Source organism: Spirosoma pollinicola (assembly GCF_002831565.1).
GTDB lineage: Bacteria > Bacteroidota > Bacteroidia > Cytophagales > Spirosomataceae > Spirosoma > Spirosoma pollinicola.
Map to the genome: position 1 here is coordinate 2249187 of NZ_CP025096.1, position 57671 is coordinate 2306857.

Sequence of the window (57671 nt, forward strand, 5' to 3'; positions counted from 1 at the left end):
TCAACTAAAACTATGCCAAACCGTACTATTAAGTATCTGCTGCTTACTAATAACCAATAATAGTCTCTTTTTTAAGGCGTTACGGAGAAGACTCCCTGCGTTATTGTGATCATCATCCCAATTGATATAGCCAAGAAGTACAATGAAGAGTCAATAAGTATAGCACTAACCGGTTAGCGAAAACTATGCCAACTGTATAATACTTGCCTTTATTTTGGTTACTTACTTGAATTATGGCCTTTTAGAAGCGATTGAAGTAGCCTTAAATCAGACCTCATTTTCAGAATAAGAGAACAAGAATATTGCTGAAAGGATCATGAACAACTTACTCCTCAGGTTAAAGGAAAAGCAAATTTATACTAAATAAATCACTTGGATTACTAAAGATTATACTCTACCAAAATCTGGATATACTTAGCTCAAAAAAAATAGCCACTCCAATGGAGTGGCTATTTTTTTTGAGCTGTTAAAATTTAAAAATCGTACCCTATGGTCAAATATGGAATAGGCTTACCAACCGTACGATCTTCAAGGCCCCAGGCGTAATCAAATTTGATAAAATAACCAAAAATCATTGTCCTTACACCTGCACCATACCCAATCAAGAATGGGTTTTTAAAGTTGGTAACGGTGGCTCTAAACGGAATACTTCCTCCACCAACAATTTCTGTATTCAAGCTGTTCTGCTGACTAAAGGGTCCACTACCGGTCCAGGCAGTACCAATATCGGTGAAGGCAACCAGCTGCAGATTACGCAAAAAGTTAGACGTTATATTGCCTCTATATAAATAGCGAACTAAAGGCAAACGGAGCTCAGCATTAAACAGCATATAGCTATTGCCCGTTAGCTTCCCCTGATTGAAGCCCCGCAACGGGGCGGCAAAATCAAGAAAGAAAACGTCACGATAATCATAGGGAATCTCATTCTGCGTCATATTTGGAATGAGCAGTGGATTAGAAGCAATGGGTTCCTTTTGACCACCAATCCAGTTTTCCATACCACCTAACGTACTTTTCTTGGGTGCTGCTCCCCCTGACTGGCTAAACGCAAAACGGGTCGCCAGAATCAGGTCGCGATGAATACGTTGATAATGGCGTAAATCGAGTGACAATCGGCGGAATCCTTCTTTCGATGACCGCAACCCGGCATACTCCTCATACCTGAGTTTCGCTTTTGTGCCAACGGTCATATTCATTCCGTTCACCTTAGTATTGTCAAAAACAAACTCTCCACGCAAACCGGCGTAATCAGAAACGCGGTCTGGCTCAGCGAAAGAGGATAAATCAATCAGTCTTGTAATGGCATAAAAAGGCGAGACTGTAAAACGGCTATTGACCGATATTGGATACGAAGCCGACACAGCAACCCGATTGTAGCGGTATTTTTGAAGGATACCCGCCCCGTCAACAAACAAAGTCTGGCGATCCACGCGGGCGCCGTAATCAATCCGATGTGTTAGATTCGTATACTCGGCAAACAGATCGCTGTTACGTAATGTATTGGTCAGGCTAAGAAATCCACCTGCCCGGAGTACATGGTTTTCGAGTAGATCGGTTAGCGTAACCTCCTGTGCATAGCCAAACCCTTTGATTGGATCAACCCGCCAGTTAGAGGGTGCTTCATTAATACCAAACGTAGCCTTATAATCAAATGGGCCGCGAATTGTGATATTCTCCCGACGTCGATTACGAGGCAATGTCGTTGTCAAACCGGGCGAAACACCCGCCACTGAACGACGCTGACGACTTTCAGCGGCCTTTACCACATCAGGGTCAAACTGATAATTATCCGTATCCACTTCTCCCGGCTCCAGAACAAGTCCTTTTGCCGGAGCAGGCTGCGCAGTAGCCGTACGTATAGCAGCAGAGTCGACAGGGGTACGATTTACCTGTGCGGCTGTATCGGCTTTTGGCGCATTTGCCCGTGTAGCACTCGGCGCATTTAAGCGGCTTGCCGCAATACTTCGTTGCGTAGGTGGCGCATTAACCGTTTGTGTAAGAGTCAATTGCGACCGGAAACCGATATATTCATCACCATTTTTCAGGCTGCTGTAAACGAATCCGCCATTGGCTGGTTTAAGGTCATACAGGCGGATACTTTCCGGGAAAGCCGTTAGCTGGCTAACTGACTTCGATTCGGTTTCGAGCCGATAAAGATTTCGAATACCATTGACATCACTGAGGAAATAAACCGTTGATTCGCTGGCTGGAATAGGCTGTGTTGCCTGTGAAAGTGAATCTGTCAGGCGAACGAGCGACAAATCGCGGGCACTGCCTTCATGCGAGAACAGACTCAGGCGGTCGCGGACGGTACGGTAAGTTCCTTTGTCGACGCCGAGAGTATCTTCTTTTCGATTGGAGCTAAACACGACCTGCCGGGCAGTACGACCAACAAAGGCTGGATATAAATCGTCATACAAATCGTTTGTCAGTTGCTGATAGGAACCCCGGTTGATACTGTATAAGAACAAATCATTTTGCCCTTTACGATCGGCACTCATAATCAGGCTCCCACCATCGTCGGAGGCATTCATCCAGACCACCTGCGATAGTCCGTTTACCTGACGCTTGAATTCCTGCTTGGGCCGTTTCTCAAAATTAGTAAACTGATACAGGTTCGTTTTTCCCAATTCGTCGGTAATAACGAGCAGGTTATTATCGCGCTGCCAGGCCAGTAAAGGCGTACTCGTTTGTGTTATTTGTCCATCGAGCCGGTAACCGCCAGATAGAACCGTAGTCTTTTTCCGAGTCGACGTATTAACGACCTCAACACTAAACTTGCCATCGCGCAGAACCGAATAGGCAATAAACTGTTTGTCGGGGCTTAATTTAAGGCTGATCAGTAAGGTCTTATCATCAGCCGAACCAACTTTCAGTTGAAAATCGTCGGTGCTGGCGCGGTACGACTGGGTTACGGTGTTAGCCATGCCAGCATAATATTCACGCCATTCGCGCAGAAACCGGCTATAGGGTACCCCTAACGTGCTCGAAATACTGCTTTGCTCATTCCGGATAATGCGGGTGAGGTTCAGAATATTCGAGACATTGTCGCGGCCGTATCGCTGAACGATGTAGTTCCAGATAGAGTGACCAACCCGCTCGGCATCGGTGCCGGATAGTAATGATGGTTTTTTGACGGGGCGATTCAGCGAAACATCACGCATATAATCGTCCAGTTCCAGACTGTTGCCCTGAGCTATGTAAGACGCAATACCGGGCATGAACCAATCTGGCAATGTCAGCAACAGCGAACTTTGAAGGGCATCTTTAAGACTACCGCCATAAAGCATATCGTACACGAACAGCATGGCGATGTCGTGGATAATTTGTTGCCGAAAACTGACCTGATCGCCGGTAAACGCCAGCTCGACGCGAGACTTCGCCAGGTTTTGTTCCCGGCTGCTCAGGCCCTGAGCTGTTAGGCCAATGTTATTCTGGGCCAGTTCTTCCGGTGAATTGAACAGAAAAATTTTGACACGGCTATAGGGTGTATACCCTAATAATTCGGTTATCCGGTCAAACTCCGACTCGGCATACTGCGCCGTCAGGTTAGCAATCTGGCTGCCATCCTGATAATAGTAAATCTCAAAGTTCGACGTTCGGATGATTTTCCATTCGAAACTGCGGTACTGAATACGATTTTTTCCAAACCGTTCCAGCGACGGATAGTTTTGTGCCGTAGCCACGCTCAATCCGCCCAGCCACAGGCCCAACATCAGTATGTATTGATTTCGCATACGGGTATAAAAAACACTAAATGAGGCATTTACAGCGCAGCATTTATGGCAAGATCATTCACCTGATTTTACCTTACTGGCCTAACTAAACACCTTAATCTGAAAACTAATCAACTGCCATGATATAACGAAATGCAACGGCTAATATTCGCTTCCGGCTCCAAATCTTCACCATCTAAAAGGTAACGGGCATATTGTTCGGCCAGATAGGGAGCCAGCGATACACCTTTTGTGCCCAGCCCGCCAAATATACCTACTGCCGGTTGTGTAGGGTGCAGCCCAATAATGGGCCGTCGGTCTTTGGTCGACGGCCGAATACCCGCCTGCTGATTCACGATCGTGTAAGGCACCTTTAAAATTCCCGCTACTTTTGCCTGTAAAAACGCACGACCATCCTCAGTTGTTTGCCAGTCCAGGTCATGCCAGCTATAGGTGGCACCAATACGAATTAAGCCATTTCGTACAGGCAGGATGAAAACGCCTTGATTAACTATGTTCTTAATAGAGTAATTGTCAACCAAAGCTGTTAGAATCTGTCCTTTCACGGGATTGTAAGGAAGCCAGTCAAATAACGGATTCTCACGCGATTGGACGCCATCACAAAATATAACTTTATTGATCTTCACGCCTTTCCACTCTACATGGGTATCACTGATGATCAGATCCTTAACCCCAACCCGCTCTTCGAAGTATTGATTTTTTCTAACAAAGTACCCTTTTATAATTCTAACGAACTCGGTAAGATCCACCCAACCCGCCTGCTTTACTTCCAGGCCACCCAACGGATTATCAATATACGGACTATAGGCCTGATCTTCAACCGATTCGGCTACATATTGATGGGTATCGGGGTCAGTCGTCAGGGCCAGATAGTCTGTTTTTTCACTCTCGGTTCTGAATGGACGGTATATATTTTTGGGATGAAAGAACGAAACGCCGAGTTGCTTCTCAATGTCGCTATAGAATTGATGCAGAAATGGGAACAGTTCATCGGCCTTCCAGGTACGAACCAATTTTCGTCCCGTTAATGGATTGACCAGGCCAGCCGCCACTACCGAAGCTGAAGGCAGCGCAGGATCATCGACCAGTAATACCGTACATCCACGCTGGTCGAGTGTCCAGGCCAGCACAGAGCCCGCTACCCCCTGCCCTACAATCAGAAAATCTACAGTCATAAAGAAATGGTGAGTGGTGAAGTAGTTAATAGTGAAGTGGATGAGTGGAGGGTACAGACTACTTACCCACTTTACTAATTAACCACTCCACTACTAACCTAGCGACTATTTTTTTTGCGGATTCGTTCGGCTAAACGGAGGTCAGCCAGTTCGATTACCCAGTCGACCTGCTCTTCAATTGTCATGAAGGATGTATCCAGCAATTCAGCGTCGGGAGCCTGTCTGAGCGGACTTTCGGTACGGGTCGTATCGATGAGATCGCGCTTTTCGATGTTCTTAATGATGTCTTCCAGATTCACCATCTCGCCTTTTGCCAGCAACTCCTGCTGCCTGCGCTGAGCGCGTGTTACAGTGTCTGCAGTCATAAATACTTTCACTTCAGCATCGGGAAACACCTTCGTGCCAATATCGCGGCCATCCATCACAACGCCCCGCTTATGACCCATTTTTTGTTGTTGCGCAACCATCGCCCAGCGAACTTCGGGAATAGCACTGACTTCGCTGACAATGTTGGAAATGTACATTTTTCGGATTTCGTCTTCAACTGTCAGGCCGTTAAGACAGGTTTCATTTTTACCCGAACGCTCATTGTGTTTGAAGGTAATGTGGATTCGATCCAGCGCAGCGACCACCTCTTTCGTATTGGAAAGAGAGACAAGTTCCTGACTAAAAAAAAGACTAACAGCCCGGTACATAGCACCCGTGTCAATATACCCATAGCCCATTTGGGCGGCTACAGCCTTGGCGGTTGTACTCTTTCCGCAACTTGAATACCCGTCAATTGCAATTACTATCTTCGGCATGTAAAATTGGCCCGCCGAAGCGGTACTCTTTTAGACAAAATAATCGCAAAGATGACGTTTTGAGACGTAAGTTTCTACCTGATTCATCCCAGCCCTTCCGCTTTGCTACTAAATCCCATATTAATAGCCATTGGCTGACGGCTTTATCTCCCGATGTTCAGCCCGAAGCATCGAAAAAATATGTTCGTCCAGGTATTGATTGTTTTTGACAGCAGCCTTTCGATGGATTGCTTCGTGTTGGTAACCGGCTGCTTCAAGAACACGCATCGACCCAACGTTGCCTTCCAATACGCAGGCAAAGATACGATTGACCTGAAAATATTGAAAAATATAGCTTGTCATTAGCGGCAACGCTTCGGTCATAACACCCCGCCCCCAGTAGCTTTCACTGAGCCAGTAGCCAATTTCGGCGTTGTAGCGATAAATATCATCTTTAACGGTAAAGCCAATGTTGCCAACCGCCTGCCCGTCGATCTCAACGGCGAAGTTGTTGGGTTGCTGATACGATTTATTCGACCGAACCCACGAATGGGCATCCCGTGGCGTGTACGGATACGGAAAAAAATCGCGGACATTGTTCCAGATGTGGCGGTTGCTGGCGTGATAAACCAACGACTCCTCATCGCCCTCACGCCAGGGGCGCAATTGGCCAATAGAAAGCGGAAACGTGATCAACGTGGTAGTCAAGGTCAATGGAAGCGATGGGTAATTACGTCAGTAACAATGTATGAATCCAAATGTTACGTCAAATTTATCCTTGTGCTTCCCCATTTCATACCAATCTAACCTGCATTCATCGGAAAATACGGGGAATGGCTTAGTAAGCATGGTAGTTTTGAGTCAACTGATTGAAGTAGTAACTTACTGACTTATTAATTACCACTCATGACCCGCGAACAACTCATCGGTACGATTGGCAGGAATGGCAAACGCATTCAGTTGCGGGGGAGCGATTTGTCAAAATTTGACTTTAGTGGGCTCGACCTGACAGGAGCTGACTTAAGTTTTTCAGACCTCGGGAGGGCTAACTTTCGAGGGGCTATTCTGCGTAATGCCAATTTGAGTTTTGCGAACCTGAACGGAGCCGATTTTACGGATGCTGATCTTTTTGAGGCAAACTTTAATTTCAGCGGCATGGAAGATGCTCAACTGACAGGCGCCAATGTAGAAGGGGCTTCGTTCAATTTTTCGGGACGCAGCAAGTATCGGCCCGATTCGCTGCTAAAACCAGAGCCGATTACGCTAACAAATATCCTGCAAAAACCCGGCTGGGGAGCCCTGATCGGAGCATTTCTCGGCGCCTTGTTAGTGTATGGTTGTAACGCCATTATTTTCTTCTCCAATCTGATTCTGACCGTAAAAGACCCCTTGATGGCGGGTTTGTACCAGTTTCTTATTATTCAGAATATGGTCGATGGCTCTGTCTCGTTTCTGATAACCTGGTCTCTGCTAGGCTGGCTCAGCCGACAGTTTAAATCCATGTGGCAACGGCATTTAGTTATCAGCTTTATCATAATGATCAGCTATTTCATCATTAATCAAAGCCTGTACCTGACCTTGGGAAAGCCTTTTATTGATGAATTATTAAAGCGACCAAATACCATTGAGCCAACAGCCGCCTGGTATATTTATGTACTGGGCGATCTGCTTATTGCCAACATATTTCTGTATGTGCTTCAACAGGGGCAGCAATTAACCCGGAAACTCTCCGACCAGGAATTTCAATTGCTAAACCTGGAGAAACTGAAAACACGGGCTGAGCTAGATGCTTTACAGGCTAAAATTAATCCTCATTTTCTTTATAACGCCCTCAATAGCATTGCCAGTTTAGTGCATGACGATCCCGACAAAGCCGAAGAAATGACCCTGCTCCTTTCCAAGCTCTTTCGTTATTCGACCGGCCGGGATGGTGAATTATTTGCTAGCCTGGCCGACGAGCTGGAGATGGTTCGGACGTATTTGCAGGTTGAACAGGTTCGATTTGGTAACCGACTCACGTTCAGTGTTGAAATAAGTGACCCATCGCTTAGTGAGTTGCATTTACCCCAATTCTTGTTACAACCCATTGTCGAAAATGCCATTAAACACGGCATTGCCAAACGTGCCGACTCAGGCCGGATCGACGTTCGTATTTATGAAAAAAGTGGGGAGCTGCACCTCTGTGTACACGATAACGGCCCCGCTTTTCCCGACGATATGGGCGGGGGCTATGGGCTGCGGAGTATTCAGGACAAACTCAAATTACTCTACGGCGACGATGCCCGGGTAGAGCTTCAGAACTGGCCGCTCAAACAGGTGTTGATCTCTATTTTGATGACTAAAATTCGGGCGGTTAAAGACCCCGCAACACCCGATGCTTAACCCAAATACAGCCATGACATTTCCACTAAAAACTATACTGATCGACGATGAATCGCTGGCCATCAGCCGATTGCGTCGTTTACTGGATAAACACCGCGACAGCATCGAGATCATTGGTGATGCCGCTAACGGAGCCGAGGGGCTAACACTCATCGAAAGCCAACAACCCGACCTTATCTTTTTAGATATCGAAATGCCCTTACTAAACGGCTTCGAGATGTTGTCTCGCCTGACGACCATGCCGATGGTTGTCTTTGCCACCGCTTTTGACCAATACGCCATTCGTGCGTTCGAAGAGAATTCCATCGATTATTTGCTAAAGCCCATTGAAGCCGACCGCCTGACGCGTACTATACTAAAAATCAGGACGTTGGTTGAACGAACGGATGGCGGTCAACCCATTAGTAATCCAATGTCGGAGAGCGTTATGCGGTTACTGGCACAAATGCAGCCAAAGAAAGAAATCTATTCGATCTCGGTGAAAACGGGCGAAAAAATCAAGCTGGTACCCCTCAGCGACATTGCGTATTTCGAGGCAGAAGACAAATATGTCTTTCTGGCAACGATGGACGGACAGAAATTCCTGACCACCTACACACTGACAACACTCAACGAGAAACTACCCGACACCTTTGTGCGTATTAGTCGATCGGTGATGGTGAACCGGCAAAAAATAACCGAAGTTCATCGCCATTTCGATGGTAAGTTTCTGCTGGCCATGAGCGATAAAAAAGGAACCCGGTTAACCTCTGGCAGTACTTATGGAGACACCGTTCGGCAACTGCTGGAGCTATAAATACGGGTTACTGATTTATTGGTTATTGGCCTTTTTAAGGCTTCTTTCTTTGATAAAAATTAGGCCGTCCTTTTCCCCACTCCCAAGATGAGCAGATAATACATCAGGCAAAGACAAGTATATACGTATAAACCTCCTTCGTTTGTTAGTCTCTAACTATTTCAACTATTTAAAAAATTCCTGGTAACTTTAAAAATGAACTACTGTGCATACCTATGAATCTCCCTCCTTCTTTGCCTGAGGAGAATAGTCGGCTTAAGGCGCTTAAAAGTTACGATATACTTGACACGTTGCCGGAGGAGGACTATGATGAACTTACCCAACTTGCCGCTCAAATCTGTCAAACACCCATTGCGTTAATCAGTCTGGTTGACGAAAAACGGCAATGGTTTAAATCGAATCATGGGCTTCCGGTGCGGGAAACACCTCGCGAATATTCGTTTTGCGCTCATGCTATAATCAATCCGAACGAACAACTAATTGTCACTGATTCACGTGAGGATGAACGCTTTGCTAAAAATCCATTGGTAACGGGTGACCCGCATGTTATTTTTTATGCAGGGACACCTTTAGTAGATGATGATGGGTTCGCTTTAGGGTCTTTATGTGTTATCGACAACGTACCAAAACAATTAAGCCAGGATCAGCTATCAGCACTCAAAATTTTAGGAAAACAAATCGTCAATCTGTTGAGGCTGCGAAAGCAGAACGACAAACTAAAAGAAAACGCTGAACATCTACGCATCGAAATCGACCAGCGCATTAAAGCACAGCAGCAAATAGACGAAGCCCAACAGCAAATACTCACCTCATTCGAACAGTCACCTGTCGCTATTGCCCTGCTTGATGAGCAAGATCTCACATTTCGCACGGCGAATCCTTTTTACGGTCAGTTAGTTGGTCGTCTTCCCGACCAGCTTGTAGGAAAGCCTCTGTTAACCGCCTTACCCGAATTGAAAGGACAGGGCTTTGATGATCAGCTTAAACAGGTGATAGCAACCACTACGCCCTATATTGCGACCGAACTGGCCGTGAACATAATGCGGCAGGGGCAACTTGAAACCATATACGTCGATCTAACTTACCAACCACACAAGCAACTGGATGGCCGTGTTACGGGCGTATTGGTAGTGGCTACAGACGTGACCAATCAGGTATTATCGCGACAAAAAATAGAGGCTAGTGAAACCCTCTTTCGCTCTCTGGCTAACTCCATTGATCAGCTAGCCTGGATTGCTGATAAACATGGCTGGATATACTGGTATAATGATCGGTGGTATGATTATACCGGCACCACGCTGGAGCAAATGGAAGGGTGGGGTTGGCAATCGGTTCATGATCCCGATCGTATTGCCCAAATCGTCGCCTTATTTCAGCAAGCCTGGAAAGGAGATCAACCCTTCGAACTTACCTTTCGGCTACGCGCTAAAAATGGTTCATTCCGCTGGTTTCTGACCAGGGTATATCCAGTTAAAGACCACAATGGCCGCGTTGTGCAGTGGGTTGGTACGAACACCGATATCGAACAGCAAAAGCAAATCGAAGCTGACTTGGAACAGCAAGTACAGCAGCGTACCGAAGAGTTAGCTGTTTCTGTTAAAGAGCTGGCAGCCAGTAATACAGAACTCACCACAGCCAGTGCGGCTATACTCGCGGCCAACCAAAAGCTTGAAGCGGCTAACGCCTATTTAATCCGCTCGAACCAGAACCTGGAGCAGTTTGCTTACATTGCCAGTCATGATTTGCAGGAACCTCTGCGTAAAATTCAGTCGTTTAGCTCCTTGCTTGCTCAAAAATATGACGCTCAACTAGATGGGCTGGCACACAATTATTTAGATCGGATTACGTCTGCTGGAGCCCGGATGTCTGCGCTGATCAAGGATTTACTAACCTATTCACGGATTAATACCCGCCAACAGCCGTTTGATCTGGTATCGCTGGATATTATTATAGCCAATGTAGTAGACACCTTGTCGCTGGAAATTGAGGAACGCAAAGCCCACATTGAGGTCGACCAACTAGCCCCTATACAGGGGGATAAATCCCAATTGGAACAGTTATTTCAGAATTTACTTTCCAATGCCATTAAGTTCACCCCTACCAATGAGGAGCCCCGGATTAAAATCGACTATTTCCTAAGGAAAAGGAGCGAATTGCCCGACGGACTTCGTCCTACCAGCAACGCGCAGCAATTTCATCAAATCGATATAACTGACCAGGGTGTAGGCTTTGATCAGAAGTATCTTGACCGCATATTTCAGGTTTTTCAGCGATTACATGCTAAAAGTGAGTTTACCGGTACCGGCGTTGGTTTAGCCATTTGTGAGCGCGTGGTGGGTAATCATGGCGGGAGTATTACGGCAATTAGCAGGCCCGGCAAAGGCGCTACATTCTGCGTTTATTTACCAAGAATAATCAGTTGATGTTATAAGAAACCACGCAGAATTAAAATACTTTTTTAACCACAGAGGCACAGAGAAAACAGAGGTGAAGTACTCTGATAATAAGTCAATTGAACCTCTGCATTCCGTGTACCATAACAGGTTTGTGGCTAAAAAATTTAATTAGACAATTAGATTAAGATCGAAAACTAAATCCCTGGTTTTCTGTTCTGGCCAGCATTCCCATTCCTGACTGTATCTACGGCCCGATGGCGTCTTTGCCCGAACCAGCGTTCGCCGTGAGTGAAAGGGTTTATTTTTACCAGCAAATAGCACGTTTATGAGTAAGAAAAATCGTACCGGCATCATGTACTCTACTGATCCAGATTTCCAATATCAGTCCAGCGACGAGCCGGAAGCCGAAACCCTGCCTCCTGCCCAACAGAACCTTAAAATCTGGCTCATTAAAATGGGCGGCAACAAAGTTGTAACAACCGTGCGTGAGTTCATCGGTACCGAAGCCGATTTAGCCGATCTGGGTAAGCAATTAAAATCGGCCTGTGGCACGGGCGGCTCCAGCAAGGACAAGGAAATACTGATTCAGGGCGACCACCGCGACAAAGTACTGGCGTGGCTGATTGGCAAGGGGTATAAGGCCAAAAAAGCAGGCGGATAAATTGATTTACGAATGACAAAACACACACAGTGCAAGCTTGATTATAAAAGTCTAAACAGCTTCCAATAACCTCACCTATCCAAACCCACAAATAACATGAATCCTAAAGTTGACTTTTATTTTAATAAAGCCGAAAAATGGCAGCAGGAATTCGAGAAAATGAGAATGATCGTTCTAGACTGTGGCCTGACCGAAGAGTTGAAGTGGGGTGTTCCCTGTTACACATTTCAGGGAAATAACATCGTGTTAATACACGGCTTCAAAGACTATTGTGCGCTTCTATTTCACAAAGGTGTGTTATTGAATGACGCCAGTAATCTTTTAATCCAGCAAACGGAAAATGTGCAGGCAGGACGCCAAATTCGGTTCACTAATCTTCGGGAAATAGTTGAGCTGGAGCCCACGTTGAAAGCCTATATTTATGAAGCTATTGAAGTAGAAAGAGCCGGTTTGAGAGTAGAATTAAAGAAGACCACAGAATTTCAAACTTCAGCAGAATTTCAACATAAACTAGACAAACTCCCTGCCCTGAAAGCCGCTTTTGAGGCATTGACACCGGGGCGGCAGAGAGCCTATCTTCTTCATTTTTCTGCCCCTAAACAAGCCAAAACCCGCGAATCAAGGGTTGAAAAATGTATACCGCAAATACTCAATGGAAAAGGATTGACTGATTAGAAAATCACTCGATACCACCCATCCACTTCCGTAGCGGCTTCACAAAGAGAAGCATAAATAAACCTGCGCCAAGTGAAAAAATAGCTACGCTTTGGAACAGCGAAGGCATTTGCGCTACGTTGCTTTCGTCAAAGCCCCCCGCAAACAGGCCCGCAATCAGGTTACCCAACGACGACCCCAGAAACCAGATGCCCATTAATTGACTGGCAAAACGCTTTGGTGCCAGCTTTGTAAACGAACTCAGCCCTACCGGACTTAAAAACAATTCGGCAAGGGTAAAAATCAGATAGGTGACGGTCAGGTATAGCGATGATGTACGTACGCCGGTTACAGCCAGCTTCGACGCAAATACCATAACTACATAGGCTAACCCAAGCAGCAGCAAGCTAGTAGCTAACTTGGCCGGTACGGAATAAGTAATTTTTCGGTTCGCCAGAAAAATCCAGAGTGAGGCCAGAACGGGCGAAAAAAGAAGGATAAACGCCGGATTTAAATTCTGAAACCAGCTCGACGGAATCTCCCAACCAAAGAAAGTTAGATCGGTGTGGCGGTCGGCAAAAATCTGCAATGACGAGCCTTGCTGCTCATTACCAGCCCAATAGACAGCCGCAGCCATAAAAAATATAAACAAAACGGCGACCCTTTTTTTCTCAACCAGGGTCAAACCACCCGCCAGCAGGATATAAATGAAGTAACAGATGGCAACCAGCGAGATAATTGTACCCATCGCTTTGGCAAGCCCTATAGCCGTAGTCATATCCAGGATGCCCGTTAGTTGCAGCCCTAGCAATATGGCGCCTATACCCACCAGAAAACCAATCATCGACTTGTTGCCCGTCGATTGACCTTCTGTTGTTTGAGCGACCGTCGCCTTAACAGGCTGGTTTCCATATTGGGTCAGATACTTTTGACCCATCAGCCGAAACGTAATAATACCGAGGGCCATACCAACGGCCGCTGCCCCAAAACCATAGTGCCAGCCAACTTTCTGGCCTAGATACCCAACAATGGTTATGCCAAGAAACGAACCGAGATTGATACCCATGTAAAAGATCGAGAAAGCCGAATCCCGACGCGCGCCACCCTCTGGATATAGTTCGCCAACGATGGTGCTGATATTAGGTTTGAGTAAGCCCGTGCCGAGTACTACCACACACAAACCCGCATAGAATACGCCCGGACCGGCCTGAAAAGCCAGAATAATATGGCCAATCATAATAATAATGCCGCCATAAAAGATGGACTTTCGTTGCCCTAAAATATTATCAGCAATCCATCCGCCGGGCAATGAGAGCAGGTAAACAGAGGCCGTATAAATTCCGTAGATGGCCGCACCTTCAGCCTCACTCAGCCCCATTCCACCCCTGACGTTGTCGATCAGGAACAGGAGAAGGATAGCCCGCATGCCGTAATAGCTGAACCGTTCCCACATCTCGGTGAGGAACAGAGCGAAAAGGCCCATTGGGTGACCAAAGAGCGTAGCTTTATTGGCGGGTTTATCAATAGTAACTTCCATAAAATTAGGTTAAGCAGTCAGTTTGCCGAAGAATATGATTGTCAACAGTCGTGATTGAGCGACTATTTAGTAAAAAAATAGTTGTAAATATATCTTCGATAAATGAGACTGCCAACAGCTACCAGCTACAGGCCGGGATCAAAGGCCCACAGATCGGAGAAGGAAGTTGAGCCATTCACACCCGTCGTAATATAGCCTTTCGACCCAATAGCAAACCCAACGGCTTGTGACCGGCTCGTTCCATCAAACGCGGCTTTATCTACCCAAAAATCCCCTACCGGATCATAGGCCCAGACATCCGTGGCACCAGCCCCCGTTGCCAGATAGCCAATACCATCAATAGCAAAACCAACACCGTACACCCTCGATGAATTTGTGAGCGCGGCACTGGAAAAGTCCTGACGTTTGGTCCATGAGTCGTTTGCGGGGTCATACGCCCACAAATCGGTTTGGTTCACGGAGTTAGTTGCTCCGGTGCCAACATACCCCCTATTATTTATAACGAATGTGGCAGCGCCTACCCGCGCACTACCCCCAAAATCAGCTTTTCGCGTCCAGGTATCCGTGTCCGTGTTGTACTGCCACATATCACGCTGCTCACGTCCGTCATTACCCGTACAGACGAAGCCTGATGAGCCAACCGAAAACGCTACTGCCGACCGCCGGGCGGAACCGCCAAAATCGGCAACCCGTTTCCATGCATTTGTGACTGGGTCATATTGATAAAAATCCTTGAGCAGGGTCCCGGTAGTTTGATCAACACCTGCGCCCAGATACCCTTTCGTACCTACCGAAAACGTTACGGCTTCACTACGGGCTTTAGCGGGGAAATTTGCCCATTGCGACCACGTATTCGTTGAAGGATCATACCGCCAGAAATCACTAAGGGGCTGCCGAGAATTATCGGACCCCGTGCCTACGTAGGCGAGATCGCCAATTACGAATGCAGCCGCAGCATTGCGCCCCACCCCTTCAAATGCGGATTTAAGCGTCCAATCGCCTTTCTGAACAATGGATATATTCCTCTCGACACAGGCGTGCAACAGCAAGAGCAGGCTACTAACGACAAAGAAAAGAGTACCGTTGAGTTTCATATAATTGGCAGACTAAGTTTATGTCAAAACGATGTTTCCAAACCTATTTTCATAAGCTTGATTTTAACGCTTTTAAAACAAACTTTCTTATGTTTAACGCTGCTCACGGCTTATCTTCCTATCTACTATATTTACTCATGCTTCTCCCCTTCGATTTTCAAAAAGACCCGTACCTTGTTCTTGACTTTTCAGCATCTAACCCCGATCTCAATAGTGAACTCGATCTGACGGATACGGCCAGCTTTTCGGACTATGTGTTTGGTAAAATGCGGTCAGCGGGGGCACCAGTTGGCGTGGGCGGCTATAACGAACACCGGGTTATTTATCGTCGGAGTGAGCATTTTTCCAGTTCAGAAGAACCCCGGGAAATCCACCTCGGTATTGACTTCTGGGCCGAAGCCGGAACGCCTGTTTTCGCGCCGATGGATGGCGTTGTGCACAGCTTTCGGGATAATAATAATTTCGGCGATTACGGGCCAACCATTATTCTGGAACATGCAGGCAGTGTATTAGAACGTAGCGCGGCTGGAAAGCCGCGAGCTACAGAGGTGAGTGAAAATGCGGCTTTCCAGCCGCGCTACTCGCTTTACGGCCACCTTACCCGTGCATCGCTGATCGGATTATATGAAGGAAAAGAAATCAAAGCGGGCGACAAACTTGGCGAGATTGGCCCCTATCCCGAAAATGGCGACTGGCCTCCCCACCTTCACTTTCAATTAATGAACGATATGCTGGGCCTGAAAGGCGACTTCCCCGGCGTTTGCTCGCCCACAGATCGTGATAAATTCCTGGCTCTCTGCCCGAATCCAAATACCTTGATGGGCATATCGGGATTACCTTGATTACTTCGTCAAAAACTCCACCACCGCTTTGGCAAATTCCGGCGTGCGCATGGCCCCGCCATGATCGCCGGGAACGATTACTAAGCGCGATCCCGGAATGGCATCGACCAAGGTTTGCGGGTCGCCGTTATCTTTGTCCTTGTCACCGTTGACAACGAGCACCGGAATTTTGATTTTACCCAATTCGGCGCGGCTCGTTACGGGCTGAAACTCCTGCAAACGGGCTAATACGACTGTATCGGCACCCGATTTTTTAGCATAATCAACGGCAGACTGCAACTCCGGATGGCTACCGGGTTTGGTTAGTGCTTCAAAGAAATTCTTCCGTCTAAACCAGTTTGGATCAGAGAAGTCGACGCTAATGCCGCCCATCACCGCCCGACGAACCTGCTTGTCCATTGTCAGCAATTTAGCGGTCAGAATGGCTCCGCGCGAATAGCCCACCACATCGTAGTTTTTCAGGCCGAGGTGCTTCATCAAAGCGATAACATCTTTTAATTCGGTATTGTCGCGATAGGCTTCGGCAGTATGAGGCTTGTCTGAGAGGCCGTTGCCCCGCAAATCGAGCATGACGACTTTAAATCCGGCATTGGCCAATGCCTGCCGAACATCAGCCCGTTTCCAGCTTTCGCTGTTCGAGATGAATCCGTGAAGCAGAACAACCGGCTTTCCTTCGCCCAAAACATCGTAGTGAATTTTGGTCCCGTCGAAAGACGTGAACAAGGGGTCACGGGTCGTTTGCGCGTGGGCAAATCCAGCAACCAACAGACTTACAAGTAAATAAAACGCTTTCATGCAGAACGTAGCTCAACGTTGACATTTTCGTCAACCAAATAAGTCTAACCTTTCGCTATTCTACCGGGTTATAACTTTCACCGCAGTGGCGAACCACCGCGATGGCGGACCATGCAATAGCGGATTAAACGAACCACAGGATGAAAATGACAACCAACAAAGAATTGCCCGAGAATGCAGAAGTGGTCGACACGGATGAAACCTATGATCCTGCCAACGACGAAAATCAGGGTGTTATGACGAAAATGATTCAAGGCGAAACGGCCGATGGTGGCGTGTCTCAAGCCCCATACCACAACCCCATCGTTAATCAGGGCCCTGAACCTGAGAAAGATGAAGTGAATGACTCGGATGAGGACGCCAGCGGTATCGACGAGAATAAAACGATACAACAGCAAGTGGCGGATGGCGATATAGACGAGAGCGATGACGAATAACCAACTGGCTCAACTCGTCATACGTATCGGTTTGGGTGTTAATATGCTGATGCATGGTCTTGTTCGCCTGCCTAAGCTGACCGCCTTCGTAACAAAGACTGAAGTGGGCTTTGCAACAACCATCCTGCCTACCCTCCTGACAAGGGCCTTTCTATATACACTGCCCTTTGTTGAGCTAACCATCGGCATCCTGATTTTACTGGGCGGGCAGCTAACAAAGTGGGGCTACTTTGCTGGTGGCCTGGTCATAAGCTTGCTTTTATTTGGTACGACGTTAAAAGAAGATTGGTCGGGAGCAGGCTTGCAAATGACCTATATCATAGCGTTTTACCTCGCTTTGCGCGGAGTAGACTCGTCGGGACGCAGTCGGTCCCGATGAGTTTTTCAATAAAGCATTACAACGGTTGATTAGTCGGGGGAGTCGATAGAGCAAACAAACCGAGTAAATAATGAAATCAACGTTGTTCATGATGGCTGCCTTTACAGCCAGTCTACTTAGCTTTTCCGCTTGCAAAGACGATAGTTCGCCATCGCCGGTCGGCCTCCCCTACCAGTCGTCTTTTCAACGCGATACCGATGGTTGGGTAGCCGGCATTACCGATTACAGTAGCGCGCAGGACAGTATTATGGCGTTTAAATCAGCTCTGAAAGGGCTACCAACTCCACTGGATACAACGCGCAAGTCGATTATGGTATCGAGTATGAATCGCAGTGACGACGCCTTCATGTTCCTGAAAAAGAAAGTGACAGGCTTGACTCCAAACACAAACTATTCGTTAGTGTTTGAGGTAGAATTAGCGTCGCAGTACGCAAGTAACTCGATTGGTATTGGCGGATCGCCCGGTGGCAGCGTTTTCCTGAAAGCAGGCGCTTCAGCTATTGAGCCGGTCAAGGTGTTAAAAGATGGCTTTTACACCATCAGTATCGACAAAGGGGCGCAGAATAACGATGGTAAAGATGCTGTCATAATTGGCGATATTGGAACGGGCACTGATACGGTTGGATACAAACTTATTACCCGCTCCAACGCCAGCAAGCCGTTCGTAGCCAAAAGCAACGCCCAGGGCGAACTCTGGTTGGTTGTTGGTACCGACTCAGGATTCGAGGGCTTAACTACACTGTACTACAGCAAGATTAGGGTAACCCCCAGTGCCACGATGTAATCAAACTATTTTCTTTTCTATAAAGAGAAGGCCGTTACTCACCAAGTAACGGCTTTTTTTGTAGACGTCGGCCAATGTCATTTCCTAGTCGATGTCGTGCGTTTATTCTGGAGCATCTATTCGCAGAAGATAGAACTGTTCTCCACGCGCGAAGAGTAGGCAGAGCCAATAGCATAAAGACTATAGGTATTGAGATAACGGAAAGTTTCCGATATTTGTCTAACCTGCCCGGAACGTACCCCCTCGGCAGATTGTTAAAAATATGTTGCCGTGGTGCAAAAACCACGCAATTAACCGAGACTATGAGCAAGGACGCGGATATTTTAGAAAGCATAACCAACGCCGAATATAAATACGGGTTTGAGACGTTGATCGAAGCCGACGAAGCCCCGGTGGGTCTTGACGAAAGCACGATTCGTTTCATTTCTGCCAAAAAAAATGAACCTGACTGGTTACTGGAAAATCGTCTGAAAGCCTTTCGGATGTGGCAGGAAATGACCGAACCAAAATGGCCAAATGTTTTCTATCCCAAGATAGATTATCAGGCCATTAAGTATTACTCGGCCCCGAAACAAAAGAAAACGGTTAACTCCCTCGACGAAATCGATCCTGAACTGATCGATACATTTAATCGCCTGGGCATTTCACTGAGTGAACAAAAACGCCTTACGGGAGTCGTTGATCCCCTTGATGTAGATGGGTCAAAGAGCAACCGTCCACGGGTAGCTGTCGATGCCGTTATGGATTCTGTTTCGGTAGCCACGACATTTAAGAAAGACCTTGCCGAACGCGGCATTATTTTCTGTTCCATTTCGGAAGCCGTTCATGAACATCCAGAACTGGTAAAGAAATACATGGGCTCCGTAGTGCCCGCCAAGGACAACTATTTTGCAGCCCTTAATGCAGCCGTATTTACCGATGGCTCGTTCTGTTATATTCCGAAAGGCGTTCGTTGCCCAATGGAGTTGTCGACCTATTTCCGCATCAACGCGGCCGGAACAGGCCAGTTTGAACGTACGCTCATTATTGCCGACGAAGGTTCGTATGTAAGTTATCTCGAAGGCTGTACAGCCCCCATGCGCGATGAAAACCAGCTCCATGCGGCCGTAGTTGAACTTATTGCCAAGGGCAACGCCGAAATCAAGTACTCGACGGTGCAGAACTGGTATCCCGGCGATAAAGATGGTAAAGGCGGCATTTATAATTTCGTAACCAAACGCGGTATCTGCGATGGTCCGAACGCCAAAATCTCCTGGACCCAGGTTGAAACTGGTTCAGCTATTACCTGGAAGTACCCGTCGGTTATTCTGAAAGGCGATAATTCAATTGGTGAGTTCTATTCGGTGGCTGTCACGAACAACATGCAGCAAGCCGACACGGGCACCAAAATGATTCACATTGGCAAGAACACCAAGAGCCGGATTGTATCGAAAGGTATCTCGGCCGGCAAGAGTCAGAACTCTTACCGGGGTTTGGTGCAAGTCATGAAACGTGCCGAAAATGCCCGGAACCACTCGCAGTGCGACTCATTGCTGTTAGGCGATAAATGCGGAGCGCACACGTTCCCTTATCTGGAAGTGAGTAACCCATCGGCCACGGTCGAGCACGAAGCGACAACCTCGAAAATTGGTGAAGACCAGCTATTCTATTGCAACCAGCGCGGCATTCCAACCGAACAGGCCGTAGCCCTTATCATTAACGGGTACGCCAAAGAAGTACTGAACCAATTGCCAATGGAATTTGCCGTTGAAGCGCAAAAGCTGCTGGCAATCAGTCTGGAAGGAAGCGTTGGTTAATATAAATTTATGTTTACAAAAAGGCCGCCCCAGAAATGGAGCGGCCTTTTTTGTAGATTACCGTAATACCGACCGTCCCGGTCGGGCGTAATAGTACTATTTAAACTTCACTCCCGACCGGGACGGTCGGTACTACGACTAGCTATTTCTTTTCGTGATACACCAGCACCGGCACATCCGATTTCTCGATCAGTGCTGTGGTGTGATTCGGGTGAAAGAGATTATCCAGAAATCCCGCTTTCGGGGCCAGTTGCATTACAATCAGGTCGGCATGTGCGTTTTCGATTTTATCGTCGGTCAGGACAACAAGCTTAGCGTCGAATGCTTCCAGGAGCGATTCGGTCTGAAAAGTTACCTGTGCCTGTGTCGTTTGTGTCTGCATCGCGTAGGCAATTGTATGTACCTCCGCCGGGCGCATAGTGGTTCCGTCTGGCGCAATCGGGACAATTAACACAGGACACAACGCATCACCGGCAACATCGCTGACGGCACTGCCCGCCAGACGATCGAAGAACGTGTTCATCTCACTCCGACCCATTACGATCAAATCGGCCGAACTTTCCTTGGCAACATCGAGGATAGTATCGTCTACCGAGCCAATACGTGACTCCGCATTCACCGATAAACCTTCAGCCTGAAGTCGGATGGCCAATTCAGTCAATTGCTGACGGCTAATCTCCTCGACTTCCTGCGACGCGATCATACCCATTCCCGGATCACCAACCGTAGGCAGCGTAGAATCGGGAATCATGGGTTGATACACATGGAGTAACGTAATAGTTGCGCCGGTTTTGCGGGCGAAAAGGCGTACCCAGTCTAAAGCAACGTTATTATTGGACGAGAAATCCGTGGGAAAAAGCAGGTTTGTCATTTGTGCGTGAATCAGGGTTTGTTAGAAGAAACAAACGAAACGCCCAACCTTCCCAACATTTTTTCGAATTTCGCAACCCTACCGCCTTCCCGGTGCTGGCGGTGGCGTGATAATACCGCTTGAATCAGCGTTCGTATTCATTTTTTCGACGGCCAGTAACTGCTTCATCGTTTTGTCCATGCCTTCGGTCGAGCCATCCAGAAAAATAACGTTCCCCTGCCCTTTCTCAGCGAAATGTTTAATGGCTTCTGTCCAGATGGAGAACAGAATCAGCGATGCGTCGAGCTTGGCTTCCGTCATCACTTTGGCTGATTCGGCCATACCTCTGGCGACTTCTTCCCGGAACAGAGCAACGCCCTGCCCGCGTAACTGCGACGCTTTTTTCTCGGCTTCGGCCGAAATCTGAATGGCATTTCCTTCCGCTTCAGCGGCTTTGGTTTTGGTGATCAACAGCGCCTGTCCTTCGTTTTCGGCAGCCGCTTTCAGGTTTGACGAGGCCACTACCTGCGCCATCGACCGCATAATGACTTCATCGAACGCAATGTCATTCAACTGTAAATCGGTGAGGTGATATCCCCAGCTTTCGAGCAGCGTATCGAGTTGTGCTTTTACGTGTTCAATGATTTCGGAGCGCAGAGCCAGAATTTCCGACTGCCGCTTAGTCGCCACAAAACTCCTGATCGAGCCTTCGATAGTCCGAATCAGAGCCTGCATAAAAGAGGCCTCGTCAATAAATTTGAAGGCTACGTTTTTGATGGTTTCTTCTTCCTGATTAAGTACGGAATACACCAGCATGGCTTTGAAATTCACATTCGCTTGATCGGCAGTAATGGCCTGGAATGCCAGTTCAACAGAACGGTTCTGAATAGAAATACGGCGATAAATGACTTCGATAAACGGGATCTTGAAGTTGAGGCCTGGTCGAAGTACGCGGGCATATTTGCCAAAAACCGTAATAACGGCAACCGTACCCTGTTGCACAATTATTACCGACAGATAGACGATGACTGCCCCTATCCCAACGAGTAACAATAGAAAATTCATGTGGTGAACTGGTTTAGAAATAAAAAAACGGATTCCACGTAAAGTACGGAATCCGTTGATAGGGAAGGCAAAATATTGTTAAAGTGGTCGTTGGTGAAGTAGTAACTAGTGAAGTCAGTGAAGTAGTTCTTACTAGTTAACGTCTACACTTACTCCACCTACTCCACAAATCAACCACTACCCCAATTCACTAATGACCAGCTACCAGTTCGTAGTTTACGGCTTCGTCGGTTTCTTCTACACCTTTTTCTTTCTGACGGAAGTAGACGACTACAGCCAGACCAAAACCGGCAAATGCCAGCGCAGCACCCACCCATTCAGGAGAGGCATAACCCAGACCGGCGGCAATGGGTAATCCACCGAGGTAAGCCCCCAACGCGTTCCCCATATTAAACCCTGCCTGACTGACCGAAGAAGCCAGCATTTCGGAACCGTTTGCGGCCCGAATCATCAGAATCTGGATGGGAGCCCCCAATGAGAAAGCAATAGCCCCCGTGATGAAGGTCATAATCAAAAGCGGTATTTGATACTGGGCTACGAAATAGACGCCTATCAGGGATACCGTCATGAGAAGCAGAAATAACGCAGTAGCCTTACTGGGTGAGATCAGATCGGCTATACGGCCGGAAATCAGATTGCCGGTAGCCATGCCTAAACCTGCCAGCACCAGTATCCAGGTAAGTTGACCATTACTAAAGTGGGCCACTTCTGTCAACAAAGGAGCGATATAACTGAACCAGGCGAACAATCCGCCGGTACCAATAGCCGTAATACCTAAAATCAGCCAGGGTTCTACCTTCGTGAAAAGCTTCATGTCCTTCCGCAAATTAGTCTCCCCAACAACCGGCATTACAGGCAGTAATTTTTGAATACAAAACATAGTCGCCAGCCCGACACCCGCAATAATGATGAAGGTATACCGCCAGCTCATCGTATGCCCAATGTAGGTGCCTATTGGTACACCAATAATATTGGCAACGGTGAGTCCGGCAAACATCATGGATATGGCCTGAGCCTCTTTCCCCTTACCCGCTAATCGACTGGCAACTACAGCCCCAACACCGAAAAATGCACCATGCGGCAACCCGGATAACAGCCGGGTGAGCATCATGATCTCATAATTGGGCGCAAACGACGAAAGCGCGTTACAGAAGGTAAAGAGAGCCATAAGGCCCAGCAATATTTTCTTGGGCGGATAATTCCCGGCAATGCCCACCAGCAGCGGGGCGCCCAGCACTACACCCAGCGCGTAGGCAGAAATAAGGTGGCCAGCTACGGGAATGGATATTTGAAGGGAACTGGAAATATCGGGCAGGATGCCCATCATGACGAACTCGGTCATGCCAATACCGAAGCCCCCAATGGCGAGAGGTAACAGACTTTTTTTCATTTGCAGCGTACTATTTTACTGACAGCTTATGCGTTCTTCCAACAGAGAAAGCGCACAGTAAGCCACTCGCTAGAGTAGCTTACTCTATCACGAAAATAGAAAAAGTGCAAATTCGTTCCACGTTCTACAAATGTTCTAATTTATTAGTCAGCCGGTCCAATTTCTATAATGTGCGTTAGTTTCTTTTCTATATCTACGGGTTATAAAGCCTGTTTAAACGTTTAAATTTTCAACATTTCTAGTAAAAAAAAGCCTGCGTAAAATCGGTATAAATCCCATTATACAGACTGAGGCAAGCAAATACACCGATTTGCTTGCCTCAGAATTTTCACTTTGTCGTAGAAATAGTCAATTTATCAACGCATCCGTTTCCCGGGTATATCCTGACCATTCTGGTGCAGAACGAGTTGCTCCACTTCACCTTTATCGTTGCTGATAAACGTAACCTGTGCGTCAACTACTTTCAGGAAAAACTTGGTTTTCGACTCGGGAAATAATTCAACCATGGGTTGCCCGGTAGCCTGTCCAAACAGCCTATCAGCTTTCAGGATAATCGCGATGGAGAAGGCCGGGGCTAATTGATAGGTACCGACATACGACGCTAACGTAGCCGAGTCGACGGCAACAACAACCTCTTTAGGCGCTTCTACAGATTCCCCTAATTCCTTCAACATAGCATATCCATTGGTATTTCGGGGGTTGAGCGCCACTGACTTTTTATAATCCTGTATGGCAGCCGCTTTATTACCCATTGCCTTATACGCTTCACCCCGGCTGTCATATACATTAAAGGAGTTTGGGTAAGCCTCTGCATTAAGGGTAAAAACAGTAATGGCTTCTTTAGTTTTCCCGTCGCGCAGTAGCTCATACCCTACAACATTGACGTCCTCTTCACTCGCGTTATACGCTTTGTCGGCCTTCCAGGCAGTGAGTTTCTGTTTCGTTTTTTCCAGCGGGTCTGACTGTACCGATTGCCGGAGCAAATCGGCAATCGGCTTTTTGGGCGCTTCAATAGGCTGATCGTACAGGATGCGCAGGATGTTTTTACGTATGTCGCTGAGTGGCGCTCCGCCCGTGTTGTTCAGCAGTACAACCAATTGTTTGTCCTTCGGAAGGCGGCTGATTATGGTATTGAAGCCGTTGATTCCCCCTGTGTGTTCAATGACCAGGAGGCTGTCTTTAAGTTGGCCAATCTTCGCATTTCTAACGCCCCATCCGTAGGCATAGCTATCTAAAAACGGAGTATACATCGTTACTTTCCCGCTCGCCGATAGTAGCTTATCGGTATACAACGCCTGATCCCACCGGTACAGATCCTCAACGGTCGAGTACATCGACCCGGCGGCATACGGAATCGTCATATCCAGGTAAGGCGAATTTACATAGCCACCATTTTTCTTTTCATAACCGGTTGCCCGTTTGGGTAAAATAGGGCTGAATAGATCGTAGCCGGTATTGGCCAGTTGGGCGGGCTTAAGAATATTCTCGGTAAGTACGTCGGCATAGGACTTTCCTGTTACTTTTTCGATAATGACGCCCAACAGGAAATAGCCGGAGTTGCTGTACGAAAATTTGGTGTCGGGTTCAAAATCCAGCGGCATACTATCAAATTTCTTCGTGAAGGATTCGGGCGTAACAGGATCGCGGCTAAGCGTCTCGAAAAACTTCGGGAAGTTGGTGTAGTTCGGAATACCCGACGTGTGGGTCAGCAAGTGGTGAATGGTAATTTTGTCACCCGTGGCTTTCGGGTAGTCAGGCAAATAATCTGTGACTTTGCCGGCTAGTTTCAGCTTGCCTTTTTCGACCAGTTGCATGATGAGCATGGCCGTAAATTGTTTGGTAATGGAACCCAGCCGGAATTTGGTATCGGGTGCATTCGGGATATTCCATTCCATATTAGCCATCCCGTATCCTTTTTTGAAAATAACCTGCCCTTTTTCGGCAACCAGCACCGAGCCATTGAACTGGCGATTGGTCACGTATTGCTGCACCAGTGCATCAATTTTAGCCGCTTTACTTTGGGCAAACGTCGTTGACGCAGCAAGCAGAATAACCAGAACGGACAGACTTGCCAACCGCTGTATAGGTGTGCTTTTCATAGAAAATGAGAGAAAGGTGATCGTTCATCAAGATTAGCACTTTCTGTTCCTCGATCTTGTGAAAAGTGATTTGTCGGTTTACAACCCGGATAAATGGCAAAGAATAACCTTATCCAAACTTTATTGGCCCAGGATAGGGTGAAATCGTTTTGGCGAGCGAATGCTCGCATATATGAGAGGGCATGGGCGAATGCCCGCGCCAGCCTGAGTATTTAGACATGTGTTTTCAGGCTACAGCAACCCCCGAATATGTGCGCATGAATTCCGGCAAAAAACCGATCACAGTGTCTGAAGCCGGGATACATTGTTCATTAAATCACCGGTCACTAAAACCACCGATTTGAATATGAATTTGCTGTGCAAAATTTTAACATCTGTAAACCACAATCAGTCGCATATGCTATTACCACCGTTGTGTGCTCCGGCACAAAGAAAAGTTTTGTCGGTGGTATCGGCAAGGTGGCTAGATTCAGTTACTTTACACAGATGGTTATGGCTAAAAGACAACTTTTTTCATCGATCAACGGCAGGCACTTAAACAGACGAATGAATTAGAGACTATTACCATTCAGGACGAAAAAGGCATCTGGCATCGCGGCAGGTTCATTTTTTCAGGTATTCATGTCAGTGTGATTACGGCTGGCCGGTTCGTATGACACTTGGATGTTGTCTCTTGGGTAAACAGAGGTCGGTTAACTAGTGTAGTCCTTTTCGCCGTTCCTCAACTATGTTTCCGTCACTGACATACAGCTTGATAGTGGGGTATCTCCCTTTGCTGTCTTTCACAAATTCTACGTGCGCAGTATCATCCAGCACAAACCGCCTGTTAGAAATATGTTTTAACTCTGTTAGCAGCCCTCCAGCCTCAGTATTCTTACAGAAGAGTTTATTTTTATTAAGGTAAATGGTAAGCGGGCCGTATGTACCCGCATATACCCGAAGTACATTTACTGGCAGTGGCTGTGCCTGCCGTTGTGCAGCCAGCTCGTCAAGCAGATACGCTAACTGATGTTTTTCTTGTTCAGTAGTTGCCGCATACAGTTGCTCAAGCAGGGCCAATTCCTGCGCTTTCGCAAACGCCTGACTGGCCTCAATTGACACGGTCGGAATGACTCCAACCCCTTCCCAATCCGTGTGTGTAACCGGGTTGAGCGAACGGGCAAATGGGATGGATATAACAATGCCCTGCCCCACCGAAATTGGTTTGGTTGGGTGAGCCCCCCCACCTGTCTTTTCACCTACGATGATAGCACGTTTGGCCATTTGCATCCCGTAAGCAAAATCCTCCGCACCGGAAAACGTACGATGACTGGTCAAAATATAAATGGGCATTAATAGCGATAGATTCCGTGCCTTTACAGGATCGGCATAGAAAACCGTTGTGTCGTTGGTTGACCGGTTGATCAGGTCATTCATATGGGTTTTTGTCTTGAAAAAATAACTTTCCAGCAGACTAACCATCTCCGGACTGCCCCCCATATTTTCTCTCAAATCAATGATCAGCGCATTTGTATTGGCTACAAATTGCAGCCCGGCAGTAATAGTTGGTTGGGCGCCAGCCAGATCCGGCACAAATCCTGTGAACGGGAAGTAGCCAATATTTCCGGGCAGCACCTCGACTTTCCTGAATAGATAGTTGTTGGCTTGCCAATACTTTTTAGCCTGCGTCATCTCTTCCTCAGCCGATGAAGGACTCCCCGGAGCAGCGGCAGTAAAAGCTGGATTGTAATCCATAAACAGATGCGGATCATGGTGAACTGTGGATAGGTCAGCTTGCAATTGCTTTACCAGCTCGTTAGGTGTATTCGCCAGCGAAGCATATGCTTTCTTCTGTAGCTGGGCGTTCAGGTAGACGCTCATGCGTTGCGCTTCTGCCGGGAATACATAGTGCCGGTTCAGACTGAGACTGATCGAATCAATCAGTTGAGGAATATTTACTGCCGGACGCAGAGCAGGTTGTCCAACACAGAAATAGGGAATGGCCCAGGCCGACAATATCAGGAGGATAAACAGGTTAGAAGATTTCATAACTAATTGTCTAATAGCAGGATGGTCTGAATCCTTTAATAATGAGGTAGATGCCCAGCGAAAACTCAAATAGTGCGACCGGAAGGGCAGACAGTGCCGCCAGCGGAGCATGTCGCCCAATGACACCAAAAAGCACCGCGATGTAGCCAGCGATCAATAGTGGGGCTCCAATGATTCCGATCAGTGACAGGGTTCGGGGCACCAAGCGGGACTTATACAGCAGGACTCCCAGCAACATGTCGCAGACAGCAGGCATGAAACTTTGTCCGAGCAGGAAAATGCGGTCATAGAGGGCGACAAGTGCATGGCTGGTGACCAGAGCATCGGCTCCTACCCCGGCCTGCCGCATGGTTACGATTGATAGAAGGAAGGCCACACCCACGAAGATGGTACCAGATTCCAGAATCCGCGCAGCAACGAGACCTAAGGCGAACCCTTCGTTCTGCTTCTGGAGTACCGGGTATAGTGTTATAGCAGTGCCAATACCAGCCAGAGCCACGATTATTTCGAGGATACCACCGAAAATGATGGCCGTGTCCGGTCCAGAGCTTACGATGTAGTTCGGTTCATGAATCGACCTGTAGAGGGCTATTGTCGGAATGGAGACAAATGTGAGCAGGTAGAGTATGCCTGCGACCAGCGAGGTCTTTCGCAGGGAGCTCATTGGTGCTCGCTCCGTTAATACATCCATGTCGATTGCGCTAGTTCTGTTTGCATTCATGTGCTTATTTTTTTAAAATTTTCAAGCAACTTTTTGTGAGCTAATAGACAATTGTGGCATGACGGGTTATGCATGTTTATCTGCCCGCCAGGGGGTTTGTTTTCCAGGCTTTAGAATAATGCACACTGATCATCAAAGCCCTGTTATACATTTCCTTGGTATAGACTATATTGGTTAAACCATAATTGTACCGTATGTCCAACACAATCCTTTTTTGTTTAAATGGAAACTCAACTCCTCCACCTAGTTGAATACCGGCTTCTAAACGCTTAAATCCCTCGCTTGAATTTTCAAACAAAAGTTTGGTAGACTGATCGTTAATTTTACTGTTTCCACTAATGTTGTAAGCAATGGATGGACCAGCGTTAATATAAAATTTACCCATATGAAAACGTGCCAGTACTGGCAATTCTAAGGTATTAAATTGAAGGGTTGATTCATTGGCACTCATTGGATTATTAGCTTTTAGCTGCCCGCCCTTTGTCATATAATATAGTTCAGAAACAAGGGAAAATCCGGATGTAATACCCGCCTGCAATGACACTCCAGCCTGTATACCGTTAGCTGATTTCTTATAATCAGTTAGACTACTGTTAGCGCTACCGTAGTTGACGTTTGTACTCGCCACATTCACCATTAAGTCGAAGTATGTTTTTGCTATTTTTTTGCCACCCTCTATTTTGTTTGATCCTTGCCCTCTAGCTTGACCAAATGCGGCTGCTGACAGGAAAATTATACCTAGTATGATCCCTGCTTGTCTATTTTTTTTCATGATTTTTTTAAGGTTTAAAGTATTTGACTGAGGCAAAACTATTCGTATGACTTTGGGCCTGCAATTAAACTATGCCAGGGCGGAGATAATGTCTGCAAACAGGGAATTTCAGCCTATGAAATTTCTGAAGATCGGCTAAACTTGGCTATGCAGTTTTTAATAAACCCTGGCTTATCTATTATTTCTTCCAATAGGGCTTTATTAGCTTGTTACGCTTTATATTCAGGTACATTAACACGATCGTTGCGATCAACCCAACTACCGTTGCCTGTAGCGTTCCTTCAGGACCAAATTCTCCGCCTGTAATGAGTTTTGATCCTGTTATTTGTGTTGTTAGTAAGCTATTCGTTTTTTCATTCCCCGACGTTATTGCGCCAAATATGCCTGATTGCATGAAGTTCCAGGCAAAATGAATGGCAATAGGGAACCACAAGTTTCTTGCATAGATATAAGCAGCACCCAGCAAAAAACCTGCTTCAATTGTAATACAACTCGCCGAAACCAATGAACTGCCAGGATTGACCAGATGCAATGCACCAAAAACTAAAGCAGAACTAAGCAGCGCTAGAGAGCTGCCAATTTTTTCTTCTATTATCCTAAAAAGTATGCCACGAATTAAAATTTCTTCCAGGATAGCGACGGTAAAGGCAACAGCTAGAGGGATAATAATAAATGAGACTGGGTTTATTGAAATTATCGCAAAACCATTGTTTATATAAATTACCAGAACTGTCAAACATTGCAGGACAACGCCAATTGAAACACCCAGAATCAAATTTTTTGCAAGTCCATTCAATGATATTTCTGTAATAGCGCGCTTTTCAATTAGCCTGAAAAATGTACGATAACTAGCAATTGCAAGCAGGGATACAACAAGCCCCTTTAAAAGATTTCGATAGTCTCTATCAAGCCCTGTGGACATCAGGAATTTTCCCGCTATTTCCTGCCCAATTATAACTACGCCTAAACAGACCAAGACACCAAGTAGTATTCGCACAAGTGGGTTACTGAATAGCTTATTTTTCTCATGATTCTTTTCCATTTTTTTGATTGGTATTAGTTACTTGATTGGTAACATATCTGATATTACCAAGACCAAACAGGGCTAAAAATATAACCGGTACATCAGGTTAGGAACTAATCCTCGTTGCGTGGTGTGCCCTACCGAACCTGGCTGGCTGGGGTCGTAATATTCGGTTACCTTGCCTTTATTGTCGGTGAGGTTATCCAGGTTCAGGAATAGCTCATGCGTTGTGCGTGGTTTATTCCATTTATAACTGACCGAGAGTACTAACTTGGACAAGTCACTTAACGATGTTTCGTATGCTTTACTATAATCCCAGAACTTATTCGCAGCCGGATCGACGGCTAAATTCCCGGCAGCATCTCTTAACAGCGGTATGATAGGTTTAGCGCCACTGAAAAATACTTTCGCATTCAGGCCCAGGACTTGATTCTTGTTTTTCCCCAGCTTAACAAATTCTTTACCGGCAAGTATATTGATCAGATAATGGCCGTTGTAGGGTGTGTTTCGCTCTTTCCCTTCCAGTGTTTGATAGGTGGAGCTGTATAGAGACGCGTTGACTAAATAATAGAAATTGTGGCTGAAGAACCGTTCCAGGCTTAATTCTATCCCATAATTTTTTCCCGTTCCCTGATTAACCAGGGCCACATAATTGAAATCCGGGCCTTCATTGATGGTGGCAAACGTACTCGTTGCCTTATTTTCGACTGGTAATTGATAGAGGGACTGATAATACACTTCTGCTTTGGCCACCAGCAATGGCGTGAACCGTTTTTGGAAACCCAGCACAAAATGGTGTGCTTTGAGCAAACCCAGGTTTCTGTTTGGCTCACTGATCTGGCCATTTTCTGTCTGGACCTGGGCAAAATAGTTGTGGGCACCTTCCATGGTACTGTGTTTCCCGTAACCGGCTTGAAGCGAACTGGTCGGGCTGAGTTGCCAGTTCAGCGAGATTCGGGGTTCCAGGGTACTTTTATGGTTGAGCAGCACATTCATGTTATGCAGGCCCGTTACCAGCGTAACCGCTTCATTGAATCGGTGTTTCCAGCTGATATAATTCCGGATCGTACCCAGATTCTCCTGAAAGTCAAGCAAGTACACCCGGTTGGCGGCATCCCCCTGTAGTTGGCTTTGCCGATAGTCATACGCAACCAGCGAATATTGAGTGCCGATCTGGATATTGTTCCGGGCATTTATTTTCTGGTGAAAGGTGATACCTCCCCGGTAAGTCGATTTAAGTAAGTGGCTTTGGTAATTAGGGTGGGTCGTTAATACCGAATCCCTCAGGAAGTCCCCACTACCGTTGTATTGTTTTTCGATCGTTGATTCAAAAACCTGGTCTTTGATACCTTCCTGCGAAAAAGACAACGTAGAATGGATGAAGCTGTTGGTGCCACTGGGCATCGTGTGGGTTAGCCCCAGGTTCAATAAGTGAGACCCTTTTTCCATATCTTCCCGAATACCAGCGAGCATGGAACGGTCACCCGGCGTTTCCGCAACGTCGGGTTTTACTTCTTTCAGGAGGGCGCTACTCAGGCCACCTAACCCAAAAAGAGAAAAGGCACCTGCTTTTTTGGTGGGCAATACAATCTTAAATGCGGCATCCTGAAACTTGGGTGATCCCTTCACCCCCGTTAAACCCAGGTCGGTTAACAAGGAAATGGTGGAGTAGCGGTAATTCACCAGATAAGACCCGCCATACCCTTTTTTGAGCGGGCCTTCAACCGTTAAATCCGTACCCAGAATCCCAACGCCTAAAACAGCTTCCGTTTTTTCATTATTCCCGGTTCTCAGTTTTACGTCATATACACCGGACAATACATCGCCGTATTCGGGAGCAAAGGCACCCGTATAAAAATCAGAAGTGGCCAGAATGTTATTATTGAGGGTACTTAATCCACCGCCAATAGCCCCCTGGTCGGCAAAATGGTTCGGGTTAGTGATTTGTACACCCTCCAGCCGCCATTGTATGTATTTGGGCGAATTACCCCGGACAATAATGTCGTTATTTCCATTTGGATTGTTGGCTACCCCCGCGAAATTGGACATGATCAGAGACGGATCGTTAAATCCTCCGGCATATCGGCTCGTTTCTTCGGGTGAAATGGAACGGGCGCTGATCAGAGCCATTTCGTTCCGGGCCTGTCCTTTGGTATGACTGGCCCTCACCACGAACTCGGCCAACTTTGTAGTCGATTCCTGCAAGGTCAGGGGCAACACCACTTCCTTGCCGGAGTTGACGACAATATCCGGGATGACTTTGGGTTCGTACCCCAGGTACGTAACGTGGAGGGTTATACGTCCGGCCGGGATGTTGCTTAATCTGAAGTTGCCATTCACGTCGGTCGTGGTACCAACCAGCGGGGAAGACCCCACTATGATCAGGGTTGCGCCAATCAGTGGAATCTGGCTATCCGAATCGGTTAATGTACCTCGTACAGTTTGAGACAATGGCTGCGTCTGTCCTAAAAGCGGGCTAAACAAAAGGAGGAGGAAGCTGAGTACTATAAAGATGTATTTCATGGGATTGATTTTTGTTTGTGGTGATTTCACGTTGCTGGAAGATTACAGGAAGGGGCCGTTCATCAATATTCAGGGCTTTGTTTTAAACGCTGATGGTAGATAAGTCAACTGGATCAAAAGTATAGATCGGCGTAAGTGCCTGCAATTCAACTATACCAAGGCGGAGATCCCGTCTGCAACGGGGTGATTTTAATCTGCCAAGTTTTAGAGGGGTTGTGCTTGAATCACCGCTGATAAGGTATTGGCGCGCTATGAATAGCAAGGTCAGGTATGGTTGCGGCTACAGATAGTGCCGCGTCGACCTGTGTAAACAGGGGCGATCCTGGATTAAAACGCTGGGGCACCATGCACCTCATTGGGCGCTGCTGCTCAACGGATAACCGGTGTGAGCCGACCGGTGCGAGGTAAGTTGATAAAGAAAGGAGAAGTCCTGGTAAGGAGCAAGCTTATGGTCTGCTATTGATGAGTTCAAGGAAAGCCTCCTTGTATGTTTCTGAAATAGGAATTAATTGATCCGAAATTTTTATCCTGCTCCGCTCAATGGATTCTATTTTACTAATGGCAACCATGTAGGATTTGTGTACCCGGCACACTAAGGAAGCCGGAATTAATTGTTCGATCTCGTGAAAGCTCTGCAAGGTCATAACTTTTTTAGCTGAGCAATGAATTCGCAGATAATCTCTCATGCCTTCAATATAGAGAATATCATTAATCATAATTTTTTCCAGGCGGTTCTCCGTTTTCACGAAGAAGAAATCAATTCTTTTATCGGCAGTATGATGCGATAAATTTTCTCGTGCTTTATTGACAGCCTGTAAGAATCGGTTAAATGTAAAAGGTTTTAGAAGGTAATCTGTTACCTGTAGTTCATAGCCCTTCAGTGCGTGTTCCTGATAGGCAGTTGTCAGGATAACCTGGCTGGTTATTTTTGAACTTTCCAGCAGTTCGATACCGGATAATTCATCCATATTTATATCCAGGAAAAGCAGATCTGCCTTATTATTATTTAAATACATTAGGCCGGTTAGCGCATTATCGAACGTTGCGCTCAGGGTCAAAAAAGGAATTTTTTCAACAAAATCCTTCGTCTTTTCAAGGGCCAGTGGCTCGTCTTCAATAATGATGCAGGTGTATTTATCCATTGATGATCATTAAGTTTACACTATACAGGTCCTCTGTTTTATGAACGTCCAGCGTGTGTTTTTCCCCATAAACAAGGTTCAGTCGTTTTTGAATCAGCGCACTGCCTAAACCGCTGTCAGATCGCTGAACCGATGGTTTTGAATCAAACTTATTTTCACAGGTAAACTGTATTTTCTGCGCCTTCACCGACAGATGTATAGAAATAGCATTCTCAAGCTTCTTATTATTGGTATGCTTAAACGCATTTTCAATGAATGGAATAAAGGTCATGGGCGCAATTTGCTTACTACCAATATTTCCGGTTACTGTAAATTGAACATACTCTTTGTTCGACGATCTAATTTTTTGTAAGGCTATATATTTCTCTATATACTCAATTTCTTTGGAAAGGAGAATTTTATCGGGCTTTGTCTCGTAAAGCATGAATCGCATTATGTCAGACAATTTATTTAAATAATCTGATGCCGCCACCGCATCCTTTAAAATTAACGCGTCGATATTATTAATGGTATTAAACAGGAGGTGAGGATCAAGCTGCAATTTTATTAAAGCCATTTCCATTTCATAAGTTTTTTCTTTTAGCGCTTCATTCAATTTAATGTCATTAAACCAGGTAATAAATCCATTAATGACCAGGGCGACAATTCCACAAACTACCCCAATAAAAGTCATAAGCATGATTACGCGGATAGCGGTAGATCTGCCATGTTCACCGTTGCTGTCCATATCAACAACATTGCCTGATTCAATGAAATACCGCAGCAGCAGATAGCCAAATAGAGCTGCTCCAAATGAAATTAGCAGACCGAAAAGTGCTGAAAGCACAAACTTTTTTTGTTGCAGGTATTTAGGGAATACCAGAAGATAGTAGAAAAAATAAGAGATAACAGAAGGAACAAAACCAAAAAGAAGGATATTTTTCAACGCATTTATAACTTGGAATACCGGATTAACTGAATGAAGGTTACTTCGATAATAAACCCCTAGCATGATTGCAATCAGTATAAAATAACAGGACCAGAAACCAATGTGGATTAAAACAACAAACGACTTTTTCATAATTCAAATCTACTAGTACGAAGAATCAAAGGTCATTTATCGTCTTGATTAATGGCAAAATGATATGCAAACTCGTCCTATTTGTCTGCAAAAGGCAAGATTGACGGGGCAAGCTGAAAATGCCTTGTACTAAAATTGCCCTGACTCTTTGACGAAACGTAGTGCTTCTATCGGCCCGGCACTTCTCAGCGATATTCAGATAAGAAATAACTCAAGCGTATGCTACGGCTTGGAGTTGACAGCTGTTAAAACGACCACGAGCCCCCTCCCCTATTGACTTGTCTGCATAATGTTGACCATAAATAGTCAATTTATGGAAAGACTGGTTAAACTCCGCATGAATAGCCTAAACGGATCATGTGGAAAATGGTGTTGACCCGCCAATGCGACCGCCGTTCTCCTCGATCAGCTCAACCGCATTGGCGGGCCGAATTGACCAAGCCGCTGAGCGCAATAAAGTCAATCGCTTAACGATACTTCGATGAATTAGAAGAATCGAAGCGGAATCCTATTAACCCAATTTGTTGCATGTCAAGTTTGAATCTGCGAAAATCCTGGAAGAAATAATAGAGTGCAACAATTTTGTCAGCCATGCATGCAATTCGTGTTACAGGGGAATGTTAGTCAATGTTCGATAGACTTTGAGCAATACTATCGTAGGATAATATTGCGTAGACTTGTAGCTTGTATAAAATATCGTTTTTCCCTATAATGACTCCTTCTTTACACTGCTATATTATAGATGACGAGCTTCCAGCGCGCACAGTTTTAGAGAAATTCATTCAACGTGTGCCTTTTCTGGAACTCGTTGGCCAGAGTGATAACGCCGTCGACGCGCTTTTCGCGATTCAACAGGCCCGACCCGATCTTATTTTTCTGGACATCGAAATGCCGGAAATGACGGGAATCGAGTTTTTGAAAGCGCTGGGAATGCCACGGCCTCAGGTCATTATGATCACGGCCTCTCCCCAATATGCTGTGGAAGGTTTTGAACTTAATGTGGTTGATTACTTACTCAAACCTGTAGCATTCGACCGGTTTCTGCGAGCAATCAATAAAGTTAAACGAGAAGGTACGGAGCGAATTAACCCGGTGCCCTCCACACTACCTGCTCCCGTCGCTCAGGCCCACGTACCACTCAGAACTGAAACCGATATACAACTAACTGCCGAAGGCGATGCTGAATTTTTTCTGGTCCGGGAAGATAAAAAGCTGATCAGGGTAGTCCCGAACGAAATTGTACTCATCGAAGCCATGAAAGACTACCTGACGATCCATCTGAAGGGCCGTACCATCGTGGTCCATATGACACTTGCCAAGATGGAAGACATGCTGCCGACAGCTCACTTCCTGCGCGTCAATCGATCCTACATTGTTCGGAAAGCGGCTATTAAAGAAATCGATGGCAACCTGATTACCACCATCGACGACAAGCGGGTGCCTATTGGGGTTACTTATCGGGATTCTGTTTGGGAAGCCATGAAAAAGAATATTATGTGAATAAGTTTTTTCAACACTGGCAGCAGTGGTTTACTGCCTATAGTCGGCCGGTCCGCTATATACGTCACGCACTCATCTGGCTGATCATCTGGATTTTGTCAAGCGAAACGGCGCATTTCGGTGTTCAGGATAAGCCATCTATTGACCTCGCCGTTACCGTTTTGATCGCCTTGTCCACGCTGCTGTATTTTTACGTGCTGGGCTACTTTGTTTTTCCTGTTTTCCTGTACCGTTTCCGACCGGTCTGGCTGGTTAGCTGGCTGATTCTAACCTACTGGTTCAGCTATCTGCTGAATCGACTGGTTTTTATCGAATTGCAGCCGTACAGCCTTTCTGCCACGTCGTATCTCTCCAAAATTGCGCATATGGTGCAGGCAGCGGGGCCACTTGGCTGCTTTACGTCTATCAAAGTGGCCCTGTGGAATTACGTGCTGGGGTTATATATGGTCACACTACTGCTCGTGATGAAGAGCGCAAGGGATATAATTTCCAACCGTAATCGCTCCATCCGGCTGGAGGGCGACCGGCTGCGGCTGGAACGGGACAAACTAGCCCTCGAGGGCAGTCATCTGACCCTGGAACTGGATTTTCTGAAGATGCAGATCAGTCCTCACTTTTTATTCAATACGCTGAACACAATTTACGCGCGGGTCGTCGATGCCGACGAGCAGGCGGCCAATCAGGTGCTTCGACTGGCCGAACTCATGCGCTATAACCTCTACGAAGCCAACGCGGATCGAATCGGTTTAGAACTCGAATTGAATTACATTAATGATTACCTGCAACTGGAACAGGCACGGCACGCGCAGTGGATATCCGTAACACTGGAGGCCGACGATAGGGTCGAACAGTATCAGATTGCTCCGCTGCTGCTCAATACGTTTGTCGAAAATGCGTTCAAACACGGAGTCAGAGCTGGCAACTTTTCGTATGTACTTATTACGGCCCGGATGGACGGCGACACGCTGGAGTTTACTGTTCAGAATACGTTGCAGCCTGAGACACGGGCGTCGGGCCGGAAGTCGGGCGGAGTGGGGTTGGTCAACGTTCGTAAACGGCTCGACCTACTCTATCCGAATCGATATGCGCTGACGACCGGTCCGGTCAAGGATCAGTACGTTGTTACGCTTCGTTTGCAGTTGGAACCACTAGCTGTACCGACCCGATGACCAATTTTCAGTCTGTGACCTCTGCTCGGCTGATTCGCCACATGCTGCTTTGGGTAGGTGTCTGGCTATTTTTTCGCTACGTCAACTTCGGCCTGTACATAAGCGATAGTGAACTGGTTATTAACACGTTGACGGCGGTAACGTTCGGACAGACCATCGGCTTGTTTTATTTATTTGGCTACTGGGTGTACCCCCGTTACCTGTACCGGTTTCGATTTCTTTGGTTCAGTCTATTCGTTTTGCTGGCCTATTATTTTATCTACCTGAGTTCGTACCTGACTACGTATTTTTTACAGCAGACCAGTCCCGATAAGGATCCAGCTTTGCTTAGCCAGGTTGAGAAAAGCTGGGCGCTCATTCAACCCGCAGGCATAGTTGGCTGTTTTACCAGCGTCAGCGTTGCCTTCTGGAACCTGAATAACTTTTTTTACGTAACCCTGCTGCTGGGAGGTAAGCTCGTTAAGGACCTGTTTATGAGCCGTACCCGCACATTGCTTATTGAGCGCGATGCCGTTGATCTTGAGCGAACGAACCTGGCCCTGGAACGCGACAACCTGATGTTGGAACTGAATCTGCTCAAATCGCAGGTAAATCCGCATTTTCTGTTCAACGCGCTCAACGGTATTTACGCCCGGGTGGTCGATGTAAATGAACCGGCTGCCGAACTGGTGCTGCGCCTGGCCGAACTTATGCGCTATAATCTCTATGAAGCGAACGTACCGCAGATTGACCTGGCCGACGAGATTGCCTATATTGAAAATTACATCAGCCTGGAGAAAATACGTCATGCTTCCCTGGTCGACGTCATTTTTTCGGCTGATGGCGACTTCACCGGCCACCCGATTGCGCCACTGCTTCTGATTGCGTTTGTTGAAAATGCCTTTAAACACAGCCTGGGCGCTGGACCGAATTCAGCCTATGTGCTGGTAGACACTCAATTAGAGGACGATACGTTCTATTTCACCGTTCAGAACAGCCTCCCGCAACAACCCCAACAGCCAACTGCAAAAAAGTCTGGCGGGATTGGCCTGGTAAATGTTCAGAAGCGCCTGGCCCTTTTGTATCCGGAGCGGTATACACTCGATGTCCGGCAAACAGCTACCAGTTACACGGCGGTTTTGCAGCTTCAACTCGGTTCGACGAAGTAGACCATTTTTCATTCATCGACAGAATTCGCGCATTCGCCGACAGCAGCCGTAGCACCGGTCTAAACTAGTTGTGCGACCTCCCGGCTCATACTACCTTTAATTCATCAGAACAGCAAGTCGCTTCGTTCAGAATCATTTATCAAATTTTTAACCAAATAACCTGCTACATATTATGAAAACTCAACCTACTACCGCCCGTCTAAATCTAAAAAAAGAACGTTTAGTCAACCTGAGCGCCAGCCATGCCAAACACGCTGGCCAGCAACGCTCTGGTGTTCCCTGCTGGTTTACCCGTATTTAAGTTCTCCTCCACTAATTATGTTACGTTGTTGTCTGCTTAATTACCCGTGGGATGGGCAAAACCCAATCGCTTACTACATCCAGCGCACCGGCTACCTCACTATCGCGCAGGCCGGTGCGCTCACGGATGACCTTCTGACGAAACTTCAAACGGACAGCTACGATTTTGTTTTTCTGCACTTGTCAACCACCGACGAACTAATTCCTAAATCTTACCAGGAAATTCTGAACGCACAGCGTCGTTTCATCATCACATCGCCTTTTCCAAAACACCTTTACCAAGCTTACGAGCTTGCGCCGGTCTCTTACCTGACCGAACCTTACCCATTTGAGCGGTTCCTGAAATGCATTGACGTATTACTCCCCTGATTTTCTCACTGTCGCACAGTAGGTTTGCGCTATCCTGGCCGTTCTCACACCTTAGGTAGTTTTGCCGTTTCGTACGGCAGCGGCCGACCGCTCAGGCGGCCCTGCGTAAAATCCGTCCCCTGGCAGTGTACAAGGCTTCTTCAACTCAACAAGTAGCAAGAAAGTGCGACGTTGATTAGTGAGATGGCAATTTGAGACAGCAGCCAAATTCTACAAATATCATTTTCAGCTTAAACAAGCTGTCGCGTAAAAACGGGCATTTAATGAAACTGTACAGTAAGGGAATGTATGCGGGAACAGCGGGTAAACTTAAATGGAGGATGGTGACGTCCGGCCGTCAAATCCCCAGTCGGCCTTCGCCAGCACTTGGCCCTAACACTCTTCATTTATATAAGCTCAATTCAACAGAAAGCGCCTAAATTAGCTGTATAACAGAACTCCCGTTTTGTTTAACTTCTTGTCTAAATAAACATAACGTAGATCATACGACTAATTCCGGCCAGATTCAGCTCAGTTCTTTTCATCCCATTAAGTCTAAAGCCGCGATTACCTTTTCCTAAAAATTTATTGGATTGTGGGCATTAGCTGACTAGATTGAGTAATCACTTGGATTCAAACACCTATCCTCATGCAACCCTCGATCCCATCTTCGGCCTCTCGTACCATTACCAATCCTGTTCTTAAAGACGAGGTGACTTTTCTTCAAACCAGCCAGGAAAGCAACGGTCGGCATTCGCTGGTTGAAGTTTTTTTATCACCGGGCGGGGGTAACCCCCTGCACTATCATCGAGACTTTGCCGAGGAGTTTGTTTGTTTAGAAGGGGAATTGAGTATCCAGCTGGAGAAGCAAATTATTCAACTCAAGCCAGGGGAATCGGCTATAGTTCCCGTTAATAAAGCACACCGTTTTTTTAATCAATCTACTCAGCCCTGCCGCTTTGAGTGCCGCATCACACCGGGTTTTCCCGGCTTCGAGCAGTTTCTTCAGATTGTCTACGGGCTGGCTCACGATGGGCAGGTGAATGGGCAAGCTATGCCAAAAAACCCCTTTGCCTTAGGATATGTGATACTGATTAGCGGTACCTACATGAGTGGATTAATGGCCGTCTTGCAGCCGATCTTAACCTGGTTAGGTCGTCAGGCAATTAAGCGGGGGCTTGGTCGAGAGTTACAGGGTCGATATATCAAGATTCAGTAAACTATTGGCCTGTCTCTTTAAAGGCTCCTAAACGTGACGAAGAATACCTTATGCATCTGCTTCAGGAAATAGACGATTTAAGCGATTGCGAGGATATGCATCCCCATTTTATCAGCCTGCTTAGCCAAAAACAGTACATTAAGGTAGCCAGGCCTAGCATCAATAATGACCAACCTAGAATTGCTCAAACTCTCGGCATGGGGCCAGCCATTATCACGTCTTTGACAAGGGGTAACAGCGCTACGCACAGACCCGTTGTGGCAAAGACTGATACGAATGATGCCCCTTTAAGTACCCCTAGCATCAAAGCCGACATCAGACCTAAGCTAATGGAGCCAACTACACTTAGCACGCCTGAACGATACGTCCCAATGGACAGGATAACCCAGCCAACCATGATGGCTCCAGACAGGCTAGAAACAACGTGGAAAGCGCCATACGAGTCGACAACGGCCTTGGTGGCCAATGACAGATTTTGCCCCTTGACTAACTGAAAGACTAAATGATTGATGCCATAGTGGAAAGTTCGTGCAAATCAAATAACCCCAGCATCACCATTGTTCCCCCCCAGCGTTCCCAAGCCGGTTCTTTTTGCCCAACCAGTTTCGCTAAGGTGACTATCGCTGGCCATAAGACGATAGTACCCGCCAGAAAAAGACTGTAAGCAGTCGTAACTTGAGCTGGGTGCTGATCAAAGGCCTTAAGTTGTTGGGGAAAGAAAAAATCAAAATGGAGTAGCAGCAGTTGGGAGAGCACTAATAGAAGTGGGGCACCAATCATGGAAATTCCCCCAATCCAACGATCAGGGAACCAAAAAGGAGTTGGTTCGAGAAGCAGAATTTTGTGTAGCATACTTTCTTTCTACAACAACCTTATTGCAATACAAGGTATTGTGCAATGCATACTACCCAAATAGTTTAATTTGCATTTAAATGTCAATCACAGATTTCCTGGACTCTAATCTACAGTTGCATATTCTCAGTAAATCCTGGTTCCATTGAGCTATCAAATACATATCAGGCGTGAATTCTTTGGTTATTTGTCAGCGATCTTGACTGGCTTCTTTTGAATAAAAACCAGGTCCAAGTAAACGCGAGGAGAAGGTTAAACAGGGACTCTGTTGACAGCTTTCCCAAGCCTTGACCCACTCAAACGATAACAAAATATTATTCGCTAAGACCAGATTGTAAGGGCTTAAGCCTACCTCAACCCACCCGGATTTAAGCTTAGTGATGGTCAGTAGACTCTTGGTCAATAGTTCATGGACTACACTACCCCGTTCCAATTGCCTCACATGCACACGCAACAACAACGAATCATAGCTACTCATTACCAAATAGACCCAGGCACTCCATACAATCCTGGGTGTTTTGCCCAACGAGAGGGTGTGCCTCGTTCGCCACCTGTACCGGCATGACGCCAGCCCGTAGTTATCTTTTTGGCTTCGGCTTTAGACCCATAGTCACTGCTGTGGGCGGTTGATTTAACATTAACTTCCGCTAACTCGATTGGGTTGTTTTTGAGCGGGATAGTTGACGAAGTCACTTATTTAAACTTACTGACGAGTAGTGTGACTGCTTGATAACCGATCACTGATATACAAACGATATCGGTACTACTGGCCCGATTTAGGTTTGTACTGAAGTTTCCTTCCTCATTCGTAATCACGCCTAACGGTGAGTTTTTAACCCCAATTTGGGCATATACAAGTGGCTGCTTGGTGGCTTCGTCCATGACACTTCCGGTAATCATTTTCCCGCTGGCAACGCGGGGAAGATCCAGTAGTAAAGAATAGATATACAGAAGAAAGGTTCTGAGCATTTTGCAGCAGTTCAATGGTTGTATACGTTGATGTATGATAGGCTACGACACCGGGAATGCCCTTATTTTACGTGACTCTTCTGCCACTTCTTTACTTCCCGTTTGCTCATTTCTTGTTCGATAACGGATTCAGGGTGCTCAGACAGGTAGGGCTTTCTGGACTCTAAACGGTTGGCTTTCTGCTCATCCTTAAGCCAGAATCGAACCGGCACATAGGCCCAGTACTGCTTCTCATCGGTCGGCTGACCGTTTTTGATGACAGGCGCTTCGTAATTATAATGCACCGCCAATCGCACGTGTGGCCCATAATCGTAGTTTTCGCCCCCTACGATACCCAGTGGGGTTCCCGCTTCGACAAACTGACCCGGCCTGACGAAAATACTTTGGGGGCGGAAAACGGTATAGGTGCCAAAACTACAGTCGGCATGGTTGATCTCGACCATGTTGTCGTCGCGGTTAAAGCCCAGATGCGTTCCCATGGGGGCGGCATCACTGCGTACGGCTGATACCGTTCCCCGGCGGGCGGCAAATACGGTGTCTCCGCTGTTCATTTTAATAGCCAGCGCATACCAGTCTTTGGGTTCTTGCTGGCCAGCGAATTGTTTACCCAGATAGGCTAATTGGATGGCACTAACCTGTTTGCCCGGGCTCGTCGGTAGCAGATACACCAGGGCCGTATCGACTTTAGGCCGCTGACAGCCCTTTATGGATCTGACATTATACTGAAACGAGGTGGCTTGATTGGGTTGGGGTTGCAGCTTAAACAGCGACTGCTGCCCCGGTCTGACGTCGGTCTGATAAGGTAAGGTTGCCGAGGACCGAAGGCCGGTCAATTGGGTGAATGTAATGGTAATTGTGTAGGGACAGAATCCGTTATTACGACAGGAAAACGTATATACTCCCGAGTTGTCTTTTTCATAAAATACTTCAATGGGCGATTGGGCGTTGGCCCTAACGAAAAGCAAAAAGGTTAAGCCGATGAATGTTAGTAGACGCAACATGACAAGACTGGAATAACTGATAGTATCTTTCTTGCTTTTTTCTATAAAAGACTGTTCTATGATCGAACTTTAGCCAAAGTACTAAATTTTAAGCTAGATACGGCCTATAGATCGGATCACAAATCGCTCCTCCTTAATACAAACGAATATTCGTCATATGCAGGCATTTTAAATGGAGCGTGTAATGGGAGGGCCTGTTTTAATAACTGTTAACGACTATCCGTAGCATACGACGGTCAACTTTTTTCAGGACGATACATCGCGGCAAAACGACAGGAACCTTTCATGGTTACCCGCAGCGATCGCTGCGTTGCCCTCTTCAAAGATCGCTTTAATTTTTTCTTCCATGAAAATTAGCCGGTTCTGTTCTGGTGTGTATCAGTTAAATGATTGCCTATATTCCAGAGGGGACGTTTGTGTTTTATTTTTAAAAAGTCGATTGAACGATTGAGTATGGCCAAACCCCAGTTGGTAAGCAATCTCACCGACCGTCAGCTCGGTGGTCGTCAGTAGATCTTTAGCCTTCTCAAGCACATGATTATGAATGTACTGCTGGGCGTTTTGTCCGCTCATCGAACGGAGTAAATCACTTAAATAAGTAGGGGATAAATTGAGTTGTTCAGCCACATAGTGCACTGTTGGCAATCCGCGTTCAGATAAGGCTTCATCACTAAAATACATTGTTAGCAAGGCTTCTAACTTGACTAATAGCGACTGGTTAGCGGTTTTACGAGTAATGAACTGTCGGCCATAAAATCGGTCGCAGTAGTTGAGTAAGAGTTGAATCTGGGAGGTAATGACGTCCTGACTGTGTTGATCAATTGCAGAACTGTACTCCTCCTTAATGGTGCCGATAAGGAAGTCCAGCACAGTTTCTTCCTTTTTCGATAAGTGCAGGGCTTCGCTGACGGCGTAGGAAAAGAACCCGTATTCACGCATATGTTTGGCGACCGGATATCCCTGGATAAAATCAGGATGGACGACCAGCCACCAACCCGATAATTTCAGCCCATCAGCAATGTCGGTGGTGACAACCTGGCCAGGTGAAAAGAAGGTCATGACCCCTTCGTCAAAATCGTACGAGTTTTGCCCGTACATCATCTTACCCTGAAAATCTTTCTTGAGGGCAATACAGTAAAAATGATAGCGTATGCTGCGCAGTTTCTGGTCAGAGAAACAGGTGATGTCCGAAAAATCAATCACGCTCACCAGGGGGTGTTCCGGTTTGCTTAATTTCAGCAGCCGGTGCAGTTCGGATATTGACTTGATCGAGTAGGGGTTTATCGTTTCTTTTTTCATAACGCTAAAAGGTTGCCAGTAAAACCGGGACAAGCCCGTCTTGGGGCTTGTCCCGGATGAATTAATTGAAATCGGTCGATAGCGTAATCGGCTTCCAGTCCTCGATTTCCTGTTTTTCCAGTTGCCGCTTTACCATAATCAGCTGATAGGTATCAGATCCTAGTAAAAGATGTAGCGGAGGAGTAGGACTAGCTGTCAGATTAATTAGCACGTTAACAAGTTTCTCGGGGTCACCAGCCTGGGTGCCACTATAGCTCCGCCACATGGCTTCGGCTTTGTCCAGGCCGTATACCTCAATCTTGTTCTTAGCAAACGTCATTGATCCCTCATCCATGAAGTTGGTTCGGAACTGACCCGGTGCCACTACGGTCACGTTAATGCCAAAGGATTTAGTTTCTTCAGCCAGGGCTTCGGAAATGCCGATCAGGGCGAACTTGGCCGCATTGTAACTGGCCGCATTGGCAAACCCAACATAACCCGCGTTGGAGGAGATGTTGATGAAGTGGCCCGAGCCCTGGACCCGCCAGTAGGGCATTGTGGCCCGAATGACGTTGACGGGTCCGAAGAGGTTAACATCCACCGTTTGGCGGAATTCAGCGTCGGTCGTTTCTTCCATACTGCCCACCAGGCAATAGCCAGCGTTGTTAACGACCACATCCAGCCGACCGAAGCGGTTAATGCTTTGCCTAATCGCGTCTTTGACGCTTTGGTCGCTGGTTAAATCAACCGTCAGGGCCAATAGATTGGTCGTCGGTTGGTCCGTCAACGCATCGAGCAGGGTAGCTTTATTGCGGGTAGTGGCGGCCACCTGATGGCCGGTGATCAATAACCGTTTTAGCAGTGATAGGCCCATGCCCCTGGACGCGCCGGTGATGAACCAGATTTTTTGGTTGTTCATATCGTTGTCTTCGTTGATACAGCAAAGGTCTGGCTCTGGCCTGGTTGATGTTTAACCAAACCACGGATTGTTGGAGCCACATTGAGAATTTTTACGCTGGTTTAGTACTTCTGACAGGCAAATGCACACTGGCTTTATGTCTACCGGAAGGTAGCCCGTTCAGGTAGGGTCGTTTACCAGTTTGGCTACAAGATTCTCCAGTTTCACTACAGGTAGCCGCCGTTTAAGCATGAGCTTTGCTTCACGAAAAAACAATGTGAAAGACATGACAAAGACGATTTTTATTACGGGCGGTTCGACAGGCATAGGGAAGGCAACAGCAAAACTATTTGCGGCAAACGGCTGGACTGTGATCGCGACCATGCGCAGGCCGGAGGTTGAAAAAGAACTGAACCAATTGCCCAATGTAACCCTGATGCCACTGGATGTAACGGACAGAGAACAGATTAAAGAAACCACTCAGAAAGCACTGGCTCTGGGCGATATTGATGTGGTGTTCAACAACGCAGGCTACGCATTAATGGGCGCCCTCGAAGCCATTTCCGATGAACAACTGGTACGCCAGATGGAAACTAATTTCCTTGGTGTTGTGCGCGTTACTCAGGCATTCATCCCTTACTTCCGGGAGAAGAAAAGCGGACTTTTTATCACTACAGGCTCATTGGCTGGCTTAGTCGGCTTTCCGGTTAGTTCGATGTATGATGCCAGTAAATGGGCGTTGGAAGGCTGGAGCGAAAGCCTTTCATTTGAATTAAACGAATTTGGTATCGGTATCAAAACCATAGAGCCCGGTTTGGTAGCGACCGAAATTGGAACCGGTTCGGTGATTGCGTCCCATCCGGCTTACGAACCATTGCTGACTAAGTTTCTGGCTGCCACCACGCCTGACAAAACGGTTTCTACAGCCGAGCAGATTGCCGAAGTGGTATACGAGGCCGCTACGGACGGCAAAAACATATTGCGTTACGTATGTGGCGAAGATGCAAAAACCATGTACGCCCAACGCCTGGCTGTAGGGGACGAGGCTTTCAGAGCAGGCATTAAACAACTGCTGGCTGGAGCGAACCTGGAATTTTAGGCACTACGTTGATTGTTGTCTATTGGTAAAAATGCAGTGTGATACTAACTCAATGCAGGTATGAATGGAGAACCCGGAAATAAGCCAATCCACTACCAGTCCATCTCAGAAATGCAGCGGGCTTTCGGTTTACCGCAGCCTTTGCATCCGCTGATAAGCCTGTTGGACTATAGCAAGGTGCAGATCACCAGTGAGATGCTGGCAGCTACCTTTGCGATGGGCTTCTACAACATTACATACAACGAATCCGCCGGTTGCCGCATGCGCTATGGACATACCACCTATGACTTCAATGAAGGCGGTATGTTCTTCACCTCGCCCGGGCAGCCGTTAGCCGGGTTTCAAAGTCCGGATTCCAGTTCAGGGTTCACCTTGCTGGTACATCCCGATTTTCTCAGGCATTATCCGCTGGATGCTACAATCAAAACCTATGGTTTTTTCTCTTATTCCGTCGCCGAATCGCTACACCTCTCCGAAAAGGAAAAGACGATCATTACCGCGATAGCTAAAAACTTAGGCGACGAGCTGGAGACAGCCATTGATACCATCAGCCAGGATATATTGATCACGCAGGTGGAGCTACTTTTAAACTACAGCCATCGCTTTTATAAGCGCCAGTTCATTACCCGCAAAACGGTACATAATGCACTACTTGAAAAACTGGATTTGCTGCTACACACCTACTTGAATGATGAGACAGCCTTGATGAACGGATTACCAACAGTTCAGTTTCTAGCGGATAAATTAAACGTTTCGCCCCGCTATTTGGGCGATATGTTACGGACGCTAACCGGGCATAACACCCAGCAACATATTCATTATAACCTCATTGAAAAAGCCAAGGAGATATTGACAATCAGTGACCTTACGGTCGGAGAAATCGCCTATCAGTTAGGTTTCGAACACCCTCAATCGTTCAGTAAATTGTTTAAATCAAAAACGAATATGACTCCGCTGGAGTTTAGAGCGACCTATAATTGATGTTTTAGAAGATAACAGGTCCCTGAGGAATACCTGTTTATTGAGTCTTACCTACTTTGTGTAATCCGCTTTGCGATTTGCCCTATATTCGTTGCGTATCGCGGATTGGGATAGGGTGATCCCAATAATTTAGTATTGACTAAGCGCCTGAATTTTGGACAGTTACTAAATCCTTAACTGTCCGGATTTTGGGCGAATCTTATCCACCCGTTTCAGATTTAAACAGGGAAATTGGGCAATTACAGTGAGCGATCCCACCCGTCTCCTCCGGCCGATGCTGATTCGTCCCGTCAATTCAGTGATTTATCAGCCAGGTGTGTCTTATCCTGATATAGGTCGTATGGTCGGACAAGCCAAAACAGAAGTACTTTGGTCATCTGATCGTTATCAATGATTCAGCTAATCGGACGATATAACAGAAGATTCTCAAAAAGTACGGATGGCCTTGTGATAATGAGTCAAGAAAATTATCTACCAAAGAATGGCATATTGCTTGGCGCTCACGGTCAAATTTTGAATCATTGAGCGAATTCTGTTCTTCTATCATCCAGATGCATATCAGTGCTATTGAAGACCAGATTGCGCTTGTAAATAAAGCACGTAGCAAGTGAAGCTATTTGTTTTATAAGCTATGTGGCTATTGCAAACGTCTGAAATAGGTGTAATGGCCCTGAATTAGTTGCCGCTTCCAATCCGTTTTACATATCAAAAATTGCTCACTTAGTAGCTATATTCATGGCCCTGTTGACTTTTGCAACAACCACATCACTTATACAACAAGTAGCAGTAAAGCACCTGTTTAGCACTCCGCTTTCAATTCCTAGCCATGCCAATTTCCAAGAAAGCTGTTGTGTTAATAAAGTATCCGTTAGCTCTGCTGACTAGTATACTTCTATCTACTTGTTTTCCTAAACTACCGGGGCCCTGTTATGACTGCCAAATAGTAGAAACCATTCAACTCACCAACCAATCATTAAGTAAAAGCAGTACTGCTTACGAAGAAGTATGCGACTCATTAGAAGCGGTGAAGTTTGTTAAGAATAACACCTTCGCCAAGACTATTTCAATAGGCATAATCGATCAGCAAGAGGTTTATAGTATTCGTATTCGTTTTGCAACCTGTACCAAAAAGTAGAGCTTTTTATTGACCGAATTAAGATTTATTATGAATAACTGATCATCTAGTTAATTAATCTAAGTTGTATGAAAGCAGATTAATATGGGCACAAAAAAGACACAGCCAAAAGCAAGCGTACCTTTGAGGTGCGAAAACATTAGTAACCTGCTCTGGCTATGTCTGAAAAAGTATTGGCAATTTACTGCTTTTTGCCCGGCGGCCGGTGCCGATGATTTTTTCCTCGAAACGGCCCGTCATGGTTCCATCAAACCACAGGCGAAACTCAAAGTGCCTGATAGTATTGTGTTGACCACCGCCATTATATCGGCCCGTTTCTTCGGAGGTAATCAAGCCTCGGCCATGCTGTACATGGCCGATAAACAAGGCGTTGTTATGCTTGAAAAATCCGCTTTTAACCGTCGGTTGCATCGATTGGCTACAACCCTGAGTGTACTGTTCTACTATCTGGCGGATTTTTTCAAGGCCCTCAATTTGAGTAATCAATATTTGATTGATTCGTTTCCAGTGGCCGTTTGTGATAACATCCGTATCAGTCGATCTCGATTGGTAGAAGGAGAGGAATACCGCGGTAAAAGCGCGTCGAAGAGACGGTTCTTTTTCGGGTTTCGAGTTCAGTTGATCACTACGGTCGATAAACAACCCGTACAGTTTTTCATTCTGCCTGGCTCGTATGTGGATGTAACGGCCCTTCAACTGATGCACCTGAACTTGCCAGAGGGCAGTGAAGTGTAGGGCGATGCGGGCTATACGGATTATGAACAGGATGACCTTTACCTTGATTGTGAAGGCATTAGTCTGAAGATTCAGCGAAAAAGCAACAGCCACCGACCGAATCAGGTTTGGGAGAATACTTACGAAAAAGGGCTTCGCCAGCGGATTGAGCAGGCCTTTAGTCACATCACAATGCGGTTCTCTAAGAAGATTCATGCCGTTACCGAAGCGGGTTTTCTGATTAAAACCGTGTTGTTTCTATTGGCTTATTCACTCGAAGCAAACTTGTGTCATACAACTTAGATTAGTTAGTGAACCAATATGCGTTCAGCTATACCTATTCGATGCAGGGCCTACTAAAAGGCCCACCGGTCCACCAAGCGAACTATGCCTTTCTGGGGATAGCTCCTGTCCAGTTTGACGACATTGTGGTTCGCCGTGACTCCAGGTATGTTCACAAAAGTATGCCTGGTTTGACCGGTTCGGACAATGCACTCGTCAACAGCAGCAGTCATTATAAACCAGCTGTTTTGCTCTCGGGGAACAAAGCCACTCGGTTAGCCTTCCAGGAGAATATCTCCCGGTCCACCGTAGTGCAGTTGTTTACGCATGCCGATGCGACCACTGCTCCTGACTCTACAGGTTTGGCAGAACCTACCATCTTTTTCGCAGACTCCGCCTTACGCCTGTCGGAGATACAGGCCAGCCAGCACGTCGCCACTCAATTAGTCTTACTGTTGGCCTGCAAAACAGGATTGGGAATCAACCAAAAAGGAGAAGGTGTTTTTAGCCTGGCCAGGGGACTTGCTTCGTTAGGTGTGCCTAGTATACTAACGACTTTATGGAGTGTTGAGGATAAGTCTACCTATCGGCTATCGCAACTTTTTCATGAGCAACTGGCAACGAGTTTGCCCAAGGATATCGCCCTGCAACAGGCCAAGTTGCAATTCCTTGACGAAGCATCCACCCTCGAACTGCTGCCTTCCGAATGGGCGGGTATTATCTTGATTGGTAATACGGACCCACTGACGTCCTCCAGTCCTGTGGGGCTGTGGATTATCGGCGTTCTGGTAATCAGTGGCTCTTTGGGAAGCTGATTTTTCTGGTGGAGAAAACATAGAGCCCGACAGGATCAGTCCAGCTAGGCCTTTATATAGCTCCCGTCTTAGAATACGTACGAGAAAAATGACCGTTTTATAAATTCTTATAATTACGGCAAGTGATTATTCTGTAAAAAGTAAGAAATCAATAGTGTGAAAAATACCTTCATAATGATTTAGCATAGCTAATATGTACTAAGCCTCAGTAGTTTATAGTGCTGATTAACAGCAACTCAATCAGTAGATTGTTAGATCATATGCGACGGATTGTAGTTGACAAATATTAAATTTTCGGGCCCTTGTTCCGATCAATATCGGAGGTGACTGTTGCACAACTCTTTTGGAATGAAAGAACCCTTGAAGTAACCCGTCCCATAAAGACAAAAAAGAGTCCCCTGGATGCAAAGCCAACACCTGAGTAACCACTTTAGGCCAGCGCTTGGCCAATAGCCACTTCTTGAGATTGTAGGCCGTTGCCGCCATCACCATCCGCTTGTGCGCACCCGTTTTACCTTCGCCAGGCGTCCGGCGCATCCCAAAGTAGTTCAGTAAACTACCAAAAACTGGCTCAACCACCGCACTCCGTCGCCTTTTCAGCCGCTTCCCTTTCGCACTCGTCAAACGGGCTTCCATTCGTTCATACTCTCTAACATACATGGTCACACTGAGTGATTTACGATCTCGGTTACCACAACAACTTTCCTTAATGGGACAATTTTGGCAGGCACTGAAGCTGGCAATGTAGCGGTAGTTACCATACCCACCCGCCATCTTGATACCATGATTACGTAAAATGGCCCCTTGAGGGCAGCGGTATTGATCCTTCTCCGGTTCATATGTAAAGGGATCTCGAACTGGAATGTAACGCCCAAATAAAGGGATGTACGCTTCGATTTGACGATGCTCTAAGGCGGCATAATTTTCTCCTGAGCTAAAGCCGGCATCGGCCAGCACACACCGAAATGGTAAGTTCAACCTTGACAAACGAGTGCGGGTTCGATCGACTATGTTGAGCAAATGGCGTGAATCTTTCTGGTCAGCGGAATCGGCCTGAATATGGGTAATCACATGGTGGGCACAATCGACGGCCATACTAGCCAGGTAATAGAGCCGAAAGGCCTTGTTCGGTTTGGTGGCTAAGCAAGCCTGCGGATCGTTAGGGCTATAATAAACCCGATTATTACGAGTCACTTTCTTGGGATTGATATATTGTTTCGTCTTATCAAAAGACACCCGATCCGAAGCCTCAATCAGTGGCTGCTCATTTTTCTCCAATGTCCACTTTGCCAGCGGCTTAGCTTCTAACTTATCTAGGGAAGCATTGGCCTCCACAAAAGCCGCATCGATGGCTTGGGTGTGCCCATCGACCAGCCCTAGCTCAACACAGTGGGTTAACACACACTGGAAGCACTGTTCGAAGACACTTTCGGGTAAGCGCTGCCGAGTGCGAATAATAGCCCGATCCGACGTAAGGTTTTCCAAATGCCCCACCAGCATTAATTTGAAGAAAACAACCGGATCAATCGATTGTCGCCCGCATTTGCCGTAGAAGGGCTGGACAACTTGATATAGAAAGGATAAATCAATGGCGTGTTTTAAGCGTCGATATAGATTCTGCTGGGGTACACATTGGTCGAGTAGCAGAGGATGGCCTTGTTTTGGAGCGGGGTGTTTTGTTCCTACCATACGTCAAGATAGGCATCTTCCTCAACATAAGGCTATTAGCGTTGTGCAACAGTCACGACCCTTTTATTGGACGAAGATATTAGTAGTGTAGGAGGGGGGTAATTGCCAAGGATGTCATTTTAGAAGAGACGAAGTAATCATTACGAATGGCTTTGAGCCAATTCACCTTAGAAACGGACCCGTTAGCGGCATGGCTTTACCAACGGTTTATCAACTCATGTAAGCCGACTAAAAAGCGTCACATAGGGTAAGCAGGTAAGTAACTGTGGTGATTGCTTATCGCATCAAACTCTTTCACTGAATGCCGCCGTATTGTTTGGGAGACGTACAGCTTGCCGCTTACAAATCCGATAGCGACTCACGACCCTATTAATCAGCAAGAATTCCTAACTTGATGTTAATTAAGTGCCTCGTGTTGCTCCGCTTGTCCAGCCCGTCTATGAATGCTCGTCCAATTGGCTTTTACGCTCGTGCGCTCCGACTTTTTTTCGGTACATTCCCCGTTTGGCTTGCCCTGTCCATGCCTGTAACGCAGGCTCAGCCAACTAGTTTACTCCTGACGGCGGATAGCTTACAAAAAGGCCTGGCAGGCTATTTCCTGTATCCAATGCCCTGGCGATTCCAGGCCGGCGACAACCCGACCTGGGCCAATCCAGCGCTGGACGATCACGCCTGGCAACGGGCAAAAACCGGCAATAATGTGGGCAATACGCCCCCCGGTTGGAAAGGAGTGGGCTGGTTCAGATTGCACTTTACGCTGGATAAGCCACTTTTAGGCCAGATGATGGCGCTCAAAATTAACCACATGGGGGCCTCGGATATCTATCTGGATGGGCAGCGTATTGGTGGGTTCGGCCAGGTTGGCCATTCACGGGCGACGGAAACGAGCTATATACCCAACAATGAGCCAGTGGCCTTCCGGCTCGATCAGCCCGGCGATCATGTGCTGGCGGTTCGTGTCTCCACCTTTCACCGCTACCTCACCCGCAAAGTGCGCTATGGACAGGGCTTTCTGAGCTGGATCGCTCCGCATGACCGGCTCGCCCAGTATACGCTTAACATGGCCCGTAATAATAGCCTGAATTTAGTGCTCGTGTTTGGTACGGGCCTGTTTGCTCTATTGCATTTATTTCTGTATCTGTTTTATCCAGTCCGGGTCTCTAACTTATATTACAGCTTAAGCCTGGCTTTTTTTACAGGCGCTTCAGCCTGCGTGTATGTTGATAACATCCTGACCAATCCGGCTACCCTGCAACTAATCTGTTACTTGATGGTGGGCTTGAACCAGGCTTATTCAGTGCTAACCGTGGCGTTTATCTATTCAATTTGTTACGTCAGTCAGCCCCGCCAGGTATGGGCATTCTGCAGTATAGGAGTGCTTCTGTATGGAATCTTTCTGGTCTTTCCGACGCTGGCAATGGAATGGGTCCTCATCACCTTCGCTAGTGGTTGTGTAGGTGAAGTGCTACGGGTGGTCTGGCAGGGAATATACCGGAAACAACCCGGCATTTGGTTGATCGGGGTAGGGATACTGGCGGTGGCGGTGGTGTATGGGGTAGCAGCCGGTAACGGCGATGTATTGGGCCTTTGGCCCAACAACCCGTCCGGGCAAAGTTGGTTCATTGCGTTTGGGTTGCTAACCTTGCCGCTTTGTACTTCACTTTACTTAGCCCAGGATTTTGCCCGAACGAATGGTAGCCTGGCTGCGCAACTAAATCAGGTCAACGCCCTTTCCCAAAAGACCCTGGCCCAGGAAGCCGAAAAGCTCAAGCTGGTGGCCGAACAGAATGAGGTACTCGAGCAAACTGTGCAGGAACGAACCGAAAAGATTCAGCAGCAGGCCAACAAACTCCGGGAGATTGATGCCATCAAATCGCGCTTTTTCACCAACCTGACTCACGAATTTCGCACTCCCCTGACCTTAATGCTGGGCCCGGCTGAACAGGTGCTGGCCGAAACAGAAGAACCCAAAACCAAACAGCAGGTTGGGCTCCTCTATCGAAACGCCCAGCGGTTGCTCCAACTCATCAATCAACTGCTCGATCTGAGCAAACTGGAAGCGGGCAAAACCCAGTTGACCCCGACATCCGTCGATCTGGTGGGTTTGGTGAAAGGCACTCTACTTTCGTTTGAGTCACTGGCCCATCAGAAACAAATCGCGCTGCACGTGACGGCCAGCCTCGATCAGTTGATGATGGACATGGACCGGGACAAGATCGAAAAAATACTCTACAACCTGTTTTCGAATGCCATCAAGTTCACCCCAGCCGGGGGCGAGGTGTCTATTGGATTAACCGATGAAGGTGTCAGGGTAGAGGAGCCTTGGGCTACGTTGGTCGTTCATGACACGGGCGTTGGGATACCGGCCGCCAACCTTCCGTACGTGTTCGATCAGTTCTACCAAGTGGATGCCTCCATCACCCGCGAGCAGGAGGGTTTCGGCATCGGTCTGGCCTTAACCAAAGAGTTAGTCGAGCTACACGGCGGTCGTATTCATATCGACAGCCAGCAAGGCATTGGTACCATCGTCACCGTCCGCCTGCCCATTCGTCAGGAGCATCCCATTCGGGATGGGGTAGAACATAGCTTACCCACGTCCTACCGTGGGGTTACCGATCCCGTAGAGGACCCACTTCCTCAATCGTCCGGTGGAGCCGACGCCCAACTCCTACTGATTGAAGACAACGATGAAGTCCGTCAATTTATCCGCTCGTCGTTAGGGCATCAGTACCGGATTATTGAGGCTATAAACGGAGAAGAAGGCGTTCGACTCGCGCAGGAGCATGTACCCGACCTGGTTATTACTGACCTGATGATGCCCAAACTCGATGGGTATCAGGTTTGTGCAGCCTTAAAGCAGGACGAGCGCACCAGCCACATCCCCATCGTGATGTTAACAGCCAAAGCCGACCTCGACAGCCGGATTGAGGGGCTTCAAACGGGGGCTGATAGCTATCTGGCCAAGCCGTTTCACCAGCGGGAGCTAATGGCTCAGATTGCTAATTTGATCACCAGTCGCCGACAGTTACGGGAGCGATTCAACCGGGATAGTCTCTGGCATACGGGAGACGCTTTGCCGTCAATGGAGCAAGCCTTCCTTGACCGGGTTCGGACGGCCATCGATGCCCATCTGGAGGATGAAGGGTTTAGTGTCGATCAGTTGAGCGACAATCTGGGCGTTAGTCGTACCCAACTCCACCGCAAGCTCAAAGCGCTTATCAATCAATCGCCCGGCGATCTGATCCGTGTGGTCCGCCTACAACGCGCCTTAGACTTACTGACCCGTAACGTCGCCACCGTCTCGGAAGTGGCCTATATGGTCGGTTTTGGTAATCCGGCTAATTTCTCCACCAGTTTCTCCAGGCACTTCGGCTACGCGCCCAGCGAGGTGAAAAAGAAAGTGGGTTCAGCGGCTTCCTGATTGCTTGTTCAGTGTCCACTGACTCCACCAAGGCGATAAAACCGCTTTAAAGCATCTGCATATCAGTCGCTGCAACGTTTTCAAACGCATTTGCAACGTACGCAAAAGACGCATACAAGCGGCTTGTTTTCCTTTGTGTTGTCGTTTAAGCTGTCCTAAACCGACGGTGACCTTAACTAAACACCACATGGAAGCCAAGCCGCATTCACCTTACCGGGTCTTTCTGGCCTATCTGCTGCTAACGTTTTACTGCTTTGGGGCGGGCATGATGAATGAGTTTGTCGAATACCTGAGCTACGCCGATCTAGGCCGTTCTATTCCTCCGGCCGACTTCGCCCGCTGGCACAAAGCCACCAGTCAATACGTTCTGCCATTTCTAGTGCTGCCCATTCTACTGGGCAACATCGCCCTAATCGCATTATTTTTCAACCGGCCAGCGAGCATACCAAAATGGACGCTCTGGGTAGCGCTGGCTTGCGCCATAACGGCCTGGGTATCGACCATTCTGTTTCAGGTGCCCATTGAAACACAGTTTGATCAGGGATACTTCAGCCCGGCCCTGATGGAGCGCTTGTGGCAAACCGACTGGATTCGCAAAGGGGCCTTTTTTGTTGAGATTGGTGTCGTTATTTATATGACTGTGTGTTTCTTCGGGTCGGCAACCCTACGACTAACAACTCTGGAGGCAACCCGGCTTACTTCAGCCCTATAAACCGATCTCTCTGCTAACGTATCTCCCTAATTGGCATGAAAAAAGTCCTTATTTTCTCGTTTGTCATTACCGCTTTAACTGCCGTATCGTTCCGCACTCCGACCGATACTATTGTGGGTCGATGGCAACAAACGGTGAAAGGTGCCACTGCGCTACTGGTCTTCAGGCCTGACGATACATTCGATATTTTCATTAATGGAAAAACGTTTACCAGCGGCAAGTACAGGGATCGACAGGACACCTTCGCCCTGGCTGACACAGCATGCGGGATAGACTACTACGGTACCTATAAACTCAATTTCTTCGCCCCGGATTCGCGGTCCGCTTTACGGCTATTGCTGATACCTGCAAAGCCCGTAACGGGGCTATGCATCAGTTCACTGCCGGTCGGCGCAGCGCCGATGCGGTCCCCCTGGCCAAGCCCTGAATTTTAATGGCTAGATCTATTGGTCAGTTTATTTTTTATACCTAGTTACCCCATGAAAAAAGCATTCCTTACCTCCATTGCGGCCCTTGCCCTGATTTCAGTATCGTTCATCAGCCCGCCTAACCCGTTGGTAGGGCGCTGGCAGCAACTTTACAAAGGAGCCACCGCCCTGTTTATTTTCCGAGCCGACAGTACGTTTGATGTATTCATCAATGGCAAAGCGTTCACCCACGGAAAATATTTCGTCCGAAAGGATACCATGGGGATGGCCGACGTCAGTTGTAACGGGGCTTACTACGGCACCTACAAATTAGGCTTCTATGCCCCCGATTCAGTCCGGTTCGTTACCATTCGGGATACCTGTAAGGGGCGTAACGGTGATCTGCACAACTTTACCGTGGGTCGGCGGTCCGCCGATGCGGTTAATGCAGTCAAGCCCTAACGGAGTCATGACAAAATTGATTTAAACCAACAACCACATCGATCATGAAAAAAGTATTCACCCTCCCCGTAGGCCTCATTTTGCTATTGGCCCTTTCGTCTTCTTTCGTTGATCCAGCAAACCCAATGGTCGGGCGCTGGCAGCAGCAGATAGACGGGGTAACGCTACTAGTCAACTTCCGGCCTGACGGTAGCTACGACGGGTTCGTCAATGGGAAGTCGTATTTAACGGGACGCTATTACGTTCGGCAGGATACGATTGGGCTCACTGACGGCAAGTGTAACCCGACGTATTTCGGTACCTATCGACTGCAATTTTTAGTCCCGGATTCGGTTCGATTCACCGCGATCC

50 protein-coding genes and 1 pseudogene (1 of these 51 only partly in view) are annotated in these 57671 nt (G+C 47.1%); 25 read left to right on the forward strand and 26 right to left on the reverse strand.

Going from position 1 to position 57671, the window contains the following annotated elements; all coding sequences use genetic code 11:
• Positions 1 to 473: 473 nt before the first annotated feature.
• The 4 genes from CWM47_RS09570 to CWM47_RS09585 all read right to left on the reverse strand — a co-directional run bounded on the left by CWM47_RS09570 (position 474) and on the right by CWM47_RS09585 (position 6402).
• Positions 474 to 3737, reverse strand: a complete 3264-nt coding sequence (locus CWM47_RS09570; RefSeq protein WP_100987761.1) for a hypothetical protein — start codon at positions 3735 to 3737, stop codon at positions 474 to 476.
• A gap of 110 nt (positions 3738 to 3847) precedes the next feature.
• Positions 3848 to 4912, reverse strand: coding sequence for an NAD(P)/FAD-dependent oxidoreductase (locus CWM47_RS09575; RefSeq protein WP_100987762.1), 1065 nt, complete (start codon positions 4910 to 4912; stop codon positions 3848 to 3850).
• Positions 4913 to 5010: 98 nt separating this feature from the next.
• The gene (gene cmk, locus CWM47_RS09580; protein ID WP_100987763.1) at positions 5011 to 5715 is read right to left on the reverse strand and encodes a (d)CMP kinase; all 705 of its coding nucleotides are present in this window, start codon (positions 5713 to 5715) and stop codon (positions 5011 to 5013) included.
• 120 nt (positions 5716 to 5835) lie between these two features.
• Positions 5836 to 6402: a GNAT family N-acetyltransferase gene (locus tag CWM47_RS09585; RefSeq protein WP_394341989.1), complete on the reverse strand. Its 567-nt coding sequence runs from the start codon at positions 6400 to 6402 to the stop codon at positions 5836 to 5838.
• 198 nt (positions 6403 to 6600) lie between these two features.
• Here CWM47_RS09585 and CWM47_RS09590 point away from each other — a divergent pair, with 198 nt between their 5' ends.
• The 5 genes from CWM47_RS09590 (at position 6601) to CWM47_RS09610 (ending at position 12604) form a co-directional block, all read left to right on the forward strand.
• A complete protein-coding gene (locus CWM47_RS09590) occupies positions 6601 to 8076 on the forward strand; it encodes a histidine kinase (protein ID WP_100987765.1) in 1476 nt (491 codons plus the stop codon).
• 13 nt (positions 8077 to 8089) lie between these two features.
• Positions 8090 to 8872, forward strand: a complete 783-nt coding sequence (locus CWM47_RS09595; RefSeq protein ID WP_100993814.1) for a LytR/AlgR family response regulator transcription factor — start codon at positions 8090 to 8092, stop codon at positions 8870 to 8872.
• Positions 8873 to 9087: 215 nt separating this feature from the next.
• Positions 9088 to 11295, forward strand: coding sequence for a GAF domain-containing sensor histidine kinase (locus CWM47_RS09600; protein WP_100987766.1), 2208 nt, complete (start codon positions 9088 to 9090; stop codon positions 11293 to 11295).
• A 298-nt stretch (positions 11296 to 11593) separates the two neighbouring features.
• Positions 11594 to 11929: a translation initiation factor gene (locus CWM47_RS09605; protein ID WP_100987767.1), complete on the forward strand. Its 336-nt coding sequence runs from the start codon at positions 11594 to 11596 to the stop codon at positions 11927 to 11929.
• A gap of 96 nt (positions 11930 to 12025) precedes the next feature.
• Positions 12026 to 12604, forward strand: coding sequence for a YdeI/OmpD-associated family protein (locus CWM47_RS09610; protein WP_100987768.1), 579 nt, complete (start codon positions 12026 to 12028; stop codon positions 12602 to 12604).
• Positions 12605 to 12608: 4 nt separating this feature from the next.
• Here the strand turns inward: CWM47_RS09610 and CWM47_RS09615 are convergent, their stop codons facing one another.
• A complete protein-coding gene (locus CWM47_RS09615; protein ID WP_100987769.1) occupies positions 12609 to 14120 on the reverse strand; it encodes a peptide MFS transporter in 1512 nt (503 codons plus the stop codon).
• A 125-nt stretch (positions 14121 to 14245) separates the two neighbouring features.
• Complete coding sequence (locus CWM47_RS09620; protein WP_100987770.1) at positions 14246 to 15214, reverse strand: Kelch repeat-containing protein; 969 nt, start codon at positions 15212 to 15214, stop codon at positions 14246 to 14248.
• A gap of 137 nt (positions 15215 to 15351) precedes the next feature.
• Between CWM47_RS09620 and CWM47_RS09625 the strand changes: the two genes are divergently transcribed.
• Positions 15352 to 16056, forward strand: a complete 705-nt coding sequence (locus tag CWM47_RS09625) for a peptidoglycan DD-metalloendopeptidase family protein (RefSeq protein ID WP_100987771.1) — start codon at positions 15352 to 15354, stop codon at positions 16054 to 16056.
• Here the strand turns inward: CWM47_RS09625 and CWM47_RS09630 are convergent, their stop codons facing one another.
• A complete protein-coding gene (locus tag CWM47_RS09630) occupies positions 16057 to 16851 on the reverse strand; it encodes an alpha/beta fold hydrolase (RefSeq protein WP_100987772.1) in 795 nt (264 codons plus the stop codon). It lies immediately after the preceding gene.
• 140 nt (positions 16852 to 16991) lie between these two features.
• Here CWM47_RS09630 and CWM47_RS09635 point away from each other — a divergent pair, with 140 nt between their 5' ends.
• The 4 genes from CWM47_RS09635 (at position 16992) to sufB (ending at position 20247) form a co-directional block, all read left to right on the forward strand.
• Complete coding sequence (locus CWM47_RS09635; RefSeq protein WP_240625821.1) at positions 16992 to 17288, forward strand: hypothetical protein; 297 nt, start codon at positions 16992 to 16994, stop codon at positions 17286 to 17288.
• Positions 17278 to 17667: a DoxX family protein gene (locus tag CWM47_RS09640; protein WP_100987773.1), complete on the forward strand. Its 390-nt coding sequence runs from the start codon at positions 17278 to 17280 to the stop codon at positions 17665 to 17667. The genes CWM47_RS09635 and CWM47_RS09640 overlap by 11 nt, the downstream gene beginning before the upstream one ends.
• 70 nt (positions 17668 to 17737) lie before the next feature.
• A complete protein-coding gene (locus tag CWM47_RS09645; protein ID WP_100987774.1) occupies positions 17738 to 18451 on the forward strand; it encodes a hypothetical protein in 714 nt (237 codons plus the stop codon).
• Between the two features lie 302 nt (positions 18452 to 18753).
• Complete coding sequence (sufB, locus tag CWM47_RS09650) at positions 18754 to 20247, forward strand: Fe-S cluster assembly protein SufB (RefSeq protein ID WP_100987775.1); 1494 nt, start codon at positions 18754 to 18756, stop codon at positions 20245 to 20247.
• A gap of 142 nt (positions 20248 to 20389) precedes the next feature.
• Here sufB and CWM47_RS09655 read toward each other — a convergent pair whose 3' ends face one another.
• The 11 genes from CWM47_RS09655 to CWM47_RS09705 form a co-directional block, all read right to left on the reverse strand.
• Positions 20390 to 21118, reverse strand: a complete 729-nt coding sequence (locus tag CWM47_RS09655; protein WP_100987776.1) for a universal stress protein — start codon at positions 21116 to 21118, stop codon at positions 20390 to 20392.
• A 78-nt stretch (positions 21119 to 21196) separates the two neighbouring features.
• Complete coding sequence (locus CWM47_RS09660; protein ID WP_100987777.1) at positions 21197 to 22162, reverse strand: SPFH domain-containing protein; 966 nt, start codon at positions 22160 to 22162, stop codon at positions 21197 to 21199.
• Between the two features lie 190 nt (positions 22163 to 22352).
• Positions 22353 to 23552: an MFS transporter gene (locus CWM47_RS09665; RefSeq protein WP_100987778.1), complete on the reverse strand. Its 1200-nt coding sequence runs from the start codon at positions 23550 to 23552 to the stop codon at positions 22353 to 22355.
• 356 nt (positions 23553 to 23908) lie between these two features.
• Positions 23909 to 25651 carry a serine hydrolase gene (locus tag CWM47_RS09670; RefSeq protein ID WP_100987779.1) on the reverse strand — a complete coding sequence of 581 codons (1743 nt, stop codon included), beginning with the start codon at positions 25649 to 25651 and terminating at the stop codon, positions 23909 to 23911.
• Positions 25652 to 26347: 696 nt separating this feature from the next.
• Positions 26348 to 27679: a S41 family peptidase gene (locus CWM47_RS09675; protein ID WP_170069418.1), complete on the reverse strand. Its 1332-nt coding sequence runs from the start codon at positions 27677 to 27679 to the stop codon at positions 26348 to 26350.
• A gap of 10 nt (positions 27680 to 27689) precedes the next feature.
• The gene (locus CWM47_RS09680; RefSeq protein WP_206170627.1) at positions 27690 to 28400 is read right to left on the reverse strand and encodes a DUF4386 domain-containing protein; all 711 of its coding nucleotides are present in this window, start codon (positions 28398 to 28400) and stop codon (positions 27690 to 27692) included.
• A gap of 76 nt (positions 28401 to 28476) precedes the next feature.
• Positions 28477 to 29172, reverse strand: coding sequence for a porin family protein (locus tag CWM47_RS09685; RefSeq protein WP_100987782.1), 696 nt, complete (start codon positions 29170 to 29172; stop codon positions 28477 to 28479).
• Positions 29173 to 29350: 178 nt separating this feature from the next.
• A complete protein-coding gene (locus CWM47_RS09690) occupies positions 29351 to 30214 on the reverse strand; it encodes a CPBP family intramembrane glutamic endopeptidase (protein ID WP_100987783.1) in 864 nt (287 codons plus the stop codon).
• Between the two features lie 63 nt (positions 30215 to 30277).
• On the reverse strand, positions 30278 to 32719 hold the full coding sequence (locus CWM47_RS09695; RefSeq protein ID WP_100987784.1) for a TonB-dependent receptor: 2442 nt from the start codon (positions 32717 to 32719) through the stop codon (positions 30278 to 30280).
• A gap of 446 nt (positions 32720 to 33165) precedes the next feature.
• Positions 33166 to 33861 (reverse strand): LytR/AlgR family response regulator transcription factor, encoded by a 696-nt coding sequence (locus CWM47_RS09700; RefSeq protein WP_100987785.1) that lies wholly within the window; start codon positions 33859 to 33861, stop codon positions 33166 to 33168.
• A complete protein-coding gene (locus CWM47_RS09705; protein WP_100987786.1) occupies positions 33854 to 34921 on the reverse strand; it encodes a sensor histidine kinase in 1068 nt (355 codons plus the stop codon). The genes CWM47_RS09700 and CWM47_RS09705 overlap by 8 nt, the downstream gene beginning before the upstream one ends.
• 711 nt (positions 34922 to 35632) lie before the next feature.
• On the opposite strand from CWM47_RS09705, the gene CWM47_RS09710 reads away from it, so the two are divergent.
• The 6 genes from CWM47_RS09710 (at position 35633) to CWM47_RS09730 (ending at position 40605) form a co-directional block, all read left to right on the forward strand.
• On the forward strand, positions 35633 to 36421 hold the full coding sequence (locus CWM47_RS09710; RefSeq protein ID WP_100987787.1) for a LytR/AlgR family response regulator transcription factor: 789 nt from the start codon (positions 35633 to 35635) through the stop codon (positions 36419 to 36421).
• Complete coding sequence (locus tag CWM47_RS09715; RefSeq protein ID WP_100987788.1) at positions 36418 to 37590, forward strand: sensor histidine kinase; 1173 nt, start codon at positions 36418 to 36420, stop codon at positions 37588 to 37590. Before CWM47_RS09710 ends, CWM47_RS09715 begins: the two co-directional genes overlap by 4 nt.
• Positions 37587 to 38738 (forward strand): sensor histidine kinase, encoded by a 1152-nt coding sequence (locus CWM47_RS09720; protein ID WP_100987789.1) that lies wholly within the window; start codon positions 37587 to 37589, stop codon positions 38736 to 38738. The genes CWM47_RS09715 and CWM47_RS09720 overlap by 4 nt, the downstream gene beginning before the upstream one ends.
• Before the next feature lie 172 nt (positions 38739 to 38910).
• The gene (locus tag CWM47_RS39765; protein WP_262512009.1) at positions 38911 to 39039 is read left to right on the forward strand and encodes a hypothetical protein; all 129 of its coding nucleotides are present in this window, start codon (positions 38911 to 38913) and stop codon (positions 39037 to 39039) included.
• 17 nt (positions 39040 to 39056) lie between these two features.
• Positions 39057 to 39407 (forward strand): hypothetical protein, encoded by a 351-nt coding sequence (locus tag CWM47_RS09725; RefSeq protein WP_100987790.1) that lies wholly within the window; start codon positions 39057 to 39059, stop codon positions 39405 to 39407.
• Between the two features lie 628 nt (positions 39408 to 40035).
• The gene (locus CWM47_RS09730; RefSeq protein WP_100987791.1) at positions 40036 to 40605 is read left to right on the forward strand and encodes a cupin domain-containing protein; all 570 of its coding nucleotides are present in this window, start codon (positions 40036 to 40038) and stop codon (positions 40603 to 40605) included.
• 184 nt (positions 40606 to 40789) lie between these two features.
• Here CWM47_RS09730 and CWM47_RS38065 read toward each other — a convergent pair whose 3' ends face one another.
• From CWM47_RS38065 to CWM47_RS09765, 7 genes are all read right to left on the reverse strand, one after another.
• Positions 40790 to 41071: a hypothetical protein gene (locus tag CWM47_RS38065; protein ID WP_157815926.1), complete on the reverse strand. Its 282-nt coding sequence runs from the start codon at positions 41069 to 41071 to the stop codon at positions 40790 to 40792.
• Between the two features lie 32 nt (positions 41072 to 41103).
• Positions 41104 to 41457, reverse strand: coding sequence for a hypothetical protein (locus CWM47_RS09740; RefSeq protein WP_100987793.1), 354 nt, complete (start codon positions 41455 to 41457; stop codon positions 41104 to 41106).
• Positions 41458 to 41934: 477 nt separating this feature from the next.
• The gene (locus CWM47_RS38070) at positions 41935 to 42150 is read right to left on the reverse strand and encodes a hypothetical protein (RefSeq protein WP_157815927.1); all 216 of its coding nucleotides are present in this window, start codon (positions 42148 to 42150) and stop codon (positions 41935 to 41937) included.
• A complete protein-coding gene (locus CWM47_RS09745; protein WP_100987794.1) occupies positions 42151 to 42426 on the reverse strand; it encodes a carboxypeptidase-like regulatory domain-containing protein in 276 nt (91 codons plus the stop codon).
• A gap of 62 nt (positions 42427 to 42488) precedes the next feature.
• Positions 42489 to 43427 (reverse strand): M23 family metallopeptidase, encoded by a 939-nt coding sequence (locus tag CWM47_RS40645; protein ID WP_100987795.1) that lies wholly within the window; start codon positions 43425 to 43427, stop codon positions 42489 to 42491.
• 378 nt (positions 43428 to 43805) lie between these two features.
• The gene (locus CWM47_RS09760; RefSeq protein WP_100987796.1) at positions 43806 to 44726 is read right to left on the reverse strand and encodes a helix-turn-helix domain-containing protein; all 921 of its coding nucleotides are present in this window, start codon (positions 44724 to 44726) and stop codon (positions 43806 to 43808) included.
• A gap of 61 nt (positions 44727 to 44787) precedes the next feature.
• Positions 44788 to 45624 carry an SDR family NAD(P)-dependent oxidoreductase gene (locus CWM47_RS09765; RefSeq protein ID WP_100987797.1) on the reverse strand — a complete coding sequence of 279 codons (837 nt, stop codon included), beginning with the start codon at positions 45622 to 45624 and terminating at the stop codon, positions 44788 to 44790.
• A gap of 265 nt (positions 45625 to 45889) precedes the next feature.
• Between CWM47_RS09765 and CWM47_RS09770 the strand changes: the two genes are divergently transcribed.
• From CWM47_RS09770 to CWM47_RS09785, 4 genes and pseudogenes are all read left to right on the forward strand, one after another.
• Positions 45890 to 46702 (forward strand): SDR family oxidoreductase, encoded by an 813-nt coding sequence (locus tag CWM47_RS09770; RefSeq protein ID WP_100987798.1) that lies wholly within the window; start codon positions 45890 to 45892, stop codon positions 46700 to 46702.
• A 60-nt stretch (positions 46703 to 46762) separates the two neighbouring features.
• Positions 46763 to 47683 carry a helix-turn-helix domain-containing protein gene (locus tag CWM47_RS09775; RefSeq protein WP_100987799.1) on the forward strand — a complete coding sequence of 307 codons (921 nt, stop codon included), beginning with the start codon at positions 46763 to 46765 and terminating at the stop codon, positions 47681 to 47683.
• Positions 47684 to 48976: 1293 nt separating this feature from the next.
• Positions 48977 to 49835: pseudogene (locus CWM47_RS40650) on the forward strand (IS982 family transposase).
• A gap of 8 nt (positions 49836 to 49843) precedes the next feature.
• On the forward strand, positions 49844 to 50629 hold the full coding sequence (locus CWM47_RS09785; RefSeq protein WP_100987801.1) for a CHAT domain-containing protein: 786 nt from the start codon (positions 49844 to 49846) through the stop codon (positions 50627 to 50629).
• A 240-nt stretch (positions 50630 to 50869) separates the two neighbouring features.
• Here CWM47_RS09785 and CWM47_RS09790 read toward each other — a convergent pair whose 3' ends face one another.
• Entirely contained in the window at positions 50870 to 52318 is a 1449-nt protein-coding gene (locus tag CWM47_RS09790) for a transposase (RefSeq protein WP_100987802.1), read from the reverse strand.
• 439 nt (positions 52319 to 52757) lie between these two features.
• Here CWM47_RS09790 and CWM47_RS09795 point away from each other — a divergent pair, with 439 nt between their 5' ends.
• The 5 genes from CWM47_RS09795 to CWM47_RS09815 all read left to right on the forward strand — a co-directional run.
• Positions 52758 to 55739: a hybrid sensor histidine kinase/response regulator transcription factor gene (locus CWM47_RS09795; protein WP_170069419.1), complete on the forward strand. Its 2982-nt coding sequence runs from the start codon at positions 52758 to 52760 to the stop codon at positions 55737 to 55739.
• Positions 55740 to 55926: 187 nt separating this feature from the next.
• Positions 55927 to 56451, forward strand: a complete 525-nt coding sequence (locus tag CWM47_RS09800; RefSeq protein WP_100987804.1) for a hypothetical protein — start codon at positions 55927 to 55929, stop codon at positions 56449 to 56451.
• Between the two features lie 35 nt (positions 56452 to 56486).
• A complete protein-coding gene (locus CWM47_RS09805) occupies positions 56487 to 56885 on the forward strand; it encodes a hypothetical protein (RefSeq protein WP_100987805.1) in 399 nt (132 codons plus the stop codon).
• Between the two features lie 45 nt (positions 56886 to 56930).
• Positions 56931 to 57320 carry a hypothetical protein gene (locus CWM47_RS09810; RefSeq protein WP_100987806.1) on the forward strand — a complete coding sequence of 130 codons (390 nt, stop codon included), beginning with the start codon at positions 56931 to 56933 and terminating at the stop codon, positions 57318 to 57320.
• Between the two features lie 44 nt (positions 57321 to 57364).
• Positions 57365 to 57671: the 5' portion of a hypothetical protein gene (locus CWM47_RS09815; RefSeq protein ID WP_100987807.1), read on the forward strand. Its footprint extends 74 nt past the window's final position; only the first 307 of its 381 coding nucleotides appear in the window; its start codon is at positions 57365 to 57367; its stop codon lies beyond the right edge, outside the window.

Coding starts and splice junctions, on each gene's coding strand:
- CWM47_RS09570 (WP_100987761.1), bottom strand. CDS start 3,737: ATGCGAAATCAATACATACTGATGTTGGGCCTGTGGCTGGGCGGATTG.
- CWM47_RS09575 (WP_100987762.1), bottom strand. CDS start 4,912: ATGACTGTAGATTTTCTGATTGTAGGGCAGGGGGTAGCGGGCTCTGTG.
- cmk (WP_100987763.1), bottom strand. CDS start 5,715: ATGCCGAAGATAGTAATTGCAATTGACGGGTATTCAAGTTGCGGAAAG.
- CWM47_RS09590 (WP_100987765.1), top strand. CDS start 6,601: ATGACCCGCGAACAACTCATCGGTACGATTGGCAGGAATGGCAAACGC.
- CWM47_RS09595 (WP_100993814.1), top strand. CDS start 8,090: ATGACATTTCCACTAAAAACTATACTGATCGACGATGAATCGCTGGCC.
- CWM47_RS09600 (WP_100987766.1), top strand. CDS start 9,088: ATGAATCTCCCTCCTTCTTTGCCTGAGGAGAATAGTCGGCTTAAGGCG.
- CWM47_RS09605 (WP_100987767.1), top strand. CDS start 11,594: ATGAGTAAGAAAAATCGTACCGGCATCATGTACTCTACTGATCCAGAT.
- CWM47_RS09610 (WP_100987768.1), top strand. CDS start 12,026: ATGAATCCTAAAGTTGACTTTTATTTTAATAAAGCCGAAAAATGGCAG.
- CWM47_RS09615 (WP_100987769.1), bottom strand. CDS start 14,120: ATGGAAGTTACTATTGATAAACCCGCCAATAAAGCTACGCTCTTTGGT.
- CWM47_RS09620 (WP_100987770.1), bottom strand. CDS start 15,214: ATGAAACTCAACGGTACTCTTTTCTTTGTCGTTAGTAGCCTGCTCTTG.
- CWM47_RS09625 (WP_100987771.1), top strand. CDS start 15,352: ATGCTTCTCCCCTTCGATTTTCAAAAAGACCCGTACCTTGTTCTTGAC.
- CWM47_RS09630 (WP_100987772.1), bottom strand. CDS start 16,851: ATGAAAGCGTTTTATTTACTTGTAAGTCTGTTGGTTGCTGGATTTGCC.
- CWM47_RS09635 (WP_240625821.1), top strand. CDS start 16,992: ATGAAAATGACAACCAACAAAGAATTGCCCGAGAATGCAGAAGTGGTC.
- CWM47_RS09640 (WP_100987773.1), top strand. CDS start 17,278: ATGACGAATAACCAACTGGCTCAACTCGTCATACGTATCGGTTTGGGT.
- CWM47_RS09645 (WP_100987774.1), top strand. CDS start 17,738: ATGAAATCAACGTTGTTCATGATGGCTGCCTTTACAGCCAGTCTACTT.
- sufB (WP_100987775.1), top strand. CDS start 18,754: ATGAGCAAGGACGCGGATATTTTAGAAAGCATAACCAACGCCGAATAT.
- CWM47_RS09655 (WP_100987776.1), bottom strand. CDS start 21,118: ATGACAAACCTGCTTTTTCCCACGGATTTCTCGTCCAATAATAACGTT.
- CWM47_RS09660 (WP_100987777.1), bottom strand. CDS start 22,162: ATGAATTTTCTATTGTTACTCGTTGGGATAGGGGCAGTCATCGTCTAT.
- CWM47_RS09665 (WP_100987778.1), bottom strand. CDS start 23,552: ATGAAAAAAAGTCTGTTACCTCTCGCCATTGGGGGCTTCGGTATTGGC.
- CWM47_RS09670 (WP_100987779.1), bottom strand. CDS start 25,651: ATGAAAAGCACACCTATACAGCGGTTGGCAAGTCTGTCCGTTCTGGTT.
- CWM47_RS09675 (WP_170069418.1), bottom strand. CDS start 27,679: ATGAAATCTTCTAACCTGTTTATCCTCCTGATATTGTCGGCCTGGGCC.
- CWM47_RS09680 (WP_206170627.1), bottom strand. CDS start 28,400: ATGAATGCAAACAGAACTAGCGCAATCGACATGGATGTATTAACGGAG.
- CWM47_RS09685 (WP_100987782.1), bottom strand. CDS start 29,172: ATGAAAAAAAATAGACAAGCAGGGATCATACTAGGTATAATTTTCCTG.
- CWM47_RS09690 (WP_100987783.1), bottom strand. CDS start 30,214: ATGGAAAAGAATCATGAGAAAAATAAGCTATTCAGTAACCCACTTGTG.
- CWM47_RS09695 (WP_100987784.1), bottom strand. CDS start 32,719: ATGAAATACATCTTTATAGTACTCAGCTTCCTCCTCCTTTTGTTTAGC.
- CWM47_RS09700 (WP_100987785.1), bottom strand. CDS start 33,861: ATGGATAAATACACCTGCATCATTATTGAAGACGAGCCACTGGCCCTT.
- CWM47_RS09705 (WP_100987786.1), bottom strand. CDS start 34,921: ATGAAAAAGTCGTTTGTTGTTTTAATCCACATTGGTTTCTGGTCCTGT.
- CWM47_RS09710 (WP_100987787.1), top strand. CDS start 35,633: ATGACTCCTTCTTTACACTGCTATATTATAGATGACGAGCTTCCAGCG.
- CWM47_RS09720 (WP_100987789.1), top strand. CDS start 37,587: ATGACCAATTTTCAGTCTGTGACCTCTGCTCGGCTGATTCGCCACATG.
- CWM47_RS39765 (WP_262512009.1), top strand. CDS start 38,911: ATGAAAACTCAACCTACTACCGCCCGTCTAAATCTAAAAAAAGAACGT.
- CWM47_RS09725 (WP_100987790.1), top strand. CDS start 39,057: ATGTTACGTTGTTGTCTGCTTAATTACCCGTGGGATGGGCAAAACCCA.
- CWM47_RS09730 (WP_100987791.1), top strand. CDS start 40,036: ATGCAACCCTCGATCCCATCTTCGGCCTCTCGTACCATTACCAATCCT.
- CWM47_RS09740 (WP_100987793.1), bottom strand. CDS start 41,457: ATGCTACACAAAATTCTGCTTCTCGAACCAACTCCTTTTTGGTTCCCT.
- CWM47_RS09745 (WP_100987794.1), bottom strand. CDS start 42,426: ATGCTCAGAACCTTTCTTCTGTATATCTATTCTTTACTACTGGATCTT.
- CWM47_RS40645 (WP_100987795.1), bottom strand. CDS start 43,427: ATGTTGCGTCTACTAACATTCATCGGCTTAACCTTTTTGCTTTTCGTT.
- CWM47_RS09760 (WP_100987796.1), bottom strand. CDS start 44,726: ATGAAAAAAGAAACGATAAACCCCTACTCGATCAAGTCAATATCCGAA.
- CWM47_RS09765 (WP_100987797.1), bottom strand. CDS start 45,624: ATGAACAACCAAAAAATCTGGTTCATCACCGGCGCGTCCAGGGGCATG.
- CWM47_RS09770 (WP_100987798.1), top strand. CDS start 45,890: ATGACAAAGACGATTTTTATTACGGGCGGTTCGACAGGCATAGGGAAG.
- CWM47_RS09775 (WP_100987799.1), top strand. CDS start 46,763: ATGAATGGAGAACCCGGAAATAAGCCAATCCACTACCAGTCCATCTCA.
- CWM47_RS09790 (WP_100987802.1), bottom strand. CDS start 52,318: ATGGTAGGAACAAAACACCCCGCTCCAAAACAAGGCCATCCTCTGCTA.
- CWM47_RS09795 (WP_170069419.1), top strand. CDS start 52,758: ATGAATGCTCGTCCAATTGGCTTTTACGCTCGTGCGCTCCGACTTTTT.
- CWM47_RS09800 (WP_100987804.1), top strand. CDS start 55,927: ATGGAAGCCAAGCCGCATTCACCTTACCGGGTCTTTCTGGCCTATCTG.
- CWM47_RS09805 (WP_100987805.1), top strand. CDS start 56,487: ATGAAAAAAGTCCTTATTTTCTCGTTTGTCATTACCGCTTTAACTGCC.
- CWM47_RS09810 (WP_100987806.1), top strand. CDS start 56,931: ATGAAAAAAGCATTCCTTACCTCCATTGCGGCCCTTGCCCTGATTTCA.